The following is a 40,819-nucleotide window of genomic DNA, read 5'->3' on the forward strand; positions in this document are numbered from 1 at the left end:
CAGGAAGCGGGCGAGGGAGGCGCCGAGCAGCAGGAAGAACGCCGCGTGCATGAGGAGGGTTAGCCACCGCGCGTCCGGGTCGCCGGCGGTGCCGGTGCCGTCCACCGTGTCCGCGGCGCCTGCGGCGTCCGGGGCCCCGGACGCGTCCGTACGGTTCCCCGTGCCCGGGTCGCCCGCCGGGCTCGCGCCGTCCGCGGCAGCCCGACTGCCCGCCGCGCTCGCGCCGTCCAGGGCGTCCGTACCGTCCGCCGCGTCGGCCGACGCCGTTCGCTCCGGGTCGGGCCCGGTTCCGTTCCGCCGCACGTCGTACCCCGCGCTCCCTCGTCCATGACCTGCTCTGTCGCGTCACCGCGCAGCCGCTGACCTGCGTGGACATCCCATGGTCACCCCTGCGGGCCACCTCCGCATCAACCGATCGGCTGACGGGGCCGTCGGCCGACCCGGGTGCGGCTTCCAGCCGGTACGCCGACCGTGCTGGCCCGGTTCCGGCCGGAGGATCGATATCGGAAGACGACACGCGAACCCGGAACGCGGAGCCGAAACCGGAGTCCGGAACGCGAAGCAGAACGGTTCGAGCCGAGCCGACCTTCACCCGAGGAGCCCACCATGAAGAAGATGTCCCTGCGCACCCGTGTCCTGACCGGTGCCGTCGCCGCCGCGGCGCTCGGTGCCGGAACCGTCGGCGCGATGTCCGCGAGCGCCTCCACCCCGGCCGCGGCGCCCGCCGCCGCGGTGAAGGCCGGCGCCGCCGACCGCAACCTCCAGCAGTCCACGCACCTGACCGTCGCCGCCGCGACCAAGGCCGCGCAGGCCGCCCTGGATGCCGCGAAGAAGGAGAACCAGCGCGTCTCGGTGGCCGTCGTGGACCGCAACGGCAACACCGTCGTCACCCTGCGCGGGGACGGCGCGGGCCCGCAGTCCCCGGAGTCGGCCGTGAAGAAGGCGTACACCGCCGTCTCCTGGAACGCGCCCACCTCCGAGCTGGTCGAGCGCCTGGAGCAGGCCCCCAACCTGAAGGACATCCCCGGCACCCTGTTCCTGGCGGGCGGCGCGCCCGTGGAGGCCAAGGGCGCCCCGGTGGCGGGCGTCGGCGTCGCGGGCGCCCCGAGCGGCGACCTGGACGAGAAGTTCGCCGCGGCGGGTGTCGCCGCGCTCGGCCGGTGACGGCCGGACCGGCGAGCGCGGCAGCCGTCCGGTCAGTCGCAGTCGAGCGATGCGCGCGCGGCGGCGATGAAGCGGTCCTGCACGTCGGACTCGCGGAAGAAGGAGGCTGCGGCGCGTTCCTTCTCGGTCTCCGGTGAGGCCCATTCGAAGGTGAGGCTGTCCGTCGCGAAGTAGGTTTCCTTGCCGCCGCAGACGGCATGCGCGAATCCCCGCTCCTTCGCGCCGGGCAGGAGCGCGGGGTTCTGGACGATTGCGAGGCGGGCGAAGGCCCCGTGCTCCTGGTCACTGTCCGGGCCTGTGGCGGGTTGTTCGAGGGAGAGGTCGCAGAACCAGGCACCGTCGCGAGAGCCCGAGGTCTGCTCCTGCAGCGGACTGCCCGCAGGGGCCGTGGCGGCGAGGGCGAAGCCGGTCAGCGCGCACACTGCGGCGGGATCGCTCCTGGTCACCGCGGACGCCTCGAGGAGGTCCGTCCCGGCGGTCCCAGCCTCCGGATCGGGAGGTGCGCAATCGTGATCGACGGCGAGCTCGCGGGCGGCTCCCTGCGCCAGCCGGGCGAGCTCCGCCGGGTCCACCTCACCCTGTTCGACGTTGACGTGCAGGACCGTACGGGATCCCCGTGAGGTTCCGGCGGCTATGGACGCGCAGTCGGAGGGAAGGGAAACCCAACCGTTGCCGTGCTGGTCGAAGGCGCCGGGCAGGGCGCCGGGCAAGATGTTCTGGGCACCGGATATGTCCCACCCACTTCTGCCGAAGGGATCGACGGCGTTGACGGACCTGGGCTCGAGAGCCAGCCGCGCGTCCTTGGCGCCCGGCAGCCAGCCGGACTGCGCCAGGAAGCAGCCGTCGGCATAGTTGGTCTTTCCGGTCACCCGGCCGAAGCCGTCGAGGCTGTTCCCGGCGTCCTCGCTACTCAGACGGCCGTCGCACAGGTCACGGGGCCCCAGGACATTGGTGTTGGTCGCCACCGTGACACCCGCCACCACGGCCAGTGCGCAGACGCCGGCCGTGACCAGCCAGGGCCAGCGGCGCTTCCGGGATGATTCAGCATCCATGATTAATCCCGTCCCAGATAGGTCGCAGCATCGCTGCGTCCTCCTGAATACGACTGCTTCGCTTCCTTGCTCATTCTGTCCCAGGCGTCCCAGGTCGGGTCGTTCTTGCTGTTGTCGGGATCGGTGACGTCGACGCCTCGGTCCTTTGCCCAGGCGTCGATGAGGGTGTACGTGCCGTCGACGCCCGCACTGTAGTGTCCGGAGGTCTTCTCCCGGTCTGCCGCTTCCGCTGACGCGATGGCGTCTTTGGACCACTCGTACGTGCCCGCGTCGATGAGCCGCTGTGCGGCATCGCCGAGGACCGGCAGGCCGGTGACCGGGGCACCGATGACATGGTAGGCGTACCTGGCCTGGTCGTTGGTGTCTGCGATCCTCGCCTCGGTCTGGTCGTGGATCACGTCGGAGCCGATGCCGTTCATGACCCCCATGACCTGTCCCAGATCATTGGCGGGGTTGATCCAGCGCACGTGTCCGTCGCCGCCGTCTGCAGGGGTGTTGACCAACTGCTCAAAAGCGTAGTCGCGTTGGGTGGCGTAGAGCAGTTCGGCGGTTTCGGTTTCCTCCGTGACGCCGCGCATGACCCGCACGAGCGAGTCCTTGCCGACGCTGATCCCCGCGTCGGCGTCCCTCTGCCAGATGTCTTCCTTGCCGCCCGGGCTGCCGTAGCGATTTCTGTCGTTCTCCGCGAGGATGTTGTGGTTGTCGGCCGCGTAGTCGGCGATGGCGTTCGCCAGGTTCTGGTGCATGTTCTTCGGAACGTCGTCGCCTGAGGCCCCGGCGTCGAGGAACTCGATCGTGTTCTGCATGACCCGGGCCTGGGCCGGGCTGTGCGGACCCGGGCGGCCGTTGGACTCGCCCTCGGACAGAGGGGGGTGACCGGTGGTGGCCGCCTCCAACGCGGCGCCGAGACCGGCGTGCCCGTACGGGTCGTCGACCTCGACCCTGGGGTAGAGGGAGAGCATGAGCTTGGGCCACTCGCGGGCGCCTTCGCCGTGGCCGGTGAGGTACTCCAGCCTGCCGTTGCCCTGGTCGGGGTCCGGGCCGGGGTCGAGGAAGGCGGTCGCGGTGTCAGGGTCGCGGCTCATGACGCCGAGGAGATTGTCGATGGCATCGGCCCGGATGCCGTCGTGGCCGGCGCCGATCTGGACGAAGAGATCCTTGTCCTTTTTCTCGGCGGCGATCATGTCGTCGCCCAGCTGGGTCATGAAGTCGGGGTCGAACTTCTCGTCGGCCATGTTCATCACGGCGACGAATCCCGAGTAACCCTTGATCGGGTTGTTCGACTCGCCGAAGCTCTTGGTGCCGTTCTCCTTGAGCTCCTTGGTGAACTCGTCGTAGAAGGCACGCTCCTTGGCGGTCTCCGGGGCCTTGGTGGCGTTCGCGATGGAGTTGGCGAGCTCGCGCTGCATCCCCAGCAGCTGGGTGCGGCTGCTCTTGTCGTGCTCGGCCATGTCGAACAGTTTGTTGCCGAGCTTGATCGTGCCGTCCGCGCCGATCTTCCCGAGGAAAGGCTGGCTGAACTCCTTGTTCCCGCTGTTGTCGCGCAGCGAGCGTTCCAGTTCGGCCAGTTCCGCGTCGGACACCTTCTCGCCCGAGTTGAGCTTCATCGCGGTCGCGGCGGCGGCCTTCGCCTCATAACCCTCGATGTCGCCGGTGGCCTTGTGGTTGAAGCCGCCCTCGGTGCCGTCGCGGTCGTCGTCATCCTTGGTGACCGCCTTCATGGCCACGGCGAATCCTGTGTCGGCGTCGGCGACCGCCTGCACAGCCTTGGCTATGTGGTCGGTCCACGCCTGCTCGGTGGTACGCAGATCGGGGTCGTGGTGGGCGGTGAAGCGCTCATCCTCCGTCAGCTTGCTGAAGTCCAGGCGGCACTGACCCCGGTCGGAGACGGTCATCCTGGCGGCGACGGCCTCGTGGACCGCGGTTTTCACCTTCCCCCGCAGCTCGACGAACTGGGTGTGCGCGTCCCTGATCAGCGACGCGATGGCCTTGGCCTCGGTCTGCGCCCCCGAGTACTCCTTGAGGGTGATGTCGAAGCGGCGGTTGGCGGCCTCGGCGCTCTGCCCCACCCAGGCAGGGCCGAGACTGATTCCGTGCACGTTCCGCTTGTAGGCGGCTTCGACCTTGGCCAGTTCCCCGGCCATCGACTCCCATTTGTCGGCTGCGGTGGTCAGCGCGGACAGGTCCGTCGTCATGACTTCGTGATAGCTCGGCATGGTGTGGCCCCCTCCCCCTCAGAGCCCGTCGATGGTCGAGGTGCCGCGAAGCTGTGTACCGATGCCGAGATCGTCGGACCGGAACTGGAGCCGGGTCTCGCGCAAGGAGGCGCTCTCCGACGAGAGCCGGTTGCAGAGCACTCGGACCGAGGCGTCCCACGCCTTGTCCGCCGACTTCAGGGCGCTCGCCGTGTCCCAGCCGTCGGCGTCCTTGGGGCCGAACGCCTTGACCGCCGCGCTGTTGGCCTCGTCGGCCCATTTGCCCGCGCTACGCGTGTCCCCGAGGATGTGTTCGTCGATGGCCTCGGCCGCGGCCTTCTTCTGGGCCGGTGACGACGCGAAGGAGGGGGCGAAGGGGCCGTACACGGGGGGACCCCCTGGGTCGGCGGGCAGCTGGTTGAGCTGCATACCGGTAGCCGGGTTCTCACGCTGGGTGGATTTGATCTGTTCCCACTCGTCCCACGCCATGGAATTCCAGCCCCCGCCTGCCTGGTCGTGCTTGATGTGCCGTGCCGTACTCACGTGCATACCAACATACAAGTATCAACGGCGTGGGTGCTGGTGTGCCTCGTGGAACGTCCGGGGCCGTGCGGTACGGCAACGGCGGGAGCCGGTCCGCCAGAGGCGGACCGGCTCCCGGATGCGCTGGGGGTTACTTGACGTTGACGCCGGTCCAGGCGGCGTCGACGGCCTTGAACTCGGTGCTGTCGGCACCGAAGAGGTCGGTGGCCGCCTTCTCGGTCGCCTCACGGGCGCCCGCGTAGTCGGTGGTCGACGTCATGTAGACGGAGAGCGCCTTGTACCAGATCTGGTAGGCCTTCTGGCGGCCGATGCCGGTGACGGTGGAGCCGTCCGCGGTCGGGGAGTCGTAGTCGACACCGTCGATGGTCTTGGCGCCGCTGCCCTCCGCCAGCAGGTAGAAGAAGTGGTTGGCGACGCCGGAGGAGTAGTGGACGTCGAGGTCGCCGACGCTCTCGTCCCAGTAGTCCGCCGAGCCGCCGTCCTTGCTCGGCTCGTCCATGTAGCGCAGGGGGGTTCCGTCGCCGTTGATGTCGATCTTCTCGCCGATGAGGTAGTCACCGGGGTCGGTGGCGTTGTCGGCGTAGAACTCGACGGAGGTGCCGAAGATGTCGCTGGTCGCCTCGTTGAGGCCACCGGACTCGCCGGAGTAGTCGAGGTTGGCGGTGGCGGCGGTCAGCCCGTGGCTCATCTCGTGGCCGGCGACGTCGATCGCCGTGAGGGCGCTCTTGTCGTCGGCGCCGTCGCCGTAGGTCATGCAGAAGCAGCTGTCGTCCCAGAAGGCGTTGACGTAGCCGGTGCCGAAGTGGACGCGGGAGTACGCGGCCTTGCCGTCCCCGGCGATGCCGTCGCGGCCCAGCTCGTTCTTGTAGAAGTCCCAGGTCGTCGCGGCGCCGTAGTGGGCGTCGACCGCGGCGGTCTGGCGGTCGTCGCCGGTGCCGTCGCCCCAGGTGTCGTCGGCGTCCGTGACGAGGGATCCGGTGCCGGTCTGGCCCTGGTCGAGGTCGTACGTCTTGTGGCCGCCCCGGTCACCGTCGGTCAGCTCGAAGTCCGAGGAGCCCTTGGTGGTCGACAGCGTCACCTCGCCGCTGTACTGGCTGTTGCCGGTGCCGGTCTCGATGGCCTCGAAGCTGTGCAGCTTCTTGCCGGTGTTGGCGTCGGTGATCGTGTGCAGCTCGCTGGGGGTGCCGTCCTTCTGCACGCCCTTGCGCACGGTCTCGAAGGCCAGGGCCGGCTTGCCGTCGCCCGCCCAGACGACCTTGCGGGCGCTCGCCGCCGCCTTCAGCTTCGGCTGCGTCGACGGCACGGATATGCGGGCCTCGGTGGCCTTGTCGACGCCCTTGGACTTCCCGTCCGCCGCGGTGTGGGTGACCAGGTCGCCGCCGAGGACCGGGAGTCCGGCGTAGGTGCGCTCGTAGCGGGTGTGGACCGTGCCCTTCGCGTCCTTGACCACGTCACGGACGATCAGCTTCTCCTGGCTGCCCAGTCCGAGGGCCTGTGCGGCGGCCGGGGCGTCGCTCTGCGCGGTGCGCAGGGCGGTGGTGCGCTGGGTGGCGGTGTTCACGCCGAGGGTGGTGGCGCCGGACGAAGAGGCGGTGCTGTCACCGGCCGTGGTGCCGGCCGTGGCCGTACCCGTCTGGACGGCGACGACGACCATCGCGGCAACTGCGGTCAGGGCGGCGGCGCGACGGGTGTTCATGTGGGGGGTCATGCCTTCTCCGTTGCTCGTTCCTGTGGGGGTTACGAGCGGAGAGCGTGCCACCGAATGAACGACTTTGACCGGTCACTAACAATTGCCTCACAAGTTTTTGACCAGTTCTTGTCCGACTGGAGTTCGTTCTTGTCCGTTATATGACGCCCTCGAGGCATGGGCGGACGGCGTCAACGGGCGGGCCGCGCAGGGGGACCGGGGCGCGCGGGAACACCGGGCGTGGACGCACGGGAGCCCCCGCCGACCGGAGTCGTGCGGGGGCTCCCGGAGAGCGGTGGCGTCAGAGGTTGACGCCGAAGTCCTGGGCGATGCCGCGCAGGCCCGAGGCGTAACCCTGGCCCACCGCACGGAACTTCCACTCGGCGCCGTTGCGGTAGAGCTCGCCGAAGACCATCGCGGTCTCGGTGGCGGCGTCCTCGCTGAGGTCGTAGCGGGCGATCTCGGTGCCGCCGGCCTGGTTGACGATGCGGATGAAGGCGTTCCGCACCTGGCCGAAGTTCTGGCTGCGCGTCTCGGCGTCGTAGATGGAGACCGGGAAGACGATCTTGTCGATGTCCGCCGGGAGGCCCGCGAGGTTGACGTTGATCTGCTCGTCGTCGCCCTCGCCCTGGCCGGTGACGTTGTCACCGGTGTGGACGATGGTCTGGTCCGGCGTCGCCTTGTTGTTGAAGAAGACGAAGTGGCCGTCGGAGTAGACCTTGCCGGCGGTGTTGACCGCGATCGCCGAGGCGTCCAGGTCGAAGTCGGTGCCGGTGGTGGTGCGGACGTCCCAGCCGAGGCCGACCGTGACGGCGGTCAGGCCCGGGGCCTCCTTGGTGAGCGAGACGTTGCCGCCCTTGGACAGGCTTACAGCCATGGGAAGTCCCTTTCCTCGTCGTGTGCGGGCTTCGTGCCATCACGAAAGCTACCGTCACCCGTCCTAACGCAGACACGAGACCACCAGGTTCCAGCTCGCTTTACTTTCTTTGCCGAACTTCTGGCCGAGCGCTCGCAAAAGAAGGTGACGAACGGGCCGGAGGGCGGGGAACATGGGAGTCATGTCCGGTCCCTATGTCATCCGCGGTTCGGTCTCCCTGCCGGAGGCCGAACTCATGTGGCGTTTCTCGCGGTCCTCCGGGCCGGGCGGACAGCACGTCAACACGAGCGACTCCCAGGTGGAGCTCCGCTTCGACCTCGCGGCGACCGAGGCGCTGCCCGAGGTCTGGAAGGCCCGCGCCCTCGAACGGCTCGCGGGCCGGCTGGTCGGCGGCGTGGTGTCCGTGCGGGCCTCGGAGCACCGCTCCCAGTGGCGCAACCGTGAGACGGCCGCCGTGCGGCTCGCGGCGCTCCTGGCGGAGGCGACGGCCCCGCCGCCCAAGCCGCGCCTCAAGAAGAAGATCCCCCGCGGCATCAACGAGCGGCGCCTGCGGGAGAAGAAGCAGCGCGGCGACACGAAGCGCGGGCGCTCCGGCCGCGACTGGTGAGACCGTGCCGGGAGCCGGGAGCCGGGAGCCGGGAGCCGGGAGCCGGGAGCCGGGAGCCGGGTGCTCGCAGCCCGCAGCCCGAGGCCGCCACCGGGTGGTGTGTCCCTGAGGGAGGCCCGGCCGGTCAGCCCAGCAGCCGGTAGCGGCCCTTGAAGTAGGTGAGCGGTTCGCCCTCGGGGTGCGGCAGTTCCGCCGACAGCACGCGGCCGATCACCAGCATGTGGTCACCGGCCGGGACGCGCTGCTCCGTACGGCACTCCAGGGTGGCCAGGGCCCCGTCCACCAGGGGTGCTCGCGAGATCGGGCCCCGTGTGCAGGGCACGTCCTCGAACAGCAGCCGGTCGCTGATCCGGTTCTTCATGGCGAAGCGGGCGGCGACCTGCCGCTGGCCGCCGGTCAGCACGGACACCGCCCACAGGGGCTGTTCGGCCAGCAGGTCGTCCATCCGTGAGTCGTTGCGCAGGCTGACCATGACCAGGGGCGGGTCCAGGGAGACCGACATGAAGGCGGTCGCCGTCATCCCCACGTCCTCGCCCCTGCCGTGCTCGTCGAGCGGCGGCTCCTGGGCGGTGACCAGCACCACGCCCGCGGCCAGACGGGACAGGGCGGCGCGGAATTCGTCGTTGCTCACCCCCTCAGCATGGGGGACGGCTTCGGGACGCGGGGCGGGGGGAGTCTTCTGCGGCACACCGGGCACGCTAGTGCCGCGGGCCGCCGTGTCACATCGGACCAAGGGACCATCCAGGGCCTAGGACTCCGGAACCATGCGTACCGCTTTGCTTCTGCCACAGAACGGGAGTGTTCGGAGTGTCGGAGGCGGCCTTTGCCAAGTCTTGTGACTTGGGCCACAGAGTGCGATATTAGTTGACCCTGTGTACCGGGTGCACAGCTCACTGTGATTCAGTGGCCGTGACACGTCAGCCAGTACGTCGATATGAAACCTGGAGTTGCTGTCGAGGTCTCGGGGAGTGCGAGCAATGGAGGCCGAGTCGGAGCCGTACGTCCGTCTTGCGACCATGCGGCATCTGCACCAGGCCGTCGCTGATCTCAACACGGCGCGGAGCCTGGCGGACACGCTGCAGTCGGTGGCCGACGGCGTGGTCGGAGGCCTCGGTTACGAGCTGGGCTGCGTGAACCTCGTCCGCCCCGACGGTGACCTGGTCGTCGCCGCGCTCGCCGGCAACAGCGCCGCGGAGGCCCTGATCACCGGCCGGGTCGGCTCCCGCGAGTCCTGGGAGCGCAGGCTGTCGATGGGCGAGGCCTGGGACGAGCTCCGGTTCATACCCCACACCGAGGGCTGGGTGCTCCTCGACGACGACGTGCCGCAGTGGCACACCGAGGGTCCGGAGCCCCGCTTCGAGGACGAGTGGCACCCCCTGGACCGCCTCTACGCCCCCATGTACGCCTCCGGCGGAGGCGCGGACCTCCTGGGGGTCATATCCGTCGACCGGCCGCGCAACGGCCGCCGTCCCGGCGCCTGGGGGCGCGAGGCTCTCCAGATGTACGCCTCCCAGGCGGCCATTGCGATCAGCAACGCTCGCCTCCGAGCAAACATGCAGCGTGCCCTGGTCAGGCTGGAGCGCGAGCAGCAGGCGCTGCGGGCCAGTGAGGAATCCTTCCGCCAGGCCTTCGAGTACGCCCCCAGCGGCATGGCCATCGCCGAGATCGGCGGCGACCAGAACGGCAGGCTGCTCCGCACCAACGACGCGCTCTGCCGGCTGTTCGGACGCCCCGCGTCCGTCCTGCGCCGCTACTCCTTCGCGGACCTCGTCCACCCCGAGGACATCGGCACCCTGCTGCGCACCTCCGCCGAGGGCGGGCGCGCGGAGCTGAGGCTCGGGCGCCGGGACGGCACCTACCTCTGGGTCTCGCTGCGGAACTCCGTGGTCGCCGACGCCACCGACGGCCCGCGCTTCCTCCTCACCCACGTCGAGGACATCGAGGAGCGCAAGCGCAACGAGCTCCACCTCGCGCACCGCGCCTCGCACGACGCGCTCACCGGTCTGCCCAACAGCGCCGAGCTGCGCTCCCGGCTGGGTGCGCGCCTGTGTGAGAGGCCTCACTCCGTCGCCTCCTCCCCGATCGAGGCACTGGACGCGGCCTACGGCGACGTCGAGAGCCCGGCGCACGCCTACCGGGCGGACGGGTACGAGGGCGAGGTCGCGCCGGGTGTCGGCCCCTACGACCACCATGTGCACAGCGTGGCGCCCGACCCGGACCGCGACGACGGGACGAAGGGGCTCGCGGTCCTCTTCTGCGACCTCGACGGCTTCAAGTCCATCAACGACCGGTTCGGGCACCACGCGGGTGACGCGGTTCTCATCGAGGTCGCCCGGCGGCTGACGACCTGCGTACGGGACGGTGACACGGTCGCGCGGCTCGGGGGTGACGAATTCGTCGTCCTCGCGGAGGGTCTCGGGGCGGCGGACGCCGCCGATCTGGCCGTACGCTTGCGTAACGCCATCATTCCGCCCATCCGGGTGGACGGCCGGGCCGTCAGGGTCGGGGCGAGTTTCGGTATCGGCTGGGCCGAGTGCGGAATGACCGCGGAAGAGGTCCTGCACTCCGCCGACCAGCGGATGTACGTGGAGAAGCGGTCCCGTTCCAAGGTTCACCGCAGAGCCGGCTGACGTTCACGCCCCGGCCGTTCCCGTGCACCGCCCGGTTTTCCGGGGGGCCGAGGGCAATTCGACGTGTGCTCCGTTCGGGGTAGGCTCGGCCGGTCGGCGACGGCTGGCGACATGGTGAGGAGTGACCCAGGGATGACGGCCGGGAACAACGGCGCGAGCAAGCCCGAGGACGACGATCCGTTCGGCTATCTGTACGCGGACGGGAAGGCGGCGGGCGCACAGCCGCCCGGGCAGGGCGGCTACGGCTACCCCGGTCCGGCCGCGCAGCCCGGCAGGCCGAGAACGTCGTACAACCAGGTGCGGGCGGTCGGTGAGCGCCAGTACGGACAGGTGCCGCAGCAGGCGTACGGCCAGCCCCAGCAGTACGGCCAGCCCCAGCAGCAGTACGGCCAGCCGAACGCGCAGTACGCGGCGCCGGAGACGTACCCGGGTGGTGCGGCCACCGTGCAGTCGGGGTCCGTGGGCCACGGCGGCGGCCGGGGTTCGGGTCCGGGCCGCGGCGGGCCGAACACCAGGGCGCTGCTGATCGCGGCGGTCGCCGTGGTCGCGGTCGTGCTCATCGGCATCGGCGCGGCCCTGATGACGGGCGACGACAGCGACGGCAAGAAGGAAGAGGCCGGATCCTCGCAGGGTCCGTCGGACCAGGTCGACGAGTCCCCGAAGCCGGAGCCGTCCGAGAAGCAGTCCGACAAGCCGGTCGAGCTGCCCGAGCAGGACGCGGCGACGCTGACCCTCGGGGGCAGCGCCTCGCTGGACAACACCGTCAAGGGTGCCAAGAGCGCCAACGGGCAGTACATCAACCTCAACGAGGTCGGCCGCTCGGCGACCTGGACGGTCGACGTGCCGGAGGCGGGTGCGTACACGCTGTACGTGACGTACGGCGTGCCGGGCAAGGACGCCAAGACCTCCCTCACGGTCAACGACCAGGACCCGCGCTCGATCAACATGACGAACTTCGCGCACGCCGCGGAGGGCGACCTGGAGAAGGGCTGGACGATGACGTACGCGTACGTCCAGCTGGACAAGGGCTCGAACAAGCTGATGCTGTCGTGCAACGAGGGCGACTCGTGCGACGCGAACCTCGACCAGCTGTCGCTGAAGTCGGGTCACGTCAAGGGCTGACCCGCCGCTGAGGTGCAGCACCCCGTCGTCCCGGTATCGCCCAGCGAGCCGGGACGCGGTCGTTCCCGGGGCCGTTCAGGCGGCCGGTGCGAGCGGTTCGACGGTGACCCGCCCCAGCAGGTCCTCGTAGGCCGCGCGGTCGAACTCGCCCGCTGCCGGGGCCAGTACGGTCGCGGTCGACAGGGCCACCGCGCGGGTCAGCCGGTCCTGCCAGCCGAGCCCTTCGGCGAGGGCGGAGAGCAGTCCGGCCACGGCCGAGTCGCCCGCGCCCGTCGGGTTGCCGGGCACGGCGGACGGCGGTGCGGCCCGCCAGTCGCCGTCGGGGGTGACGGCGAGGAGCCCGTCCGGGCCGAGCGAGGTGACGACGCCGTGCGCGCCGCGGCGGCGGGCGTCGCGGGTGGCGCGCAGGGGCTCGCGGGTCCCGGTGAGCCGGGCCAGCTCCTCGGCGTTCGGCTTGACGAGGTCGGGCCGGGCGGCGATGCCGCGGCGCAGCGGCTCACCGCCGGTGTCCAGGAGCACCGGCACCCCGGCGGCGCGGGCGCGGCGGACGAGTTCCGCGTAGGCGCCGACGTGGACGCCGGGCGGGAGGCTGCCGCAGAGCGCGACGGCCGCGGCCCGGGGGAGCAGGTCCCCGAACGTCCCCAGCAGGGAGGCCCATTCACCGGCGTCGATGTGCGGGCCCGGTTCGTTGAGCTGGGTGGTGTCGCCGCTGGAGCGGTCGACGACGGCGAGGGTGCGGCGGGTGTTTCCGGCGACGGTGACGAGCGCGTCGGCGGGGCGGTGCGGGAGTGCGCCGAGGAGTTCGCGCAGGACGGTTCCGGTGGGGCCGCCGGCGAAGCCGGTGACGACGGTGTCGTGGCCGAGCGCGGCGAGCACCCGGGCGACGTTGACGCCCTTGCCGCCGGGGCGTTCGGTCACGTCCCGGACCCGGTGGCTGGTGTGCGGGACGAGGGCGGGGACGGTGTACGTCAGGTCGAGCGCCGTGTTCAGCGTGACGGTCAGGATCACCCGTACCGGCCCCCGGTTCCCTCGTGGTCCGTCGCCGCGCCGTCCCCCGCGGCGCCGCTCCCGGTGATCATGCCAAAGAGGCGACGGCCGTCCCAGGTCTCCCGGACAACCGCCGTCTCTTCGTTATTCGTTCGCCCTGTGGCCGGGCCCGCGCCCGGCCCGGACGCACCGTCAGACGGTGGGGGGCCGCACGATCCACTCGCCCCGGCGCATGACGCCCCTGAGCGTGAAGTCCGCGTCCAGGACCACCAGGTCGGCGTCCTTGCCCGGGTCCAGCGAGCCGATCCGGTGGTCCAGGCCGAGGAGCCGGGCCGGGTTGGCCGAGATGGACCGCACCACGTCCTCGACGGGGATCCGGTCGACGGTCACGGCCCGGTGGAAGGCGGTGTCCAGGGTGAGGGTGGAGCCCGCGATCGAGCCGCCCTCGACGAGGCGCGCGACACCGTCCCTGACCTCGACGGCGAGCGGTCCGAGCTGGTAGAGGCCGTCGCCCGCACCGGCCGCGTCCATCGCGTCGGTGATCAGGGCGACCCGGTCGGCGCCCGCGTGGTGGTAGGCGAGCCCGAGGGCGGCGGGGTGCAGGTGCGTGCCGTCGTTGATCAGCTCGACGGTGACCCGCTCGTCCTCCAGGAGCGCCGCGATCGGGCCCGGGGCGCGGTGGCCGAGGGCGGGCATCGCGTTGTAGAGGTGCGTGGCGACGGTGGCGCCCGCGTCGATCGCCTCGACGGTCTGCTCGTACGTGGCGTCCGTGTGGCCCACCGCGGCGATCACCCCGTGCTCGACGAGCAGCCGTACGGACTCGATGCCGCCCGGGAGTTCGGTGGCGAGGGTGACCATCCTGGCGGTGCCGCGCGCCGCGTCGAGCAGCTTGCGGACCTCGGCCGGGTCGGGGTCGCGGAGCAGCGCCTCGCTGTGGGCGCCCTTGCGGCACGGCGAGATGAAGGGGCCCTCGAAGTGGATCCCGGCGAGCTCGCCCTGCTCGACCAGTTCGGAGAGCAGGCCGGCCTGGCGGGCCAGGAAGTCCGTCTCGCCGGTGACGGTGGAGGCGACGACGGTCGTCGTGCCGTGTGCGCGGTGCGCCCGCACCCCGGCCAGGACGTCCTCGGCGGTGCCGGTGGCGAAGGACGCCCCGCCGCCGCCGTGGTTGTGGATGTCCACGAATCCGGGGACCACCCAGTGTCCCGAGAGGTCGACGGTCCGGGCGTCCGCCGTCGTGCTGCCGGCGATCCGGGTGCCCTCGACGATCACCCGGCCGTTCTCGACGGTCCCGGTGGGAAGCACCACCCGGGCACCTGCGAGAACCGTGCTGTCTGCGCGTCCGGCCATCAGGCGGATACCTCCGTGGAGAGTAGATCCCAGGCGAGCAGCCCTGCGCCCAGGCATCCGGCGGTGTCCCCGAGGGCCGCCGGGACGATGTGGGGCAGTTTCTGGAACGTGACCCGTCCCGCGACGGCCGCACGCAGTGGTGTGAACAAGATTTCCCCCGCCTCGGCGAGACCGCCACCGATGATGAGCGTGCGGGGGTCCAGCAGGGTGAGCGCGGTGACGAGTCCGGCGGCGAGCGCGTCGACGGCGTCCTGCCACACGCGCAGGGCCGCCGGGTCGCCGGAGGCCACGGCCCGGGCGCAGTCCGCGGCGTCCGCGCCGGGGTCGCCGGAGGCGGCGGCCCAGGCCCTGGACACCGCGGCGGCCGAGGCGAGCGTCTCCAGGCAACCGCGCTGTCCGCAGCCGCAGTCCGGGCCGTCCGGCCGGACGACGATGTGACCGATCTCGCCCGCGTAGCCGTGGGCGCCCGCCTCGATGCGGCCCGCGATGCCGATGGCGCCGGCGATCCCGGTGCCGAGCGGCACGAACAGGAAGCGGTCCGCGTCCCGGCCGGCGCCGATCCGCCCCTCGGCGAGTCCGCCGGTGCGGACGTCGTGGCCGAGTGCGACCGGTACGCCGCCGAGCCGTTCGCCGAGCAGCTTCCGCAGGGGCACGTCGCGCCAGCCGAGGTTGGCGGCGTAGACGGCGATCCCGCGCTCCGCGTCGACGATGCCGGGCACGGCGACGCCCGCGGCGACGGCTCCCTCGCCGAGGTGCTCCTCGCCGTGGGCGTACAGCTCCGCGGCGAAGCCCAGGATGGTCTCCACGACGGCGTCGGCACCGCGGTCCCGGCCGGTGGCCCGGCGCGCCTCGTGGAGCAGGGTGCCGTCGGCCCCGACCAGAGCGGCCTTCATTCCTGTGCCGCCCACATCGAGGGCGATGACGTGTCTCACGGAGACAGTTTCGCCCGGCGACCCCAAAAAGGTCTAGTCCACTATCCCGGTTTGTTGAGCACCCATACAAAATGGGACAGTCCTTCGATTGTCGAATCCGTGGACAAGTGGTGTAGACCTCCTGGTGGTGCGCATCTCCGCCCGGAGGTGGGGCATGACCGCGGACGCGTCGCCGGATCGGTGGTGCCCGCTTCGATCGACGTAGGGATGGGCAGGGCTGTGCAGCGGCGCTTGGTTGGTCTGACCGCGGTAGTGGCCGCACTCGGTATGACGGCGACGCTGTCCGGGTGCGGTGCGGACACCGGGGGCGGCGACGTCACCCTGCGGCTGGTGGCGGCCGACTACGGCACCGGTGCGGGCAACAGCTCGGCGACCTACTGGAACGACCTCGTCGGACGGTTCGAGAAGGCGAACCCCGGGATCAAGGTCGAGGTCAGCGTCTACTCCTGGAAGGACGTCGACCGCAAGGTCGCCGAGATGGTGAAGGCCGGCGAGGCCCCCGACATCGCCCAGATCGGCGCGTACGCCGACTACGCGAAGGCGGGCAAGCTCTACCCCGCCGACGAGATGATCGCCATCCGCACCTCGTCCAACTTCCTGCCCTCGCTCACCGACGCGGGCGAGGTCGACGGCAGCCTGTACGGGCTGCCGTTCGTGGCCAGCACCCGGCTCCTCTTCTACAACAAGGGCCTCTTCGCCAAGGCCGGCCTCGGAGCCCCGCAGACCTGGGACGACATCAGGAACGACGCCGCCGCGCTCGACAGGCGCGGTGTGACCTACCCCTTCGCACTGCCCCTCGGCCAGGAGGAGTCCCAGGCCGAGACCCTGATGTGGATGCTCAGCGGGGGCGGCGGCTACACCGACGAGGTCGGCAACTACGCGATCGACTCCGAGGCCAACGTGGCGACGTTCCGCTGGCTCAAGAACGACCTCGTCGGCAAGGGGCTCACCGGCCCCGTCGCGCCCGGGAAGCTCGACCGGGCGACCGCCTTCGACGCCTTCACCGAGGGCGAGGTGGGCATGCTCAACGGGCACCCCACCCTGATGCAGGAGGCCGAGAAGAAGGGCGTCGACGTCGGCATGGTCCCCCTCCCGGGCCCCGACGGTCCGGCCACCGGCTCGATGGGCGTCGCCGACTGGATGATGGGCTTCAAGCAGAACGGCCACCGGGTGGAGACGGGCAAGTTCCTCGACTTCGCCTACCAGGACGACAACGTGCTGGCCTTCGCCGACCAGTACGACCTGCTGCCCGTGACCAGCACGGCCTCCACCGCGATGGAGGCCGACGGCAAGCAGGCACAGCTGCACGCGTTCCTGTCGGCGCTGCCGAACTCGCAGCTGTACCCCTTCGGCAAGACCTCGTGGGCCCAGGTCAGCGAGATGATCAAGGAGAGGATCGGTTCCGCGGTCGAGCCCGGAGGCAACCCGGAGAGCGTCCTCGGCACCATCGCGACCGAGGCCCGGCAGGCCGAGAGTGTGCGGTAGGGCGGTCCGGCCCCGCCCGGACCGCGGTCCCCGGGTGCCCTGGGTAGGTTGGTCGACATGACCGCCGCCGACCCCGATGACCCCGCCGGCCCCGATGGCCCTGCCGATCCCGATGACCCCGCCGGCCCCGATGGCCCTGCCGACCCTGATGGCCCCGCCGGCCTCGATGGCGCTGCCCCGCTCCCCGCTCAGCAGCGCGCCGTGCTGGCCCTGGAGCGGCGCTCCTGGCCGGGTCCCGGCGCGAAGGAGCGGGCGATCCGGGAGGAGCTGGGGATCTCACCGGTCCGCTACTACCAGCTGCTCAACGCGCTCCTCGACGACCGGCGTGCGCTGGAGGAGGACCCGGTCACCGTGAACCGCCTCCGGCGGGTCCGCGAGGCACGGCGCGGACGCCGCTGAGCCGCCGCCCGCGCCGGAGAGAGACGGCGCGCGCACGTCGTCGGCCCGGCCCGCCCGCGATCCGCGCGCCCGGCCGCGGTCAGGCCCGCGATCCGCAGGCCCCGCGTTCCGCGGACCCGGCCCGTCCCGGGTCGCGCCCGCGGGGAGGGGAGCCGGGCGGTGCGGCGGCCCGCCCGCTACGCTCACCCGCATGGGCAACCCGGCACACCCCCTCCCGATCCCGTCCACCCAGGCCGGCCGCGAAGGCCTCGCCGCACTCCTCGCCCGGCCCTCCCGCGCGGTCGTCGCGCTGGACTTCGACGGGACGCTGGCCGACATCGTCCCGGACCCGGAGCGGTCCCGCGCCCACCCCGACGTCGTCCCCGCGCTGTCCGTGCTCGCGCCCCGGGTCGCCGCCGTCGCCGTGATCACCGGCCGTCCGGCCGACACCGCGGTGCGGTACGGCGGCTTCGCCGGTGCGGCCGGCCTGGACCACCTCGTCGTGCTCGGCCACTACGGAGCCGAACGCTGGGACGCCGCCACCGCCGCCGTCCACGCCCCCGCGCCGGACCCCGGGGTGGAGGCCGTCCGGGCGGAGCTCCCCGCCGTGCTCGCCCGGGCGGGCGCCGACGACGGCACCTGGATCGAGGAGAAGGGCCGCGCGGTCGCCGTGCACACCCGCCGGGCGGCCGACCCGCAGGGGGCCTTCGAGTCGCTGCGCGGTCCGCTGGGCGAGCTGGCCGCCCGGCACGGCCTGATCGTCGAACCGGGCCGCCTGGTCCTGGAGCTGCGGCCGGCCGGGACGGACAAGGGCGTGGCGCTGGAGGGATACGTCGAGGAGGTCGGCGCCGAGACCGTGCTGTACGCCGGCGACGACCTCGGCGACCTCGCCGCCTACGCCGCCGTGGAGAAGCTCCGTACCCGGGGGATCAACGGCCTGCTGGTATGCAGCGGTTCCGAGGTCCCCGAACTCGCGGAGCGCGCGGACCTGTTGCTGCCGGGACCGGCAGCGGTGGCGGAGCTCCTCGGGACGCTCGGGGGACAGCTGGCCGACGCCGGGCGGTGAGCCCGGCGGACCGGGCGGCCGGGCCCACCGGCCGCCGCGGCCGGGGGTCCGGGCGCTCCCGCCGGTGACGACCGGGCGGAGCCCCTACTCCCGCAGCGCGTCCAGCTGGTCCAGGAACCACTGCTGCGGCGGCAGCGCGGTCGCCGCGGCGGCCAGGCGCTTCGAGCGGGCGCCCCGCTCGCCGGGCTCCATGGTGAGCGCCTCGTGCAGCGCGTCCGCCGTGGCCGAGACGTCGTAGGGATTGACCACCAGGGCGTCCGCGCCGAGCTCCTCGTAGGCCCCCGCCTCGCGGGACAGGACCAGGGCGCAGCCCTCGTCGGAGACGACCGGCACCTCCTTGGCGACCAGGTTCATGCCGTCGCGGATCGGGTTGACCAGCGCCACGTCCGCCAGCCGGTACGCCGCCAGGGAGCGGGCGAAGTCGTCGTCGACGTGGAGCAGGACGGGGGTCCAGTCCCCGGTGCCGTACTCCGCGTTGACGGCGTCGGCGACCCGCTGGACCTCGGCCGTGTAGTCGCGGTAGACCGCGAGGTCCTGCCGGGAGGGGTAGGCGAAGGCGATGTGGACCACCCGCCCGCGCCACTCGGGGCGTTCCTCCAGCAGGGCGCGGTAGGCGTGCAGCCCCCGGACGATGTTCTTGGACAGCTCCGTGCGGTCCACCCGCACGATGGTCCGCCGGCCGGCGCCGACCTGGTCCCGGAGGAGCTCCATGCGCGCGTCCACGTCCGCCTCGCGCGAGCGGCGGCGCAGGAAGTCCGCGTCGGCGCCCAGTCCGTGCACCCCGATCCGGGTGCGGCCGGTGCCGCCGAGGATCTCCGTGCAGCAGCCGATGAAGGCGTCCGCCCAGCGGCGGGTCAGGAACGCGGCGCGGTCGGCGCCCAGGATGCCGTTGAGCAGCTGCTCGCCGATGTCGTCGGGCAGCAGCCGGAAGTAGTCGACGGGCGCCCAGGGGGTGTGCGAGAAGTGCCCGATCCGCAGGTCGGGGCGGAGCTCGCGCAGTATGCCGGGGACCAGGGCGAGGTGGTAGTCCTGCACCAGGACCGCGGCGCCCTCGCCCGCCTCCTCGGCCAGGGCCTGGGCGAACGCGCGGTTGTACGTCTCGTAGGAGGCCCACTGGCGGCGGAACTCCGCGTCGAAGACCGGCTCGACCGGGGTCTGGTAGATCATGTGGTGGACGAACCAGAGCACGGAGTTCGCGATGCCGTTGTAGGCGTCGGCGTGGACCCCGGCGTCGATGTCGAGCATCCGGACGCCCGGCTCGGACACCCCGCGCCGGACGGCCTCGCGGTCGCCGTCGCTGAGGGCGGCGCACACCCACAGCTTGTCGTCGACGGCGCTCAGGCCGGAGACGAGCCCGCCACCGCCGCGTCTGGAGTCGAGTGTGCCGTCGTCCCGTCGTGTGTAGGAGACCGGGCCGCGATTGGACGCGACGAGGACCTGGGCAGCGTGCGCGGAGACCATGTACCCGAACCTAGCCCGTCCGGTATCCCTCCAAACGTGGAGCGGGCGGGAACCCGGACGCGTGTTCGGTCACGCCGCGTCACGCTCGGCGTACTCGGCCACCTCCCGCATCGGCGGCCGTTCCTCGGTGTCCACGGCGTGGGTGCGCGGGACGAAGCCGCCGGGGCCGCGCTCGAACTGGGTGATCTCGGGCCGCACCAGGGCCCCGCGGGAGAGCCGCAGCTGGGCCGTGCGGTAGATCGCGGCGGCCATCCGGCCGAGGGCCTGGCCGTCCTGGTGGCGGTGCCTGCGCACACCGACGTCCACCTGCGCGAGCGCGTCCAGGCCGACGGTGTGCAGCGCGTCGACGAGCAGGCCCAGCTCCACGCCGTACCCGACGGGGAAGGGGAGCTGCTCCAGCAGCGAGCGCCGCACCGCGTACTCGCCGCCGAGCGGCTGGACGAAGCCGGCCAGCAGCGGCCAGTGCAGGTTGAGCAGCGGGCGGGCCACCAGCTCCGTCACCCGGCCGCCCTGTCCCGCGGTGTCGCCCAGCGGCCGGTCGTACATGGCCTTCACGAAGTGGACCTGGGGATCGGTCAGCAGCGGGCCGACGATGCCGGACACGAACTCCGCGGAGAAGTCCCTCAGGTCCGCGTCGACGAAGCAGACGATCTCCCCGGTGGTCACCAGCAGGGACCGCCACAGCACCTCGCCCTTGCCGGGGAGCGCGGGTATCCGGGGGAGCACGGAGTCCCGGTGCACGACCCGGGCGCCGGCCCGTCGCGCGAGGTCGGCCGTGGCGTCGGTGGAACCGGAGTCGATCACCACCAGTTCGTCGACGAGCTGTGTCTTCTCCATCAGCTCGCGCCGGATCTCCGCCACGATCGCCCCGACCGTCGCCTCCTCGTTCAGCGCGGGCAGGACGACGCTCACGCGCGAGCGGTGCGGATCCTTCGCCCGGGCGGCCGTGAGACGGTCGAGCGGGCGGTCGGCAGCAGACCAGGAACGCCTGGTCAGCCAGCGTTCCACCTCTTCCAGCACGGTCGGTACTCCCTGTATGTGATCCATCTCGCGGGTCGGACGACTATCTCAACCGTCCGGTGCTTCGGTTACAGTCTTGAACAACGCGGATGACCCTCGCATGTCGGGGTCGGTCCGCCCATAAACGCCCGGATCGATGGTCCGGTGCCACAGCGCTCATCCAGAGGGACTGAGGGAACGGCCCGTTGAAGTCCCGGCAACCCTCCTGCCGGCCGTGAGGCCACGGTGGGGAAGGTGCCAATTCCGTCTTGCGGCGAAATACGTCGCGAGGAAGATGAGGAGAAAGGGCCTCCGCCATCATGGCCGTCCAGACCGTCGCAGAGAACACCGATTCCCCCGCAGTGGATCTCGGTCCCGCCGCGGCGCTTTCCTGCCGCGAATGCGGTGAGCGTTTCGCCCTCGGCCCCCTCTTCGCCTGTGCGTCCTGTTTCGGGCCGCTCGAAGTGGCGTACGACCTGCCGAGCGGCTCCCCCGAAGAGCTGAAGAAGCGCATCGCCGAGGGCCCGGCCAACATCTGGCGCTACGCGCCGCTGCTGCCCGTCCCCTCCGACGTCGCGGACAAGCCCAACATCAACCCCGGTTTCACCAAGCTGGTCAAGGCCGACAACCTCGCCCGCGAGCTGGGGGTGACCGGCGGCCTGTACGTCAAGGACGACTCCGGCAACCCGACGCACTCCTTCAAGGACCGTGTCGTCGCCATCGCCGTCGAGGCCGCCCGCGCCTTCGGGTTCACCACCCTGTCCTGCTCCTCCACCGGCAACCTCGCCGGTGCGGTGGGCGCCGCCGCCGCCCGGGCCGGCTTCCGCTCGTGCGTGTTCATCCCGCACGACCTGGAACAGGGCAAGGTCGTCATGGCCGCGGTGTACGGCGGCGAGCTCGTCGGCATCGACGGCAACTACGACGACGTCAACCGCTTCTGCTCGGAGCTCATCGGCGACCCGCTGGGCGAGGGCTGGGGCTTCGTCAACGTCAACCTGCGGCCGTACTACGGCGAGGGTTCCAAGACCCTGGCGTACGAGATCTGCGAGCAGCTCGGCTGGCGGCTGCCCGACCAGCTCGTCATCCCCATCGCGTCCGGCTCGCAGCTCACGAAGATCGACAAGGGCCTCCAGGAGCTGATCAAGCTCGGTCTCGTCGAGGACAAGCCGTACAAGATCTTCGGTGCGCAGGCCGAGGGCTGCTCCCCGGTCTCCACCGCCTTCAAGGCCGGCCACGACGTGGTCCGCCCGCAGAAGCCGGACACCATCGCCAAGTCCCTGGCGATCGGCAACCCGGCCGACGGCCCGTACGTGCTGGACATCGCGCGGCGCACCGGCGGGGCCGTGGAGGACGTGAACGACGAGCAGGTCGTCGACGCGATCAAGCTGCTGGCCCGCACCGAGGGCATCTTCGCGGAGACCGCCGGCGGGGTGACGGTCGGGGTGACGCGGAAGCTGATCGAGGCCGGTCTGCTCGACCCGTCCCTGACGACCGTCGTCCTGAACACCGGTGACGGCCTGAAGACGCTCGACGCGGTCGCCCCCACGACCGGCCTGTCGGCGACGATCCGGCCCAGCCTGGACGCGTTCCGCGAAGCCGGCCTCGCCGCCGCCAACTGACCACCCGAGACCGAAGGAAGGCACCCACATGAGCGTCAAGGTCCGTATCCCCACCATCCTCCGCACCTACACGGGCGGTCAGGCCGAGGTCCCGGCCGAGGGCGCGATCCTCTCCGAGGTCATCGCCTCGCTGGAGGCGAACCACCCGGGCATCGGCGCCCGCGTCCTGGACGACCAGGGCAAGCTGCGCCGCTTCGTCAACGTGTACGTCAACGACGACGACGTGCGCTTCGAGGGCGGCCTGGACGCGGCCACCCCGGACGGCGCGGGCGTCTCGATCATCCCGGCCGTCGCCGGCGGCTGACGGCCCCGGACGGTGTGCGGCCGCTCGGCCGCCGACCGCACCGCGTACACACGATGACCCCCTCCGTGAGAGAAACGGAGGGGGTCATTCTGCATGGTTGAGCACGGTACAGTTGGGGAAGTCCCCGCAGCCGTCCGCGCCGTCCTCCTCCGGGAGCGCCCCCTGCCGCGACAAGAAGCAGCCAAAGTGCGTGCACTCCTTGAGGCATAAGTCGCCTTTGCCCGGCCCGACTTGCCCTGGAATCCCGTGAATTCCCCCCAAGCGTGCGGTGGCCCGTGCCCAGAATTCTCGTCCGATTGACCTGTTGCAGAGGGCAGTTGGGCAGATACATTCAGCCGCGGTCGACGCGTTCCGGCGTATGCCACCCTCTCCTGTCGGAGGGTGAGTTCTGACCCGGGCCCGCGAAGTGCGGGCTCGTGCAAGGGCCAGTAATAGGGGAGTTGGGCATGGCTCAGGGCACCGTCAAGTGGTTCAACGCGGAGAAGGGGTACGGCTTCATCGCGGTCGACGGTGGTGCGGATGTTTTCGTCCACTACAGCGCGATCCAGATGGACGGGTACCGCACCCTCGAAGAGGGTCAGCGAGTTGAATTCGAGATCTCGCAGGGCCAGAAGGGGCCGCAGGCGGACATGGTCAAGCTCGCCGTCGGCTGAGTTCGGCGCGGTCGGCCAACGACACCACTCACACACGCGAGGCCCGTACCTCCCACCGGGGGACGGGCCTCACGTGCGTCTGCACCCCGGGGGTGCGCGGCCCCGGCGGGCCCCGTTCCGGGGCGCGCGCTCCCGTCCGCCACCCCCCGGCCTTGTTCGAAGGCGCTTGCACTCGAAGGGGTCGAGTGCTAATCATTGGCTTAGCACTCTCCAGGTGAGAGTGACAGAACTTGGACCGGGCCGGTGAGGCCCGCAGGCTCGGTGGGGCAAGGAACCACCCAGCACGCTGGCCGTCCGTCGCGGGCGCCTCCCGGTCCGGAGAAATCCACCCCTGTCCGGGAGGACCACTTCACATGGCCAAGATCATCGCGTTCGACGAGGAGGCACGGCGCGGTCTCGAGCGCGGGATGAACCAGCTCGCCGACGCCGTCAAGGTCACCCTCGGCCCCAAGGGCCGTAACGTCGTCCTCGAGAAGAAGTGGGGCGCGCCCACGATCACCAACGATGGTGTTTCCATCGCCAAGGAGATCGAGCTCGAGGACCCGTACGAGAAGATCGGTGCGGAGCTGGTCAAGGAGGTCGCCAAGAAGACGGACGACGTCGCCGGCGACGGTACGACCACCGCCACCGTTCTCGCCCAGGCGCTCGTCCGCGAGGGTCTGCGCAACGTCGCCGCGGGTGCCAACCCGATGGCTCTGAAGCGTGGCATCGAGAAGGCCGTCGAGGCCGTCTCCGCCGCTCTGCTGGAGCAGGCGAAGGACGTGGAGACCAAGGAGCAGATCGCTTCGACGGCCTCCATCTCCGCCGCCGACACCGAGATCGGCGCCAAGATCGCCGAGGCGATGGACAAGGTCGGCAAGGAAGGCGTCATCACCGTCGAGGAGTCCCAGACCTTCGGTCTGGAGCTGGAGCTCACCGAGGGTATGCGCTTCGACAAGGGCTACATCTCGGCGTACTTCGCCACCGACATGGAGCGCATGGAGTCGTCCTTCGACGACCCGTACATCCTCATCGTCAACTCCAAGATCAGCAACGTGAAGGACCTCCTTCCGCTGCTGGAGAAGGTCATGCAGTCGGGCAAGCCCCTGCTGATCATCGCGGAGGACGTCGAGGGCGAGGCGCTGTCGACGCTGGTCGTCAACAAGATCCGTGGCACCTTCAAGTCCGTCGCCGTCAAGGCTCCGGGCTTCGGTGACCGCCGCAAGGCCATGCTCGGCGACATCGCCATCCTCACCGGTGGCACCGTGATCTCCGAGGAGGTCGGTCTCAAGCTGGAGAACGCCGGCCTGGACCTGCTCGGCACCGCGCGCAAGGTCGTCATCACCAAGGACGAGACCACGATCGTCGACGGCGGCGGTGACAGCGACCAGGTTCAGGGCCGCGTCAAGCAGATCCGTGCCGAGATCGAGAACTCCGACTCGGACTACGACCGCGAGAAGCTCCAGGAGCGCCTCGCGAAGCTGGCCGGCGGCGTGGCCGTCATCAAGGCCGGCGCCGCCACCGAGGTGGAGCTCAAGGAGCGCAAGCACCGCATCGAGGACGCGGTGCGCAACGCCAAGGCCGCCGTCGAGGAGGGCATCGTCGCCGGTGGTGGCGTGGCTCTGCTCCAGGCCTCGGCCGTCTTCGAGAAGCTCGACCTGACGGGCGACGAGGCCACCGGTGCCAACGCCGTCAAGCTCGCGCTGGAGGCCCCGCTCAAGCAGATCGCCGTCAACGGTGGTCTCGAGGGCGGCGTCATCGTCGAGAAGGTGCGCAACCTGCCGATCGGTCACGGCCTCAACGCCGCGACCGGCGAGTACGTCGACATGATCGCCGAGGGCATCATCGACCCGGCGAAGGTCACGCGCTCCGCCCTGCAGAACGCCTCGTCCATCGCGGCGCTCTTCCTCACCACCGAGGCCGTCATCGCCGACAAGCCGGAGAAGGCCTCCGCGGCCGCTCCGGGCGGCATGCCGGGCGGTGACATGGACTTCTGATCCTCGGATCGGTCGTTCCAGGCAGGACCCCGCAGTACCCGCAGTATCCGTGCGACGTCGGCCCCCGGGAGGAATCCCGGGGGCCGACGTCGTGCTGTCCCCGCCCGCGCCGGCCGGCCTCCCCGGCGGGGCCCGAAGGCGGGTGCCGGATACTGACCGCCCGTCCACACCGAGAAGGAGCACCACCGATGACCGACGATCCCCGCACGGGTCCGCCCGTGGCAGGCGGCGAACGGGAGACGCTGCGGGCGTTCCTCGACTACCACCGGGCCACCCTCGCCATGAAGTGCGAGGGGCTGGACGACGAGCAGCTGCGGCAGCGGTCGATGCCTCCCTCGACGCTCTCCCTCCTCGGCCTGGTGCGCCACATGGCCGAGGTCGAACGCGCCTGGTTCCGGCGGGTGTTCGAGGACCACGAGGCGCCGATGGTCTGGTCGGACCGGATCGACTTCCAGGCGGCGTACGACGCGAGCGCCTCCACGCGGGCGGAGGCGTTCGGCGCCTGGGAGGCCGAGGTGGAGCACGCGCGGCGGATCGAGCGGCAGGCGGACTCGCTGGATCTGACCGGACTCCAGCCGCGCTGGGGGCACGAGGTCTCGCTGCGCATGGTGATGGTGCACGTGCTGCTGGAGTACGGCCGCCACAACGGCCACGCCGACCTGCTCCGGGAGGGCGTCGACGGGACGGTGGGCGCCTGAGCGCACCCGGCGGCGGACGGCCCGGGGGCGTCAGCGCGGGCCGGAGCCGCCCTCCCGTGTGATGCCCCGCGCCCGGTCGGTGCGTTCGGAGCGGGGGACGAGGCCCGCCCGGACGGTCGCCATCCGGTCCCGCACACCGTCGGTGGGAACCGTGCCGGGCGGACGGGCGGCGATGCCCGTGTCCTCGCCCCGGCACCTCCCGCAGAGCCCTCCGCGCAGCGCCTCGGCGCTTCCCGGCGCACGGCAGTCGGCGCACTCCAGGGTCCGCAGCACGACGGCCGGCGGCCGGGGTGCGAAGCGCTCCGGAGGCAGTTTGTCCACGAGCCTGCGGCGTACGAGGGACGCGGCGTGGTGCACGGTGGCGGGCAGCCCGTGGGTCAGGGCGCGCAGGGTCTCGTCCTCGGTGGCGCCCCGCTCGAACCAGGCGTCCACCAGCGGTTGCAGACGCAGGCAGTCCGCCGCCGACAGACTCAGCGACGGCGCGGTGCGACCGAGGGCGGCCAGCAGGACGAAGGCCCGGGACCGCGTCGGCCGCCGTGTCTCCGGGGGCGCGTCACCCCGGGCGAAGGCCGCCCACCAGGCGTCGTCCCGCGCGGTGCGCGAGAAGAACGTCCGGGTCACCCAGAGCATGACCTCGTCGGTGGCGACGCACTCGCTGCCCCGGCGCAGATGTCCGGCGGCCTGAAGCCGGTTGAGCGCGGTGCGCAGCGCGCACTGGCCGTACGGCAGCCACTTGGCCAGTGTCTTGACGGAGATGTCGGAGCCGTCCGGCAGCCGGTCGATGTAGGAGGCGACGGCGGCTTCGCGGGGCGGCAGACGGGAGAAGTCGCGGGCGCTCCGCGGGAGCTGGTCCGGGGCGGAACGCTTTCCGTAACCGGGGTTCGCCCTGGGGTGTGTGGGCTCGTACGGGGCGCGGGGGGCGGCACTAAACTGCTCGACAGCCATCAGATCGCCTTTCTGTTTCACGATCGAGTGGTCAGACCCCTGTCAGGTGTTCGCGCACCGGCGGGGGTCGCCTGCTGTCGGGCACGCTAGAGCGTGGCGACGCCCTGTCGCAACTCGGTCACAAACAGTCAAGTTCGCTGGTGGGGAGGGTGGGTGGGCGGGAAGAGGCCCTCCACCCGATCCTCTGAAGAGCGCTCGGAGTCCAGGGCTTGAGCCTCGGGTGCCGCACACGAGGTCCCGGTCTCCCCGCGCCCTCGTGAGGGGCCGCCGGCTCGGCGCCTGTCAGCCCGCTGCCCGCGGCGACCACGGTGCCGCTGCCCGGCCGGGCCGGCCGGCGCCGGCGCCGGCGCGTCCGCCTCTGGTGGGGGCCGTTGCCGGCGTCCGGTGCGTGTTCATGGTGTCCGCCTTCCGCTGCTGCTTCCTGATGACGGCCACGTGACGCACGCGCGCCCCCGATCTGTGACACGGGTCCGATGTGACCCGCGCCACAGCGTGCGGAGGTGCGGACCCTACGCGGGGATCCGGTCGAGTCCGAGCGGTGCGGGAGGCGGCAGCGGGGCTGCCGTCTCGGCGCGGAAGGACTGGAGGAGGTAGGCGACCAGCCGCCGGGTCGCGGCGGGCGCGTCGGCACCCGCTCCCGCGCCGGCACCGCAGTTGGCGAGCATCAGCAGCGTGATGTCGCGTACGTCGAAGTCCTGGCGCAGGCGTCCGCAGTCCTTGGCCCGCCGGACCAGCAGGGCGAGGCCCTCCTCGGCGCGGCGGCGCCCCTCCGCGTACCCGGCGTGGTCGGGGAACTGCGACAGGAACGCCTCGGTGAAGCCCCGCTCGGTCGCCTGCATCATGCAGACCTGCTCGACGACCGAGCAGAAACCGTGCCAGGGGTCGGGGTCGTTCAGCCCCTCGTCGAGGAGTGCGACGCAGTGGGCGAGCTGTTCGGAGAAGGCCTCGGACACCAGGGCGGCACGCGTCGGGAACCGCCGGTAGAGCGTCGCGACCCCGACCTTCGCACGCCGGGCGATCGCTGCCATGGGCACGTCGATCCCCTGGAGGGCGTACGCCTCGCGGGCCGCGGCGAGGATGCGCTCGCGGTTCTCCCGGGCGTCGGAACGCAGTGACTCGGGGGCTTTCCGATAGGTCTGATCAGGCATGTTTCTCACTTCGGTCCACATGGAGGGTGCCGTCCACTTACCCGTTTAGCGTGGGACGTATGGACGATATGCGAGCGGCGCTCCACGACAGCTACGGCCCTCCCGAAGTGCTCTACGAAGGCCGGGTCCCCGTCCCGGAACTCCAACAGGGCGAGGTGTTGGTCCGTGTCCACGCGCTCAGCGTCAACGGCGGCGAGCTGTACGGCCGGGCCGGACGCGTCCGCCTGGTGACGGGCAGCCGCTTCCCGCTGCGCACGGGGATGGACTTCGCCGGCGAGGTCGCCCGCGTCGACGGCGCCGTGAAGGGGCTGCGTGAGGGCGACCGGGTGTGGGGACTGCTGGGGCGCACCTTCGGAAGCGCCGCCGAGTACGTCGCGGTCCGGCCCCGACGACTCTCCTACGCCCCGGCGAACCTCTCGCTCGTCGAAGCCGCGTCACTGCCCGCCGGGACGACCGCCCTCACCGCTCTGGAGACCAAGGCCCGGCTGAAGGCGGGCGAGCGCCTGCTCGTGCGCGGCGCCGCCGGCGGGATCGGCAGCGTCGCCGTCCAGCTCGGCAAGGCGCTGGGGGCGCGGGTGACCGGCCTCGCCGGAGGGAAGAACCTCGACTTCGTACGGGAACTCGGGGCGGACGAGGCCTTCGACTACCGGACCACCGGGCCGGAGGACCTGGGCCCCTTCGACGTGGTCCTGGACACCGTCGGCACCGAACACCGCTCCTTCCGCAGGCTCCTGGCCCCCGGCGGACGCATGGTCTCGATCGCCTTCGACATCGACCACCCGGCCGCGAGCCTCGCCTACCTGCTCGCCTCCACCGCCCACGGCCCGCGCCGCGTCCGCTTCTTCAGTGGCAACCCGAGGCACGACCTCCTCGCCCGGCTCGCCGCATACGCGGAGAGCGGCGCGATCCGCCCGGTCGTGGACACCGTCCACCCGCTCTCCGGGATCGCCGCCGCCCATCGGGCGTTGGAGGCGGGAGGCGTGCGGGGGAAGCACGTGATCCAGGTGGTGTGACGTCCTTCCCCGCGCGCCCCGGTGATCGCCTACAGCCGGTCGAGACCGGCCACGAAGACACCCCACGCACCGGTCCCGAAGGCCAGCACGGGGCCGTCGGTCACCTTGGAGTCACGGACCGGCACGATGTCGGGCAGCCCGTCGGCGACTTCGAGGCAGTCACCGCCGTCCCCGCCGCTGTGCGAGGACTTGCGCCAGGTGGCGACTTCGAGGCAGTTGCCACCGTCCCCGCCGCTGTGTGAGGACTTGTGCCAGGTGGCTATTTCGAGGCAGTTGCCACCGCTTCCGTCGCTGTACGAGGACTTGTGCCACGTTGCCGTGGCCAGGATGTGGTCAGAACTGTTGATCTTCATAGGCGTAATCCTCCGCCACCGATTCGATCAAGGCCAGGGATGCATCAGGTGACAATGCGCTGGCCACCAGCAAATCGTAGGTCAGTTCGTATGACAGTACTTGTGCTGGATCGTCAAGAAGTTGTCCGGAACCAAGCCCGTCCAGGTAGGCCAGAGGTGGCGCGTCAGGGAACGTCATGAGTTTGAGTGGTCCGCCCATCGCCGAATGCCCACCCGCGCAGAAGGGCAACACCTGCACGATGACGCGCCTTTGTCGCATCAATCGCATGAGGTGGGTGAGCGCCTCGCGCATGACTTCGGGGCCGCCGACTCTTCGTCGCAGCACCGCCTCATCCAGGACTGTCCAAATCGTGGGGATTGTTGGATGCGTCAGGAGGCCGGCGCGCTCGAGCCTGGCCTCGACCAGTTCGTTCACCTTTTCCTCGGGTGTTGTAGGCCGGTAGCCCAGGAAGATGGCGCGCGCGTACGACTCTGACTGCAAGAGCCCAGGGATGAGGAGCGGCGAAAATTCCTTGATCGTCTCCGCCATGGCCTCCGCCTCGGCCGCCTCCGCGAAGTGGTCCGGGTACTTCGACTTCTTGAGGGCGGTGCAGTTCCGTACGAAGAACCCGTCCGCGCCCAGTACCTCGTCGAGTCTCCGGGCCTGGTCCTCCTGCATCCGGCGCGTGCCGGCCTCCAGCTGTCCGATGAACGAGCCGCTGACGAACAGGGGTGTTCCCAGGTCTTCCTGGGACATGCTCGCCGCCTCTCTCCGGTGGCGGAGCTCGGCGCCCAGCAGGGCGCGCGGAGAGGAGGCGGGGTCGAGCTTCTTCGGTCCGGGCAAGGCGACTCCCCGTGGCACACGTGCGGATGTTGGAACTGCACCTCTTCCACGGTAGCGAGGAATTGGCCACGCTGAGTAGGCATGGCAACTACTCAGCGTGGAAATGGGGAAGATCATGACGACGGCTACGGAACGGCGCCAAGAGGCAGCGGGCAGAGTTCGGGCGGCAGAGGACGCGGTGGCACGGCTGCGGGCAGGGCTCGCGGGGGTCGGGGTGAAGCTGCCTTCGCTGCGGATCGACCCGTTGTCGTTCGCGGGCAGCCGGCCGGTACCGCTGGTCGACCTGGGCCGGTGCTCGGTCGAGACGGCGCTGCGGCTGAGCGCGGAGCTGGAAGCGGCGGCGGCTCATGACCGTTGAGGGACTGGAGCCGTGCACCCCGGAGCCCGGGACCTTCGCGGTGGACGGCCGGGACGGCAGGGTGGGCCGGGTGATGGGCCGTGTCGGGCCGTACGTCCAGCTGCGTCCGCCGGGTGGCGGCGCGGAGTGGGACTGCCCGCCGGACGTGGTCCGGCCCGCGCCGCCGGGGCTGGTGCTCCGGGCGCGGGTGACGGAGATCAACCGCGAGGGGCGACTGCCGTCCTGAGCGGGAGGTCCGTGCCGTGAGGCGCGTCCCGGCGGTCGGGGCCGGGTGGTCGGCGCGTGTCCGTCCCTGAGCCGCTTCGACTGTCTATCGACCACGGTCGAGGAAATCTATGCTGGGGAGAGTAGACATTGGGTTGTGACGTGAGTATGGTTTCTCTCGTAGCCAGAAGGACAGCAGGGCCCGGCAGAGACGAACTGCCGGGCAGTTGTACCCGCAGTTGAAGTGAGCAGGACGGTGCGGCGGTGGAGTTTCGAAGCCAGGGTTGTTGCAGGACGGCGACGAGACTGACGGCCGGACCGGGTGGCCCGCGGTAGTCAGGGGCCGCCGCAAGCGGTGAGCAGTACCCAGCAGCGGTGTCACATGAGCGACACCTCGGTGAAGGCGTCGGCTGCAGGCGCGCGCGCCGGGAGGTTCGGCAGTGGGGTTCCAAGCCAGAGCAGATGCAGGACGGGTGACGGGGCTGGCTGCCGGAGAGTGGTGCTGCGACAGGCCACTGAGCAGATCGCAGCAAGAAAGTGATTGATCCCAGAGGGTAGAACGGAGGAGTGGGCGCCATCAGGATCGCCCGGGCGGAGTCGTGAGCCCGGGTACCGCAGGACATCGATAGTGAGGTGGTCTCCGGTCAAGCAACCGCGATCCCCGCAGCCCCGGCGACTTTCATGCCGGGTCGGCGGACACAGAGGGTCGGCCCCACGCCAGGGCCGGCTGATGGTGTAGCAATTCCTTCGGGGCCCGGGTGCCATATGGCACCCGGGCCCCTCAGCGCGTTCCGCAGAGAGGTGCAAATGACAGCAGGCGAATCCTTCGGTCGTCTCGATGACGACGACTATCCCGCCTACACGATGGGCCGGGCCGCCGAGATGCTCGGTACCACCCAGGGCTTTCTCCGTGCCGTCGGCGAAGCCCGCCTGATCACCCCGCTGCGTTCCGAGGGGGGACACCGGCGCTACTCCCGGTACCAGTTGCGCATCGCCGCCCGCGCGCGGGAACTCGTCGACCAGGGCACGCCCATCGAGGCCGCCTGCCGCATCGTCATCCTCGAGGACCAGCTCGAAGAAGCTCAGCGCATCAACGCCGAGTACCGGCGCGCCGCCGTCTCGGGCGATCCGACGGCCACGGGCTGAGGCGGCCCGGCTGCGCCTGCGCGCGGAGGACACTGCGGGCCGGGCCCTGGACTGCCACCGCCCGGTCCGCTGCGGACGGCGGACAGGGGCCCGCAGGCCGCGACGGAATACCGGTCGTGGCGGGTGGCCGTGAACGCGGCACGGTGCCTTCGAGGGGCACCGTCGGGTGGAGGGGCGCCACCGCGGGTGGTCACACCCGCCGAGCCGCAGGCGACGAGATTTCTCGCCGGAACACTGTGCCGCTTGTGGGCCAATATCTGCTGCCGCGAGACGAGGGTTGATTTTCTCGCGCCGACAGCGTGTTTATCGTAGCGAATCAATTTGTTCTGTCAGGCGTACTCGGATCACTACGGCATGCTACTGTCGATTCAGTTGCAGTTGTGGTTCCCAAAAATTCAACGCTCGCGTCGGTGATTTCCCGCGTGAAGCGTTCTGTGTTTCCGGTTGTTCTCCGGGCGGGGCATCATCGCGGCGACGCGGTATCCGTGTGTCGCGGATTCCGGCGTACTGCCCCAAAAAAGGAGACATGACATGGCGTCTGGCACTGTGAAGTGGTTCAACGCGGCCAAGGGCTTCGGCTTCATCGAGCAGGACGGCGGAGGCGACGACGTGTTCGCCCACTTCTCCAACATCGCTGCTCAGGGATTCCGTGAGCTGCTCGAAGGCCAGCGGGTCACCTTCGACATCGCCTCGGGCCAGAAGGGTCCGACGGCCGAGAACATCGTCCCGGCCTGACGCTGAAGCGCACTTCGTGGCCGGGGCCCGCACCCCTCGGGGTGCGGGCCCCGGCTACGGGCATGTACCGCGGAGGGCAGCCTCCGTGGGACGGAACCACCCCGATTCCGCTCCAGGCGGCCTGCGCGCCGGGTCCGCACCCGACGGCATCCGGGACCTCGCGCCGAAACGGCGTCGCCCGCCCGGTCGTCCTTTTTTCCCGCCCGCACCGTACCGGATGCATTGCGGCGGCGTCCCTCCAGTATTCCGTCCCGGCCCGTTCTCGTGATTTCCCGCGCTGTTTTCTGCCGGTGAATTCCTTGATACGCGCCGTATCAAGGAAGGTTCTCGAATGAACCCCACACGCACGAACGACCGCACCTCCCGGACCCGCCGCACCGGCGGTCCCGGCTCCGGCCGGAGCAGCCGTTCCGGCTCACCCGCCCCCAGCCGTTCAGGTGGCCCGAGCCGCTCCGGTGGCCACGGCCGACGGTCCGGCGCGGCCCCGGGCGAGTTCGCCCTGCCGGAGACGATCACTCCCGCTCTGCCCGCTGTCCAGGCGTTCGCCGATCTCGCCATGCCGGCGCAGCTGCTGGCTGCGCTGACCGCGCAGGGCGTCAGGGTGCCTTTCCCCATCCAGGGGGCGACCCTGCCCAACACGCTCGCGGGCCGCGACACCCTGGGGCGCGGGCGCACCGGATCGGGCAAGACGCTCGCCTTCGGTCTGGCGCTTCTGGCCCGCACCGCAGGCCGGCGCGCCGAGCCCCGCCAGCCGCTGGCCCTCGTCCTCGTCCCGACGCGCGAGCTGGCTCAGCAGGTCACCGATGCGCTCTCTCCCTATGCCCGCTCGGTGAGCCTGCGCCTGACCACCGTCGTCGGCGGAATGTCGATCGGCAGGCAGGCCAAGGCGCTGCGGGACGGTGCCGATGTCGTCGTCGCCACGCCGGGCCGGCTCAAGGACCTCATCGACCGTGGTGACTGCCGGCTGGACCAGGTCGAGATCACCGTTCTGGACGAGGCCGACCAGATGGCCGACATGGGCTTCATGCCCCAGGTCACCGCCCTCCTGGACCAGGTGCGCCCCGATGGGCAGCGGATGCTGTTCTCCGCCACCCTCGACCGCAACGTGGACCTTCTGGTCCGCCGCTACCTCACCGACCCGGTCGTCCACAGCGTCGACCCGTCCGCCGGTGCGGTCACCACGATGGAGCACCACGTGCTGCACGTGCACGGCGCGGACAAGAGCCGTGCGACCACCGAGATCGCAGCCCGCGACGGCCGGGTGATCATGTTCCTGGACACCAAGCACGCGGTCGACAAACTCACCGTGCACCTGCTGAACAGTGGAGTGCGAGCAGCCGCACTGCACGGCGGCAAGTCCCAGCCCCAGCGCACCCGGACGCTGACCCAGTTCAAGACCGGGCACGTCACCGTGCTCGTCGCCACGAACGTCGCGGCCCGGGGCATTCACGTGGACAACCTGGACCTGGTCGTCAACATCGACCCGCCGACCGACCACAAGGACTACCTCCACCGCGGCGGGCGCACCGCCCGGGCCGGCGAGTCGGGCTGTGTCGTGACCCTCGTCACCCCCCACCAGCGCCGCGACATGAGCCGTCTCATGACCGCCGCCGGGATCGTGCCCCAGACCACCCGGATCCACCTCGGCGAAGAGGAACTGAGCCGGATCACCGGTGCCCAGGCACCCTCCGGCGTCCCCGTCACGATCACCGCGCCGGTGACCGAACGACGCAAGCGCAGCGCATCCTCACGCGGCCGGCGCGGCCCGGCCCCGGCTGCCCGGCGCAGGACCGCTCGGCAGGCCGCCGACGCGGCGGCGGCCTGAGAGCCTCGTGATCAGGAAACTCACCCACCACGGCAGAAGGCACCTTTTGACGCTGATCCAGATGCATCCCCACTCGACAGGCGTCACTCCCGCGCAGAGCACCGCGGCAGAGGCCGCGGACATGGACGCACTGCAGGTCAGCGACGACATGACCCTTGAGGTCGCCCTGTCCGTCATGGCCGGAGCCCGCACCGGGCACCTGTCCGTCTGCGACGACGACGGCCTGTGCACGCAGCTGGTCACCCAGGCCCGGCTCGCCGCGGTCCGCGACAGCCCCGGTTACACCGACCGGCTCAGGTTGCGCGACATCCTCGGTGACAGCGGGCCGTTCGCCCCGCCCGTGGCCACGACCACCGAGGCCGGGTGCGGAGCCCCGGGGCGGCTGCTCGCCGCGCCGCCGGCCGCCGAAGGCCGGGCCGGCGTCGGGCGCGACCTCGCCCCTGCTCACTGAACCGCCTCATCGCGGTGGAACCATCTCCTTCCTCTCCCTGTGAGGCATCATGCGCTGTGTCATCGCCCGCTTCCCGTTCGACCTCACCAAGAGCGGTGTCCTGGAATCCATGAAGGGCGTCAAGCCCGAACAGGTCATCGGCGAGTCCGTGATCATCGGGCGCCGCACCTACCCGGTCAAGCAGGTCGGTCAGGTCGTCACCCGCCAGGACCGCCGCGATTTCAGCGCAGCTGAAGTCCTCCGGGCCATGACCCAGCTCGGCTTCACCTGCCCCGGCCCGTCCCCGGCCATCGCGCCCGAGCGCGTTCACACGCCGCTCCAGCACGCTTCCGCGATGCTCGGCGCACCCGCCGCCGGCTGATCGGCGGGCGGGCGCGAGCCGCCACCGGAACAACAGTGAGGGTCCGACCGGCAGGTGCCGGTCGGACCCTCACTGTTGCTCTCAAGGCTTTCCTCCGTTTCCCCGGCCGGGCCGCACAGGCTCAACGGCCCTGCGGTCAGGTCCGGGTGGCCGGTCCGCTCGCCGGCTGTCGCTCCCCGGGGCCGGCGAGCCGCTGGTGAAGCACCGTCAGGGCGGTGTGCGCCGGCGGGAGGACCAGGGCCCCGGTGAGCAGCAGGGCGAGGGCGATCGGGGCGAGGACCCCGGCCACGTGGGCGGCGTAGGTGTTGTCCGGGCCCCACGTCAGGAAGAGGGAAGCCGTCCCGCCGCGCGCCGGCCGGGCGGCGGCCTGGAGCAGGACGTACAGGCCGACGGTGAGCCCGCCCAGGGGCAGCGCGACGGCCAGGGTGCGGGCCCAGGAGGCGGTCCGGCCCCAGGTCAGCGACCAGGAGCGGCGCAGCGCGGCCGGGGGACGGAGGCCTTCGCGCGCGGCGGTGGCCGGGGCCAGGGCCCAGCCGAAGCGGAGCACCAGCGTCAGCAGAAGGCCGAGCAGCGGAGGTCCGTGGCGCAGCAGGGGGAACAGACGGGGGTGCTCCCCCTGGGGGACGAGCACGGTGTACTCCCTGAACAGGGTGGTGGTGAAGTACCCCTGCACCAGCACGCCGGTCACGAGCGGAATCCATACGCACACCCCGCGCAGTGCGTACACCCCGAGGACCGTACGGAAGCGGCCGCGCGGGAGGCTGCCTCCCGGTGCGGCCACCGCGCGGGCGCACGCCGTCTGGAGGGCGGTGCACCCCAGGTGCAGCAGCAGGACCAGGAACGGCAGGCAGGCGAGGAGGACGAGCCACAGGGTCTGCACCCGGGTGCCGTCCGGGGCGTAGGAGTCCTCGTCGAGGCGGGCCCGCACCGCGCCCTGGCGTATCGCGTCGAAGGTGGGCCAGGCGGCGAGGAACGCCACGGCGGTCAGCAGCAGACCGCCCACCGCGACCAGACCGGTGACGTGTGCCGACCGGCCGTACAGGCGCAGCCCGTCGCGTCGCAGGACGGCCCCGGTCGTGCGGGCGATGCCGGATCGCGGTTCGTGCGGCCGGCCCGTCTCCCGCCCTCCGGGCGAGGGGGTCGGGTGTGCGAGGCCGCCGCTCGCCCGTCCGCTCGTCATCTCTGCCGCCTCTCGGTGTCCGGGGCGCCGACCGGTGATCGAAGACCGGCGTCCGGGGAGAGGGATGCGGGCGGACCGGCGCGCGGTTCCCTCGCGGCCGGACCGGCCGGTCCACGGGGCGTGGAAGCGGAGGGAGAAAGGAGAAGCGGGTGGCGCACGGTCCGGGGACCGTGCGCCACCCGCTTTCTGCCGCGGCACGGCGGCGGAGGGGGGTCAGACGCCTGCGGGCTCCTTCGTCGGGCTGTCGCCCGGGGCGGTGGACGGGCCGGTGGCCGCGACCGTGGAGGGGGCCGCTTCCTGGGAGACGTTGAACTCCGCCAGCAGGGACTTGCTGAAGCCGAAGAAGTAGGTGGCGACGAATCCCGCGACGTAGCCGACGAGCAGACCGCCCGCGTAGATCGCGATCGTCGAACCGAGACCGTGGTTGCCGTCCAGCAGCGGGAACAGCGCCCAGCCGGACGGGCCGATGGCCGTGGACCCGACGGAGTCGCCGAGCTGGTTGAACAGCCCCACGAAACCGCCGCCGAACGCGCCGCCCACACAGGCCGTGACGAACGGACGGCCCAGGGGCAGCGAGACGCCGTAGATCAGCGGCTCGCCGACGCCCAGCAGACCCGCGGGCATCGCGGACCTGATGGTCCTGCGGATCGACTCGTTGCGGGGGAGGCGGAGGTACACGGCTGCTGCCGCACCGACCTGGCCGGCCCCGGCCATGGCGAGGATCGGCAGCAGGACCGTGAAGCCCTGCTGCTCGATCAGCGTCGTGTGGATCGGGATCAGCGCCTGGTGCAGGCCCAGCATCACCAGGGGCAGGAAGAAGCCGCCGAGCACGAAGCCCGCGCCCGCACCGCCCGTGGAGAGCAGCCAGTCGGCGAAGGTGCCGATGGCGGAGGAGACCTCACCGGCCACGTACATCAGGCCGAAGATCGTGACGAGGCCGGAGATCAGGACCGTGAGCGTGGGGGTGACCAGGACGTCCAGCGCCTCGGGCACCCAGCGGCGGCACCACTTCTCGACGTACACCGCGAGGACCGCCGCACCGAGGGCGCCGAGGACGCCGCCCTGGCCGGGGGAGAGGGTCTGGCCGAAGGCGTCGATGTTCGCGACACCGGGGAAGACGATGATCGCCGCGACCGCACCGCCGAGGATCGGGGTACCGCCGAACTCCTTCGCCGTGTTGTAGCCCACGAAGACCGCGATCAGCGCCATGAAGCCGGAGGCCATCGACGCGAGGGCGGGGGTCACCGAGGTCAGCCAGCCGAGGTTCACCAGCAGCCCGTTGAGGCCGGCGATGATGCCGCAGCCGATCAGGGCCGGGATCAGCGGGACGAAGATGTTCGCGATCCTGCGCAGGAACAGCTTGAACGGGGTCGCGTTCTTCGCCTTCTGCCGTGCCTTCAGCGCGGCCCCCTTGTCGGCGAGCTCCTCGGCCGTGTGGACGGGCGCCGGGGCACCGGACGCCCTGCCCTCCTCGACCAGCTGCTCGAACTCCGGGGTGACCCGGGCGACGGTGCCCGGGCCGAGGACGATCTGGTAGGTGTCGTCCTCGACCACGCCCATCACGGCGGGAACCGCCTTCAGGGCCTCGTCGTCGACGAGGGAGCGGTCGTGCAGACCCAGCCGGAGCCGGGTCATGCAGTGGGCGATCGAGCTGACGTTCGCGGCGCCACCGACCAGCGGCAGGATCGCGGCGGCAGTGGCGCGGTTCTTGTCTTCAGTAGCCATGGTGCGTGGTGCCTTGCTGTGCGAGGAGTGGTGCGTCAGGGGGTGCGGACCGCCGCGAGGGCGGCGCGCAGGTGGCCGTCGGACTCGGCCAGGAGCGTGGCGGCGGCCGGGCCGTCGACCCCGCCGAGCAGGGTGAGGACGGCGTTCTTGACCTCGCCGTCGGTGGCGGCGAGCGCCGCCTCGATCTCCTCGTCGGAGGCCCCGGTGGCGAGGGAGACGATCCGGTGGGAGCGGGCGCGCAGCTTCTCGTTGGAAGCGCGCACGTCGACCATGAGGTTCCCGTACGTCTTGCCGAGCCGGATCATCGTGATCGTCGAGAGCATGTTGAGGACGAGCTTCTGCGCCGTCCCCGCCTTGAGGCGGGTCGAGCCGGTGAGCAGCTCGGGCCCCACGACGATCTCCAGGCCGTGCTCGGCCGCGGCGGCGAGCGCGGAGTCCGCGTTGCAGGAGAGCCCGATGGTCAGGGCGCCCGTGCGGCGGGCGTGCTCGACGGCGCCGATGGCGTACGGGGTGCGGCCGGAGGCGGAGATCCCGACCACCGTGTCGTCGGCGGTGAGGTCCAGGCCGTCGAGGTCGGCGGCGGCGAGTTCCTTGCTGTCCTCGGCGCCCTCGACGGCCTTGACCATGGCGGAGGGGCCGCCGGCGATCAGGCCGAGCACCTCGGACGGGTCGGTGTTGAAGGTGGGCGGGCACTCGCTGGCGTCGAGCACCCCGAGCCGTCCGGCGGTGCCGGCGCCCGCGTAGATCAGCCGGCCGCCGCGCGCCATGCGCGCGGCGGTGGCGTCGATCGCGGCGGCGATCTGCGGGAGCCGCTCGGCCACGGCGGCGGGGACGGTGGTGTCCTCGCCGTTCATGATGCGGGCGATCTCCTGCGTGGGCAGCCGGTCGATCTCGGCGAGCTCCGGCCGGAACGCCTCGGTGGTGAGGGTGGCGAGCTGTGCGCGCAGCGCGTCGGTACCGCCGGGGGCCGGTACGTCGGTGTTCGCGTCGGTGGTGGAGGTCATGGACGGCGACTCTGCTTTCTCGGGCTCGTGCTGCTTCGGAGGGGGTGGGGCGCTGCCGTGGTCAGCGGCTGCGCGGGGTACGGCGGTGTGCGAGCGCCTCGTAGGAGGCGGACAGGGCGGGCGCGGCCGTCTCGTACGTCCGCTGGGCCACCCCTATGAAGAGGCAGTCGACGACGAGGAGCTGGCTGGTGCGGCTCGACATGGCGGCCGGCCGCAGCTCGCTCTCCCGGGCGGTGGACGTGGTCAGCACGTGGTCGGCGTACTGCGAGACCGGTCCGTCGGGGCGCCCGGTGATGGCGATCGTCGTCGCGCCGCGGTCGAAGGCGACCCGGAGCGGTTCGATGACGTCGGCGGTGGAGCCGGAGTGCGTGATCGCTATGGCCACGTCGCCGGAGCGGAGCTGCACCGCGTTGGTCACGGCGAGGTGCGGGTCCATGTGGGCGTGGGCTATCAGGCCGATCCGGAGCAGCTTCTGCGCCAGGTCCTGGCCGACGAGGGAGGACGCGCCGACGCCGTAGATGTCGATGCGGCGGGCCGTCGCCGCGGCGACCACGGCCGCTCCGAGCTGCGCGGTGTCGAGTCCGGCCGCCGTGTCCGCGAGGGTCTGCTGCTCGTCGTAGGCGAGCTTCGTGACGACGTCCGCGATGGGGTCGTCGACCGCGATGTCGGCGGTGACGGCGGGCGCCCGGCCGGACTGCTGGTGGGCGGCGAGGCCGGCCAGCGCGAGGCGCAGGTCCCGGTACCCCGGGTAGCCGAGGAGGCGGGCGGTGCGCACGACGGTGGCCTCGCTGGTGCCGGTCAGCTCGGCGAGCCCGGTGACGGTGAGGGCGGCACACCCGGCGGGGTCACCCGCGACCGCCTCGGCGACCCGCTGCATGGAACGGGTCATGGACGGAGCGAGGGTCCGCACCTTGGCCGCGAGAGCGGCGGGCGCGGGCGGGGAGTCCGGGTTGAAACTTTCCTTCACGTCATGGGTCACATTTGAAAGATATTTTCACGGACGAATCCCGTCAACCCCCCCTTTGGCCCCTCCTTCCGGAGGATCACACGGTCCCCGCCCCCGGACGATCCGGGCTCGGCCACGGAGGCGGCGGGGGACAATGGGGCCCATGGAGCTGAACAACCTGGAACAGGAGCTGCACACCGCACGTGCGCTGGTGATGGCCGACCTCGTCGCGGGCGACGTGGCCGAGGCCGGGATCGTCTCGATGGTCGAGGACGCGGTGGTCCACCGCCGCTGGTGGGTCGAGCAGTGGCCCGAGGGAGTGTCGTTCGTCACCGGGCTCGTGGCGCAGGACGTCCAGGACGCGCTCCTGGAACAGCACGGACGGTGGCCGCTGTGCCCGGTGTGCACGGGGGAGGGGCCGCACGCGCTGGACGTCGAGCCCGAGCTCGGGGCCGATCCGCACTGGGTCTGTACGAAGGCGACGGTGTCCGTCGCCCGGGTGGGGTCGCTCGCCGAGGTGCTCGGCCGGTGACCCTCTACATCGACCCGCCGACCTGGCCGGGGCACGGCCACCTGTGGTCGCACCTGGTCAGCGACGTGTCGTTCGAGGAACTGCACGCCTTCGCCGCGGCCATCGGCTGCCCGCCCCGCGCCTTCGAGCGCGACCACTACGACGTGCCCGAGGCGCGCTACGCCGACGCGGTGCGGGCCGGGGCACGGGAGGTCGGGTCGGGGGCGATCTTCCAGCTGGCCTGGAGCAGCGGGTAGTTCCACGGGGCGATCAGGGCGCAGACGCCGACCGGCTCGTGCACGACGACGC

Annotated in this window: 42 protein-coding genes, 1 pseudogene and 1 riboswitch (1 of these 44 only partly in view); of the genes and pseudogenes, 22 read left to right on the forward strand and 21 right to left on the reverse strand. The window is 71.2% G+C overall.

All coding sequences use genetic code 11. The features are described 5' to 3' along the window. On the reverse strand, positions 1–51 hold the start of the coding sequence (locus ABZ172_RS14030; protein ID WP_356883721.1) for a sensor histidine kinase. It extends 1,233 nt beyond the left edge of the window; 51 of the gene's 1,284 nt are visible here — the first part of the coding sequence; its start codon is at positions 49–51; the stop codon falls past the left edge of the window. Between the two features lie 555 nt (positions 52–606). Between ABZ172_RS14030 and ABZ172_RS14035 the strand changes: the two genes are divergently transcribed. Then, positions 607–1,164 (forward strand): heme-binding protein, encoded by a 558-nt coding sequence (locus ABZ172_RS14035; protein WP_356883637.1) that lies wholly within the window; start codon positions 607–609, stop codon positions 1,162–1,164. Positions 1,165–1,196: 32 nt separating this feature from the next. Here the strand turns inward: ABZ172_RS14035 and ABZ172_RS14040 are convergent, their stop codons facing one another. From ABZ172_RS14040 to ABZ172_RS14060, 5 genes are all read right to left on the reverse strand, one after another. Beyond that, the gene (locus ABZ172_RS14040) at positions 1,197–2,216 is read right to left on the reverse strand and encodes a hypothetical protein (protein ID WP_356883639.1); all 1,020 of its coding nucleotides are present in this window, start codon (positions 2,214–2,216) and stop codon (positions 1,197–1,199) included. Between the two features lie 2 nt (positions 2,217–2,218). Beyond that, positions 2,219–4,411, reverse strand: a complete 2,193-nt coding sequence (locus ABZ172_RS14045; RefSeq protein ID WP_356883641.1) for a hypothetical protein — start codon at positions 4,409–4,411, stop codon at positions 2,219–2,221. 39 nt (positions 4,412–4,450) lie between these two features. Next, positions 4,451–4,954 carry a hypothetical protein gene (locus ABZ172_RS14050; RefSeq protein WP_356883643.1) on the reverse strand — a complete coding sequence of 168 codons (504 nt, stop codon included), beginning with the start codon at positions 4,952–4,954 and terminating at the stop codon, positions 4,451–4,453. Between the two features lie 130 nt (positions 4,955–5,084). After that, a complete protein-coding gene (locus ABZ172_RS14055) occupies positions 5,085–6,662 on the reverse strand; it encodes a M4 family metallopeptidase (RefSeq protein ID WP_356883645.1) in 1,578 nt (525 codons plus the stop codon). Positions 6,663–6,942: 280 nt separating this feature from the next. Continuing rightward, positions 6,943–7,518, reverse strand: coding sequence for a TerD family protein (locus tag ABZ172_RS14060; protein WP_356883647.1), 576 nt, complete (start codon positions 7,516–7,518; stop codon positions 6,943–6,945). A gap of 172 nt (positions 7,519–7,690) precedes the next feature. Between ABZ172_RS14060 and arfB the strand changes: the two genes are divergently transcribed. Then, entirely contained in the window at positions 7,691–8,125 is a 435-nt protein-coding gene (arfB, locus tag ABZ172_RS14065) for an alternative ribosome rescue aminoacyl-tRNA hydrolase ArfB (protein WP_069171362.1), read from the forward strand. A gap of 124 nt (positions 8,126–8,249) precedes the next feature. On the opposite strand, the gene ABZ172_RS14070 is transcribed toward arfB, so the two are convergent. Beyond that, positions 8,250–8,756, reverse strand: coding sequence for a flavin reductase family protein (locus ABZ172_RS14070; protein WP_356883649.1), 507 nt, complete (start codon positions 8,754–8,756; stop codon positions 8,250–8,252). A gap of 346 nt (positions 8,757–9,102) precedes the next feature. Between ABZ172_RS14070 and cdgB the strand changes: the two genes are divergently transcribed. After that, entirely contained in the window at positions 9,103–10,755 is a 1,653-nt protein-coding gene (gene cdgB / locus ABZ172_RS14075) for a diguanylate cyclase CdgB (protein ID WP_356883651.1), read from the forward strand. A gap of 132 nt (positions 10,756–10,887) precedes the next feature. Next, positions 10,888–11,877 (forward strand): carbohydrate-binding protein, encoded by a 990-nt coding sequence (locus ABZ172_RS14080; protein WP_356883653.1) that lies wholly within the window; start codon positions 10,888–10,890, stop codon positions 11,875–11,877. 75 nt (positions 11,878–11,952) lie between these two features. On the opposite strand, the gene ABZ172_RS14085 is transcribed toward ABZ172_RS14080, so the two are convergent. The 3 genes from ABZ172_RS14085 to ABZ172_RS14095 all read right to left on the reverse strand — a co-directional run bounded on the left by ABZ172_RS14085 (position 11,953) and on the right by ABZ172_RS14095 (position 15,143). Further along, positions 11,953–12,885, reverse strand: coding sequence for a 1-phosphofructokinase family hexose kinase (locus ABZ172_RS14085; protein ID WP_356883655.1), 933 nt, complete (start codon positions 12,883–12,885; stop codon positions 11,953–11,955). Positions 12,886–13,056: 171 nt separating this feature from the next. Then, positions 13,057–14,211 carry an N-acetylglucosamine-6-phosphate deacetylase gene (nagA, locus tag ABZ172_RS14090; RefSeq protein WP_356883657.1) on the reverse strand — a complete coding sequence of 385 codons (1,155 nt, stop codon included), beginning with the start codon at positions 14,209–14,211 and terminating at the stop codon, positions 13,057–13,059. Beyond that, complete coding sequence (locus ABZ172_RS14095) at positions 14,211–15,143, reverse strand: ROK family protein (RefSeq protein ID WP_356883659.1); 933 nt, start codon at positions 15,141–15,143, stop codon at positions 14,211–14,213. Before ABZ172_RS14095 ends, nagA begins: the two co-directional genes overlap by 1 nt. A gap of 207 nt (positions 15,144–15,350) precedes the next feature. Between ABZ172_RS14095 and ABZ172_RS14100 the strand changes: the two genes are divergently transcribed. From ABZ172_RS14100 to otsB, 3 genes are all read left to right on the forward strand, one after another. Continuing rightward, entirely contained in the window at positions 15,351–16,628 is a 1,278-nt protein-coding gene (locus tag ABZ172_RS14100) for an extracellular solute-binding protein (protein WP_356883661.1), read from the forward strand. Positions 16,629–16,685: 57 nt separating this feature from the next. Continuing rightward, positions 16,686–17,027, forward strand: a complete 342-nt coding sequence (locus ABZ172_RS14105; protein WP_356883663.1) for a DUF3263 domain-containing protein — start codon at positions 16,686–16,688, stop codon at positions 17,025–17,027. Positions 17,028–17,217: 190 nt separating this feature from the next. Then, positions 17,218–18,072 carry a trehalose-phosphatase gene (gene otsB, locus ABZ172_RS14110; protein ID WP_356883665.1) on the forward strand — a complete coding sequence of 285 codons (855 nt, stop codon included), beginning with the start codon at positions 17,218–17,220 and terminating at the stop codon, positions 18,070–18,072. Positions 18,073–18,156: 84 nt separating this feature from the next. On the opposite strand, the gene ABZ172_RS14115 is transcribed toward otsB, so the two are convergent. Next, on the reverse strand, positions 18,157–19,533 hold the full coding sequence (locus tag ABZ172_RS14115; protein WP_356883667.1) for a trehalose-6-phosphate synthase: 1,377 nt from the start codon (positions 19,531–19,533) through the stop codon (positions 18,157–18,159). 69 nt (positions 19,534–19,602) lie between these two features. Continuing rightward, positions 19,603–20,553, reverse strand: a complete 951-nt coding sequence (locus ABZ172_RS14120; protein ID WP_356883723.1) for a glucosyl-3-phosphoglycerate synthase — start codon at positions 20,551–20,553, stop codon at positions 19,603–19,605. Between the two features lie 153 nt (positions 20,554–20,706). Continuing rightward, positions 20,707–20,834: riboswitch (SAM riboswitch) on the forward strand. Between the two features lie 18 nt (positions 20,835–20,852). Between ABZ172_RS14120 and thrC the strand changes: the two genes are divergently transcribed. The 5 genes from thrC to ABZ172_RS14145 all read left to right on the forward strand — a co-directional run bounded on the left by thrC (position 20,853) and on the right by ABZ172_RS14145 (position 25,782). Next, entirely contained in the window at positions 20,853–22,151 is a 1,299-nt protein-coding gene (thrC, locus tag ABZ172_RS14125) for a threonine synthase (protein ID WP_356883669.1), read from the forward strand. 28 nt (positions 22,152–22,179) lie between these two features. Next, positions 22,180–22,455 (forward strand): MoaD/ThiS family protein, encoded by a 276-nt coding sequence (locus tag ABZ172_RS14130; RefSeq protein ID WP_356883671.1) that lies wholly within the window; start codon positions 22,180–22,182, stop codon positions 22,453–22,455. A 446-nt stretch (positions 22,456–22,901) separates the two neighbouring features. Beyond that, the gene (locus ABZ172_RS14135; protein ID WP_003967346.1) at positions 22,902–23,108 is read left to right on the forward strand and encodes a cold-shock protein; all 207 of its coding nucleotides are present in this window, start codon (positions 22,902–22,904) and stop codon (positions 23,106–23,108) included. 353 nt (positions 23,109–23,461) lie between these two features. Further along, the gene (groL, locus tag ABZ172_RS14140; protein ID WP_356883673.1) at positions 23,462–25,084 is read left to right on the forward strand and encodes a chaperonin GroEL; all 1,623 of its coding nucleotides are present in this window, start codon (positions 23,462–23,464) and stop codon (positions 25,082–25,084) included. A 188-nt stretch (positions 25,085–25,272) separates the two neighbouring features. Beyond that, entirely contained in the window at positions 25,273–25,782 is a 510-nt protein-coding gene (locus ABZ172_RS14145) for a DinB family protein (protein ID WP_356883675.1), read from the forward strand. 30 nt (positions 25,783–25,812) lie between these two features. Here ABZ172_RS14145 and ABZ172_RS14150 read toward each other — a convergent pair whose 3' ends face one another. Beyond that, positions 25,813–26,727, reverse strand: coding sequence for a hypothetical protein (locus ABZ172_RS14150; protein WP_356883677.1), 915 nt, complete (start codon positions 26,725–26,727; stop codon positions 25,813–25,815). A gap of 509 nt (positions 26,728–27,236) precedes the next feature. Then, positions 27,237–27,875, reverse strand: coding sequence for a helix-turn-helix domain-containing protein (locus ABZ172_RS14155; protein WP_356883679.1), 639 nt, complete (start codon positions 27,873–27,875; stop codon positions 27,237–27,239). Between the two features lie 59 nt (positions 27,876–27,934). Here ABZ172_RS14155 and ABZ172_RS14160 point away from each other — a divergent pair, with 59 nt between their 5' ends. Further along, positions 27,935–28,888: an NAD(P)-dependent alcohol dehydrogenase gene (locus tag ABZ172_RS14160; RefSeq protein ID WP_356883681.1), complete on the forward strand. Its 954-nt coding sequence runs from the start codon at positions 27,935–27,937 to the stop codon at positions 28,886–28,888. A gap of 29 nt (positions 28,889–28,917) precedes the next feature. Here the strand turns inward: ABZ172_RS14160 and ABZ172_RS14165 are convergent, their stop codons facing one another. Together ABZ172_RS14165 and ABZ172_RS14170 are read right to left on the reverse strand one after the other, a co-directional pair. Further along, positions 28,918–29,241, reverse strand: a complete 324-nt coding sequence (locus ABZ172_RS14165; protein WP_356883683.1) for a DUF397 domain-containing protein — start codon at positions 29,239–29,241, stop codon at positions 28,918–28,920. After that, positions 29,222–30,064: a helix-turn-helix transcriptional regulator gene (locus ABZ172_RS14170; RefSeq protein ID WP_356883685.1), complete on the reverse strand. Its 843-nt coding sequence runs from the start codon at positions 30,062–30,064 to the stop codon at positions 29,222–29,224. The genes ABZ172_RS14165 and ABZ172_RS14170 overlap by 20 nt, the downstream gene beginning before the upstream one ends. A 115-nt stretch (positions 30,065–30,179) precedes the next feature. On the opposite strand from ABZ172_RS14170, the gene ABZ172_RS14175 reads away from it, so the two are divergent. The 7 genes from ABZ172_RS14175 to ABZ172_RS14205 all read left to right on the forward strand — a co-directional run bounded on the left by ABZ172_RS14175 (position 30,180) and on the right by ABZ172_RS14205 (position 35,144). Next, complete coding sequence (locus ABZ172_RS14175; protein ID WP_356883687.1) at positions 30,180–30,422, forward strand: hypothetical protein; 243 nt, start codon at positions 30,180–30,182, stop codon at positions 30,420–30,422. After that, positions 30,412–30,648, forward strand: a complete 237-nt coding sequence (locus ABZ172_RS14180; protein ID WP_356883689.1) for a hypothetical protein — start codon at positions 30,412–30,414, stop codon at positions 30,646–30,648. The genes ABZ172_RS14175 and ABZ172_RS14180 overlap by 11 nt, the downstream gene beginning before the upstream one ends. Before the next feature lie 785 nt (positions 30,649–31,433). Further along, entirely contained in the window at positions 31,434–31,772 is a 339-nt protein-coding gene (locus ABZ172_RS14185; protein WP_356883691.1) for a MerR family transcriptional regulator, read from the forward strand. Between the two features lie 531 nt (positions 31,773–32,303). Beyond that, positions 32,304–32,507, forward strand: a complete 204-nt coding sequence (locus tag ABZ172_RS14190) for a cold-shock protein (protein WP_356883693.1) — start codon at positions 32,304–32,306, stop codon at positions 32,505–32,507. Between the two features lie 331 nt (positions 32,508–32,838). Further along, positions 32,839–34,332: a DEAD/DEAH box helicase gene (locus ABZ172_RS14195; protein WP_356883695.1), complete on the forward strand. Its 1,494-nt coding sequence runs from the start codon at positions 32,839–32,841 to the stop codon at positions 34,330–34,332. A gap of 121 nt (positions 34,333–34,453) precedes the next feature. Continuing rightward, on the forward strand, positions 34,454–34,783 hold the full coding sequence (locus ABZ172_RS14200) for a hypothetical protein (RefSeq protein ID WP_356883697.1): 330 nt from the start codon (positions 34,454–34,456) through the stop codon (positions 34,781–34,783). 49 nt (positions 34,784–34,832) lie between these two features. After that, positions 34,833–35,144 carry an SCO5918 family protein gene (locus ABZ172_RS14205; RefSeq protein ID WP_356883699.1) on the forward strand — a complete coding sequence of 104 codons (312 nt, stop codon included), beginning with the start codon at positions 34,833–34,835 and terminating at the stop codon, positions 35,142–35,144. Positions 35,145–35,280: 136 nt separating this feature from the next. Here ABZ172_RS14205 and ABZ172_RS14210 read toward each other — a convergent pair whose 3' ends face one another. The 4 genes from ABZ172_RS14210 to ABZ172_RS14225 form a co-directional block, all read right to left on the reverse strand. Then, on the reverse strand, positions 35,281–36,324 hold the full coding sequence (locus ABZ172_RS14210) for a hypothetical protein (RefSeq protein ID WP_356883701.1): 1,044 nt from the start codon (positions 36,322–36,324) through the stop codon (positions 35,281–35,283). A 213-nt stretch (positions 36,325–36,537) separates the two neighbouring features. Then, complete coding sequence (locus tag ABZ172_RS14215) at positions 36,538–38,049, reverse strand: PTS transporter subunit EIIC (protein WP_356883703.1); 1,512 nt, start codon at positions 38,047–38,049, stop codon at positions 36,538–36,540. 35 nt (positions 38,050–38,084) lie between these two features. Then, positions 38,085–39,053, reverse strand: coding sequence for an N-acetylmuramic acid 6-phosphate etherase (murQ, locus tag ABZ172_RS14220; RefSeq protein ID WP_356883705.1), 969 nt, complete (start codon positions 39,051–39,053; stop codon positions 38,085–38,087). A gap of 61 nt (positions 39,054–39,114) precedes the next feature. Further along, the gene (locus ABZ172_RS14225; RefSeq protein WP_356883707.1) at positions 39,115–40,032 is read right to left on the reverse strand and encodes a MurR/RpiR family transcriptional regulator; all 918 of its coding nucleotides are present in this window, start codon (positions 40,030–40,032) and stop codon (positions 39,115–39,117) included. A 130-nt stretch (positions 40,033–40,162) separates the two neighbouring features. On the opposite strand from ABZ172_RS14225, the gene ABZ172_RS14230 reads away from it, so the two are divergent. Further along, complete coding sequence (locus tag ABZ172_RS14230; RefSeq protein WP_356883709.1) at positions 40,163–40,531, forward strand: hypothetical protein; 369 nt, start codon at positions 40,163–40,165, stop codon at positions 40,529–40,531. Then, positions 40,528–40,767: a DUF4031 domain-containing protein gene (locus tag ABZ172_RS14235; RefSeq protein ID WP_356883711.1), complete on the forward strand. Its 240-nt coding sequence runs from the start codon at positions 40,528–40,530 to the stop codon at positions 40,765–40,767. The genes ABZ172_RS14230 and ABZ172_RS14235 overlap by 4 nt, the downstream gene beginning before the upstream one ends. Here ABZ172_RS14235 and ABZ172_RS14240 read toward each other — a convergent pair. Beyond that, a pseudogene (locus ABZ172_RS14240) lies at positions 40,731–40,819 on the reverse strand (aldehyde dehydrogenase family protein); the annotation flags it as partial. The gene ABZ172_RS14235 and the pseudogene ABZ172_RS14240 sit on opposite strands and share 37 nt — an antisense overlap.

It is taken from the genome of Streptomyces sp. NPDC006296 (genome assembly GCF_040613235.1).
GTDB lineage: Bacteria > Actinomycetota > Actinomycetes > Streptomycetales > Streptomycetaceae > Streptomyces.

What these genes read in the sequence shown, in the direction of transcription:
- arfB (WP_069171362.1), top strand. Translation starts at nt 7,691, where the DNA reads ATGGGAGTCATGTCCGGTCCCTATGTCATCCGCGGTTCGGTCTCCCTG.
- ABZ172_RS14180 (WP_356883689.1), top strand. Translation starts at nt 30,412, where the DNA reads ATGACCGTTGAGGGACTGGAGCCGTGCACCCCGGAGCCCGGGACCTTC.
- ABZ172_RS14165 (WP_356883683.1), bottom strand. Translation starts at nt 29,241, where the DNA reads ATGAAGATCAACAGTTCTGACCACATCCTGGCCACGGCAACGTGGCAC.
- ABZ172_RS14035 (WP_356883637.1), top strand. Translation starts at nt 607, where the DNA reads ATGAAGAAGATGTCCCTGCGCACCCGTGTCCTGACCGGTGCCGTCGCC.
- groL (WP_356883673.1), top strand. Translation starts at nt 23,462, where the DNA reads ATGGCCAAGATCATCGCGTTCGACGAGGAGGCACGGCGCGGTCTCGAG.
- ABZ172_RS14045 (WP_356883641.1), bottom strand. Translation starts at nt 4,411, where the DNA reads ATGACGACGGACCTGTCCGCGCTGACCACCGCAGCCGACAAATGGGAG.
- ABZ172_RS14130 (WP_356883671.1), top strand. Translation starts at nt 22,180, where the DNA reads ATGAGCGTCAAGGTCCGTATCCCCACCATCCTCCGCACCTACACGGGC.
- ABZ172_RS14100 (WP_356883661.1), top strand. Translation starts at nt 15,351, where the DNA reads ATGGGCAGGGCTGTGCAGCGGCGCTTGGTTGGTCTGACCGCGGTAGTG.
- ABZ172_RS14195 (WP_356883695.1), top strand. Translation starts at nt 32,839, where the DNA reads ATGAACCCCACACGCACGAACGACCGCACCTCCCGGACCCGCCGCACC.
- ABZ172_RS14115 (WP_356883667.1), bottom strand. Translation starts at nt 19,533, where the DNA reads ATGGTCTCCGCGCACGCTGCCCAGGTCCTCGTCGCGTCCAATCGCGGC.
- otsB (WP_356883665.1), top strand. Translation starts at nt 17,218, where the DNA reads ATGGGCAACCCGGCACACCCCCTCCCGATCCCGTCCACCCAGGCCGGC.
- ABZ172_RS14190 (WP_356883693.1), top strand. Translation starts at nt 32,304, where the DNA reads ATGGCGTCTGGCACTGTGAAGTGGTTCAACGCGGCCAAGGGCTTCGGC.
- ABZ172_RS14155 (WP_356883679.1), bottom strand. Translation starts at nt 27,875, where the DNA reads ATGCCTGATCAGACCTATCGGAAAGCCCCCGAGTCACTGCGTTCCGAC.
- ABZ172_RS14205 (WP_356883699.1), top strand. Translation starts at nt 34,833, where the DNA reads ATGCGCTGTGTCATCGCCCGCTTCCCGTTCGACCTCACCAAGAGCGGT.
- ABZ172_RS14060 (WP_356883647.1), bottom strand. Translation starts at nt 7,518, where the DNA reads ATGGCTGTAAGCCTGTCCAAGGGCGGCAACGTCTCGCTCACCAAGGAG.
- thrC (WP_356883669.1), top strand. Translation starts at nt 20,853, where the DNA reads ATGGCCGTCCAGACCGTCGCAGAGAACACCGATTCCCCCGCAGTGGAT.
- ABZ172_RS14105 (WP_356883663.1), top strand. Translation starts at nt 16,686, where the DNA reads ATGACCGCCGCCGACCCCGATGACCCCGCCGGCCCCGATGGCCCTGCC.
- cdgB (WP_356883651.1), top strand. Translation starts at nt 9,103, where the DNA reads ATGGAGGCCGAGTCGGAGCCGTACGTCCGTCTTGCGACCATGCGGCAT.
- ABZ172_RS14200 (WP_356883697.1), top strand. Translation starts at nt 34,454, where the DNA reads ATGGACGCACTGCAGGTCAGCGACGACATGACCCTTGAGGTCGCCCTG.
- ABZ172_RS14055 (WP_356883645.1), bottom strand. Translation starts at nt 6,662, where the DNA reads ATGACCCCCCACATGAACACCCGTCGCGCCGCCGCCCTGACCGCAGTT.
- ABZ172_RS14230 (WP_356883709.1), top strand. Translation starts at nt 40,163, where the DNA reads ATGGAGCTGAACAACCTGGAACAGGAGCTGCACACCGCACGTGCGCTG.
- ABZ172_RS14080 (WP_356883653.1), top strand. Translation starts at nt 10,888, where the DNA reads ATGACGGCCGGGAACAACGGCGCGAGCAAGCCCGAGGACGACGATCCG.
- ABZ172_RS14150 (WP_356883677.1), bottom strand. Translation starts at nt 26,727, where the DNA reads ATGGCTGTCGAGCAGTTTAGTGCCGCCCCCCGCGCCCCGTACGAGCCC.
- ABZ172_RS14175 (WP_356883687.1), top strand. Translation starts at nt 30,180, where the DNA reads ATGACGACGGCTACGGAACGGCGCCAAGAGGCAGCGGGCAGAGTTCGG.
- ABZ172_RS14160 (WP_356883681.1), top strand. Translation starts at nt 27,935, where the DNA reads ATGGACGATATGCGAGCGGCGCTCCACGACAGCTACGGCCCTCCCGAA.
- ABZ172_RS14135 (WP_003967346.1), top strand. Translation starts at nt 22,902, where the DNA reads ATGGCTCAGGGCACCGTCAAGTGGTTCAACGCGGAGAAGGGGTACGGC.
- ABZ172_RS14145 (WP_356883675.1), top strand. Translation starts at nt 25,273, where the DNA reads ATGACCGACGATCCCCGCACGGGTCCGCCCGTGGCAGGCGGCGAACGG.
- ABZ172_RS14215 (WP_356883703.1), bottom strand. Translation starts at nt 38,049, where the DNA reads ATGGCTACTGAAGACAAGAACCGCGCCACTGCCGCCGCGATCCTGCCG.
- ABZ172_RS14210 (WP_356883701.1), bottom strand. Translation starts at nt 36,324, where the DNA reads ATGACGAGCGGACGGGCGAGCGGCGGCCTCGCACACCCGACCCCCTCG.
- ABZ172_RS14040 (WP_356883639.1), bottom strand. Translation starts at nt 2,216, where the DNA reads ATGGATGCTGAATCATCCCGGAAGCGCCGCTGGCCCTGGCTGGTCACG.
- nagA (WP_356883657.1), bottom strand. Translation starts at nt 14,211, where the DNA reads ATGGCCGGACGCGCAGACAGCACGGTTCTCGCAGGTGCCCGGGTGGTG.
- ABZ172_RS14185 (WP_356883691.1), top strand. Translation starts at nt 31,434, where the DNA reads ATGACAGCAGGCGAATCCTTCGGTCGTCTCGATGACGACGACTATCCC.
- murQ (WP_356883705.1), bottom strand. Translation starts at nt 39,053, where the DNA reads ATGACCTCCACCACCGACGCGAACACCGACGTACCGGCCCCCGGCGGT.